Origin of the sequence: Nonomuraea rhodomycinica (assembly GCF_013363995.1) — a bacterium.
GTDB classification, from domain to species: domain Bacteria; phylum Actinomycetota; class Actinomycetes; order Streptosporangiales; family Streptosporangiaceae; genus Nonomuraea; species Nonomuraea rhodomycinica.
In genome coordinates this window covers 1-55,536 of the sequence record NZ_JABWGO010000020.1, presented here as the reverse complement: position 1 = coordinate 55,536, position 55,536 = coordinate 1, and the positions used below count along the sequence as shown (strand labels likewise).

56 protein-coding genes and 1 pseudogene (1 of these 57 only partly in view) are annotated in these 55,536 nt (G+C 73.1%); 31 read left to right on the top strand and 26 right to left on the bottom strand.

Features of this window, described 5'->3' with window-relative positions; all coding sequences use genetic code 11:
• Together HT134_RS42990 and HT134_RS42985 are read right to left on the bottom strand one after the other, a co-directional pair.
• Positions 1 to 464, bottom strand: partial view of a LysR family transcriptional regulator gene (locus tag HT134_RS42990; RefSeq protein ID WP_175606265.1) — the beginning only. The gene continues 493 nt to the left of window position 1, outside the view; only the first 464 of its 957 coding nucleotides appear in the window; it begins with the start codon at positions 462 to 464; its stop codon lies off the left edge, out of view.
• Positions 465 to 525: 61 nt separating this feature from the next.
• Complete coding sequence (locus HT134_RS42985; protein ID WP_175606264.1) at positions 526 to 2,859, bottom strand: ATP-binding protein; 2,334 nt, start codon at positions 2,857 to 2,859, stop codon at positions 526 to 528.
• A 190-nt stretch (positions 2,860 to 3,049) separates the two neighbouring features.
• Between HT134_RS42985 and HT134_RS42980 the strand changes: the two genes are divergently transcribed.
• A complete protein-coding gene (locus HT134_RS42980) occupies positions 3,050 to 5,293 on the top strand; it encodes a M9 family metallopeptidase (RefSeq protein ID WP_312888880.1) in 2,244 nt (747 codons plus the stop codon).
• A 46-nt stretch (positions 5,294 to 5,339) separates the two neighbouring features.
• Here the strand turns inward: HT134_RS42980 and HT134_RS42975 are convergent, their stop codons facing one another.
• A complete protein-coding gene (locus HT134_RS42975; RefSeq protein ID WP_175606262.1) occupies positions 5,340 to 9,161 on the bottom strand; it encodes a S8 family peptidase in 3,822 nt (1,273 codons plus the stop codon).
• A gap of 352 nt (positions 9,162 to 9,513) precedes the next feature.
• Between HT134_RS42975 and HT134_RS42970 the strand changes: the two genes are divergently transcribed.
• Entirely contained in the window at positions 9,514 to 10,527 is a 1,014-nt protein-coding gene (locus HT134_RS42970; RefSeq protein ID WP_175606261.1) for a helix-turn-helix domain-containing protein, read from the top strand.
• 162 nt (positions 10,528 to 10,689) lie between these two features.
• The gene (locus HT134_RS42965) at positions 10,690 to 11,109 is read left to right on the top strand and encodes a DoxX family protein (protein WP_175606260.1); all 420 of its coding nucleotides are present in this window, start codon (positions 10,690 to 10,692) and stop codon (positions 11,107 to 11,109) included.
• A gap of 39 nt (positions 11,110 to 11,148) precedes the next feature.
• Here the strand turns inward: HT134_RS42965 and HT134_RS42960 are convergent, their stop codons facing one another.
• Both HT134_RS42960 and HT134_RS42955 read right to left on the bottom strand, forming a co-directional pair.
• Positions 11,149 to 11,544, bottom strand: coding sequence for a VOC family protein (locus tag HT134_RS42960; RefSeq protein WP_175606259.1), 396 nt, complete (start codon positions 11,542 to 11,544; stop codon positions 11,149 to 11,151).
• 105 nt (positions 11,545 to 11,649) lie between these two features.
• Positions 11,650 to 12,432: a helix-turn-helix domain-containing protein gene (locus HT134_RS42955; RefSeq protein WP_175606258.1), complete on the bottom strand. Its 783-nt coding sequence runs from the start codon at positions 12,430 to 12,432 to the stop codon at positions 11,650 to 11,652.
• A gap of 161 nt (positions 12,433 to 12,593) precedes the next feature.
• Between HT134_RS42955 and HT134_RS42950 the strand changes: the two genes are divergently transcribed.
• Both HT134_RS42950 and HT134_RS42945 read left to right on the top strand, forming a co-directional pair.
• Positions 12,594 to 13,466: an SPFH domain-containing protein gene (locus HT134_RS42950; protein WP_175606257.1), complete on the top strand. Its 873-nt coding sequence runs from the start codon at positions 12,594 to 12,596 to the stop codon at positions 13,464 to 13,466.
• Positions 13,467 to 13,553: 87 nt separating this feature from the next.
• Complete coding sequence (locus HT134_RS42945) at positions 13,554 to 14,408, top strand: DUF6461 domain-containing protein (RefSeq protein ID WP_217709049.1); 855 nt, start codon at positions 13,554 to 13,556, stop codon at positions 14,406 to 14,408.
• Here the strand turns inward: HT134_RS42945 and HT134_RS42940 are convergent.
• A complete protein-coding gene (locus tag HT134_RS42940) occupies positions 14,353 to 14,916 on the bottom strand; it encodes a CGNR zinc finger domain-containing protein (RefSeq protein WP_175606256.1) in 564 nt (187 codons plus the stop codon). The genes HT134_RS42945 and HT134_RS42940 overlap by 56 nt on opposite strands.
• A 26-nt stretch (positions 14,917 to 14,942) precedes the next feature.
• Between HT134_RS42940 and HT134_RS42935 the strand changes: the two genes are divergently transcribed.
• Positions 14,943 to 16,238, top strand: a complete 1,296-nt coding sequence (locus HT134_RS42935; RefSeq protein WP_312888879.1) for an MFS transporter — start codon at positions 14,943 to 14,945, stop codon at positions 16,236 to 16,238.
• Here the strand turns inward: HT134_RS42935 and HT134_RS42930 are convergent.
• Positions 16,216 to 16,785: a TetR/AcrR family transcriptional regulator gene (locus HT134_RS42930; RefSeq protein ID WP_175606255.1), complete on the bottom strand. Its 570-nt coding sequence runs from the start codon at positions 16,783 to 16,785 to the stop codon at positions 16,216 to 16,218. The genes HT134_RS42935 and HT134_RS42930 overlap by 23 nt on opposite strands.
• A 73-nt stretch (positions 16,786 to 16,858) precedes the next feature.
• Between HT134_RS42930 and HT134_RS42925 the strand changes: the two genes are divergently transcribed.
• Positions 16,859 to 17,356, top strand: a complete 498-nt coding sequence (locus tag HT134_RS42925; protein ID WP_175606254.1) for an FBP domain-containing protein — start codon at positions 16,859 to 16,861, stop codon at positions 17,354 to 17,356.
• Positions 17,357 to 17,401: 45 nt separating this feature from the next.
• On the opposite strand, the gene HT134_RS42920 is transcribed toward HT134_RS42925, so the two are convergent.
• Entirely contained in the window at positions 17,402 to 18,289 is an 888-nt protein-coding gene (locus tag HT134_RS42920) for an NmrA/HSCARG family protein (protein ID WP_175606253.1), read from the bottom strand.
• Positions 18,290 to 18,425: 136 nt separating this feature from the next.
• A complete protein-coding gene (locus HT134_RS42915) occupies positions 18,426 to 19,559 on the bottom strand; it encodes a methyltransferase (protein ID WP_175606252.1) in 1,134 nt (377 codons plus the stop codon).
• Positions 19,560 to 19,982: 423 nt separating this feature from the next.
• On the opposite strand from HT134_RS42915, the gene HT134_RS45040 reads away from it, so the two are divergent.
• Both HT134_RS45040 and HT134_RS42905 read left to right on the top strand, forming a co-directional pair.
• Entirely contained in the window at positions 19,983 to 20,420 is a 438-nt protein-coding gene (locus HT134_RS45040) for a VOC family protein (RefSeq protein WP_217709061.1), read from the top strand.
• A gap of 36 nt (positions 20,421 to 20,456) precedes the next feature.
• Positions 20,457 to 20,633, top strand: coding sequence for a hypothetical protein (locus HT134_RS42905; protein WP_175606250.1), 177 nt, complete (start codon positions 20,457 to 20,459; stop codon positions 20,631 to 20,633).
• Positions 20,634 to 20,642: 9 nt separating this feature from the next.
• On the opposite strand, the gene HT134_RS42900 is transcribed toward HT134_RS42905, so the two are convergent.
• Together HT134_RS42900 and HT134_RS42895 are read right to left on the bottom strand one after the other, a co-directional pair.
• Positions 20,643 to 21,689, bottom strand: a complete 1,047-nt coding sequence (locus tag HT134_RS42900; protein ID WP_175606249.1) for an ankyrin repeat domain-containing protein — start codon at positions 21,687 to 21,689, stop codon at positions 20,643 to 20,645.
• Positions 21,690 to 21,775: 86 nt separating this feature from the next.
• Complete coding sequence (locus HT134_RS42895) at positions 21,776 to 22,297, bottom strand: snapalysin family zinc-dependent metalloprotease (protein WP_175606248.1); 522 nt, start codon at positions 22,295 to 22,297, stop codon at positions 21,776 to 21,778.
• A gap of 148 nt (positions 22,298 to 22,445) precedes the next feature.
• Here HT134_RS42895 and HT134_RS42890 point away from each other — a divergent pair, with 148 nt between their 5' ends.
• Positions 22,446 to 23,390, top strand: a complete 945-nt coding sequence (locus HT134_RS42890) for a GlxA family transcriptional regulator (RefSeq protein WP_312888878.1) — start codon at positions 22,446 to 22,448, stop codon at positions 23,388 to 23,390.
• Positions 23,391 to 23,400: 10 nt separating this feature from the next.
• Here the strand turns inward: HT134_RS42890 and HT134_RS42885 are convergent, their stop codons facing one another.
• From HT134_RS42885 to HT134_RS42870, 4 genes are all read right to left on the bottom strand, one after another.
• Positions 23,401 to 24,240, bottom strand: coding sequence for a hypothetical protein (locus tag HT134_RS42885; RefSeq protein WP_175606246.1), 840 nt, complete (start codon positions 24,238 to 24,240; stop codon positions 23,401 to 23,403).
• 94 nt (positions 24,241 to 24,334) lie between these two features.
• Positions 24,335 to 26,452: a sensor histidine kinase gene (locus tag HT134_RS42880; protein WP_312888877.1), complete on the bottom strand. Its 2,118-nt coding sequence runs from the start codon at positions 26,450 to 26,452 to the stop codon at positions 24,335 to 24,337.
• A gap of 12 nt (positions 26,453 to 26,464) precedes the next feature.
• Positions 26,465 to 28,177: a SpoIIE family protein phosphatase gene (locus HT134_RS42875; protein ID WP_175606245.1), complete on the bottom strand. Its 1,713-nt coding sequence runs from the start codon at positions 28,175 to 28,177 to the stop codon at positions 26,465 to 26,467.
• A 143-nt stretch (positions 28,178 to 28,320) separates the two neighbouring features.
• Positions 28,321 to 28,683: a hypothetical protein gene (locus HT134_RS42870; protein ID WP_175606244.1), complete on the bottom strand. Its 363-nt coding sequence runs from the start codon at positions 28,681 to 28,683 to the stop codon at positions 28,321 to 28,323.
• A 119-nt stretch (positions 28,684 to 28,802) separates the two neighbouring features.
• On the opposite strand from HT134_RS42870, the gene HT134_RS47965 reads away from it, so the two are divergent.
• Positions 28,803 to 29,369 carry a TetR-like C-terminal domain-containing protein gene (locus tag HT134_RS47965; RefSeq protein WP_312888886.1) on the top strand — a complete coding sequence of 189 codons (567 nt, stop codon included), beginning with the start codon at positions 28,803 to 28,805 and terminating at the stop codon, positions 29,367 to 29,369.
• The gene (locus HT134_RS42860; protein WP_175606243.1) at positions 29,353 to 30,462 is read left to right on the top strand and encodes an alpha/beta hydrolase family protein; all 1,110 of its coding nucleotides are present in this window, start codon (positions 29,353 to 29,355) and stop codon (positions 30,460 to 30,462) included. Before HT134_RS47965 ends, HT134_RS42860 begins: the two co-directional genes overlap by 17 nt.
• 60 nt (positions 30,463 to 30,522) lie before the next feature.
• Here the strand turns inward: HT134_RS42860 and HT134_RS42855 are convergent, their stop codons facing one another.
• Positions 30,523 to 31,119 (bottom strand): TetR/AcrR family transcriptional regulator, encoded by a 597-nt coding sequence (locus HT134_RS42855; protein ID WP_175606242.1) that lies wholly within the window; start codon positions 31,117 to 31,119, stop codon positions 30,523 to 30,525.
• An 87-nt stretch (positions 31,120 to 31,206) separates the two neighbouring features.
• Here HT134_RS42855 and HT134_RS42850 point away from each other — a divergent pair, with 87 nt between their 5' ends.
• On the top strand, positions 31,207 to 31,626 hold the full coding sequence (locus tag HT134_RS42850; RefSeq protein WP_175606241.1) for a VOC family protein: 420 nt from the start codon (positions 31,207 to 31,209) through the stop codon (positions 31,624 to 31,626).
• Positions 31,627 to 31,708: 82 nt separating this feature from the next.
• Positions 31,709 to 32,860, top strand: coding sequence for an aminotransferase class V-fold PLP-dependent enzyme (locus HT134_RS42845; protein ID WP_175606240.1), 1,152 nt, complete (start codon positions 31,709 to 31,711; stop codon positions 32,858 to 32,860).
• A 24-nt stretch (positions 32,861 to 32,884) separates the two neighbouring features.
• Here the strand turns inward: HT134_RS42845 and bla are convergent, their stop codons facing one another.
• From bla to HT134_RS42825, 4 genes are all read right to left on the bottom strand, one after another.
• Positions 32,885 to 33,847, bottom strand: a complete 963-nt coding sequence (bla, locus tag HT134_RS42840) for a class A beta-lactamase (RefSeq protein ID WP_175606239.1) — start codon at positions 33,845 to 33,847, stop codon at positions 32,885 to 32,887.
• Positions 33,848 to 33,948: 101 nt separating this feature from the next.
• Positions 33,949 to 35,154, bottom strand: coding sequence for an MFS transporter (locus HT134_RS42835; protein ID WP_175606238.1), 1,206 nt, complete (start codon positions 35,152 to 35,154; stop codon positions 33,949 to 33,951).
• A 90-nt stretch (positions 35,155 to 35,244) separates the two neighbouring features.
• Complete coding sequence (locus HT134_RS42830; RefSeq protein WP_175606237.1) at positions 35,245 to 36,060, bottom strand: alpha/beta fold hydrolase; 816 nt, start codon at positions 36,058 to 36,060, stop codon at positions 35,245 to 35,247.
• Positions 36,061 to 36,103: 43 nt separating this feature from the next.
• Positions 36,104 to 36,319 (bottom strand): hypothetical protein, encoded by a 216-nt coding sequence (locus HT134_RS42825; protein ID WP_175606236.1) that lies wholly within the window; start codon positions 36,317 to 36,319, stop codon positions 36,104 to 36,106.
• Positions 36,320 to 36,522: 203 nt separating this feature from the next.
• Between HT134_RS42825 and HT134_RS42820 the strand changes: the two genes are divergently transcribed.
• Positions 36,523 to 37,692 (top strand): glycerophosphodiester phosphodiesterase, encoded by a 1,170-nt coding sequence (locus HT134_RS42820; RefSeq protein WP_312888876.1) that lies wholly within the window; start codon positions 36,523 to 36,525, stop codon positions 37,690 to 37,692.
• Positions 37,693 to 37,697: 5 nt separating this feature from the next.
• Here the strand turns inward: HT134_RS42820 and HT134_RS45035 are convergent, their stop codons facing one another.
• Entirely contained in the window at positions 37,698 to 38,225 is a 528-nt protein-coding gene (locus HT134_RS45035; RefSeq protein ID WP_217709047.1) for a zinc-binding dehydrogenase, read from the bottom strand.
• Between HT134_RS45035 and HT134_RS48260 the strand changes: the two genes are divergently transcribed.
• The 5 genes from HT134_RS48260 to HT134_RS42795 all read left to right on the top strand — a co-directional run bounded on the left by HT134_RS48260 (position 38,142) and on the right by HT134_RS42795 (position 41,287).
• A complete protein-coding gene (locus HT134_RS48260; protein ID WP_376768149.1) occupies positions 38,142 to 38,396 on the top strand; it encodes a TetR-like C-terminal domain-containing protein in 255 nt (84 codons plus the stop codon). The two genes, HT134_RS45035 and HT134_RS48260, sit on opposite strands and share 84 nt — an antisense overlap.
• Entirely contained in the window at positions 38,393 to 38,515 is a 123-nt protein-coding gene (locus tag HT134_RS48345) for a TetR-like C-terminal domain-containing protein (protein ID WP_376768148.1), read from the top strand. The genes HT134_RS48260 and HT134_RS48345 overlap by 4 nt, the downstream gene beginning before the upstream one ends.
• A 54-nt stretch (positions 38,516 to 38,569) precedes the next feature.
• The gene (locus HT134_RS42805; protein ID WP_175606235.1) at positions 38,570 to 39,508 is read left to right on the top strand and encodes a hypothetical protein; all 939 of its coding nucleotides are present in this window, start codon (positions 38,570 to 38,572) and stop codon (positions 39,506 to 39,508) included.
• A gap of 100 nt (positions 39,509 to 39,608) precedes the next feature.
• A complete protein-coding gene (locus HT134_RS42800; RefSeq protein ID WP_175606234.1) occupies positions 39,609 to 39,923 on the top strand; it encodes a hypothetical protein in 315 nt (104 codons plus the stop codon).
• A gap of 218 nt (positions 39,924 to 40,141) precedes the next feature.
• On the top strand, positions 40,142 to 41,287 hold the full coding sequence (locus HT134_RS42795) for an aldo/keto reductase (RefSeq protein ID WP_246366539.1): 1,146 nt from the start codon (positions 40,142 to 40,144) through the stop codon (positions 41,285 to 41,287).
• On the opposite strand, the gene HT134_RS42790 is transcribed toward HT134_RS42795, so the two are convergent.
• On the bottom strand, positions 41,200 to 41,745 hold the full coding sequence (locus HT134_RS42790) for a YceI family protein (protein ID WP_175606233.1): 546 nt from the start codon (positions 41,743 to 41,745) through the stop codon (positions 41,200 to 41,202). The genes HT134_RS42795 and HT134_RS42790 overlap by 88 nt on opposite strands.
• Before the next feature lie 98 nt (positions 41,746 to 41,843).
• Here HT134_RS42790 and HT134_RS42785 point away from each other — a divergent pair, with 98 nt between their 5' ends.
• The 7 genes from HT134_RS42785 (at position 41,844) to HT134_RS42755 (ending at position 47,855) form a co-directional block, all read left to right on the top strand.
• Complete coding sequence (locus HT134_RS42785) at positions 41,844 to 42,308, top strand: MarR family winged helix-turn-helix transcriptional regulator (RefSeq protein WP_175606232.1); 465 nt, start codon at positions 41,844 to 41,846, stop codon at positions 42,306 to 42,308.
• Between the two features lie 294 nt (positions 42,309 to 42,602).
• On the top strand, positions 42,603 to 43,622 hold the full coding sequence (locus HT134_RS42780) for an ABC transporter substrate-binding protein (protein ID WP_175606231.1): 1,020 nt from the start codon (positions 42,603 to 42,605) through the stop codon (positions 43,620 to 43,622).
• Positions 43,619 to 44,443 carry an ABC transporter ATP-binding protein gene (locus HT134_RS42775; protein ID WP_175606230.1) on the top strand — a complete coding sequence of 275 codons (825 nt, stop codon included), beginning with the start codon at positions 43,619 to 43,621 and terminating at the stop codon, positions 44,441 to 44,443. Before HT134_RS42780 ends, HT134_RS42775 begins: the two co-directional genes overlap by 4 nt.
• On the top strand, positions 44,436 to 45,413 hold the full coding sequence (locus tag HT134_RS42770; protein ID WP_312888875.1) for an ABC transporter permease: 978 nt from the start codon (positions 44,436 to 44,438) through the stop codon (positions 45,411 to 45,413). Before HT134_RS42775 ends, HT134_RS42770 begins: the two co-directional genes overlap by 8 nt.
• A complete protein-coding gene (locus tag HT134_RS42765; RefSeq protein ID WP_312888874.1) occupies positions 45,410 to 46,753 on the top strand; it encodes an LLM class flavin-dependent oxidoreductase in 1,344 nt (447 codons plus the stop codon). Before HT134_RS42770 ends, HT134_RS42765 begins: the two co-directional genes overlap by 4 nt.
• On the top strand, positions 46,750 to 47,352 hold the full coding sequence (locus HT134_RS42760) for an NADPH-dependent FMN reductase (RefSeq protein WP_175606229.1): 603 nt from the start codon (positions 46,750 to 46,752) through the stop codon (positions 47,350 to 47,352). Before HT134_RS42765 ends, HT134_RS42760 begins: the two co-directional genes overlap by 4 nt.
• The gene (locus HT134_RS42755) at positions 47,349 to 47,855 is read left to right on the top strand and encodes a flavin reductase family protein (protein WP_175606228.1); all 507 of its coding nucleotides are present in this window, start codon (positions 47,349 to 47,351) and stop codon (positions 47,853 to 47,855) included. The genes HT134_RS42760 and HT134_RS42755 overlap by 4 nt, the downstream gene beginning before the upstream one ends.
• 82 nt (positions 47,856 to 47,937) lie before the next feature.
• On the opposite strand, the gene HT134_RS42750 is transcribed toward HT134_RS42755, so the two are convergent.
• The 3 genes from HT134_RS42750 to HT134_RS42740 form a co-directional block, all read right to left on the bottom strand.
• Entirely contained in the window at positions 47,938 to 48,423 is a 486-nt protein-coding gene (locus tag HT134_RS42750; protein WP_175606227.1) for a hypothetical protein, read from the bottom strand.
• A gap of 122 nt (positions 48,424 to 48,545) precedes the next feature.
• Positions 48,546 to 49,448 carry a TauD/TfdA dioxygenase family protein gene (locus HT134_RS42745; protein WP_175606226.1) on the bottom strand — a complete coding sequence of 301 codons (903 nt, stop codon included), beginning with the start codon at positions 49,446 to 49,448 and terminating at the stop codon, positions 48,546 to 48,548.
• 382 nt (positions 49,449 to 49,830) lie between these two features.
• On the bottom strand, positions 49,831 to 51,252 hold the full coding sequence (locus HT134_RS42740) for an MFS transporter (protein ID WP_175606225.1): 1,422 nt from the start codon (positions 51,250 to 51,252) through the stop codon (positions 49,831 to 49,833).
• A 98-nt stretch (positions 51,253 to 51,350) separates the two neighbouring features.
• Between HT134_RS42740 and HT134_RS42735 the strand changes: the two genes are divergently transcribed.
• Positions 51,351 to 51,947 carry a helix-turn-helix domain-containing protein gene (locus HT134_RS42735; RefSeq protein WP_175606224.1) on the top strand — a complete coding sequence of 199 codons (597 nt, stop codon included), beginning with the start codon at positions 51,351 to 51,353 and terminating at the stop codon, positions 51,945 to 51,947.
• Between the two features lie 204 nt (positions 51,948 to 52,151).
• Here HT134_RS42735 and HT134_RS42730 read toward each other — a convergent pair whose 3' ends face one another.
• Positions 52,152 to 52,727, bottom strand: coding sequence for a DinB family protein (locus HT134_RS42730; protein WP_175606223.1), 576 nt, complete (start codon positions 52,725 to 52,727; stop codon positions 52,152 to 52,154).
• 101 nt (positions 52,728 to 52,828) lie between these two features.
• Between HT134_RS42730 and HT134_RS42725 the strand changes: the two genes are divergently transcribed.
• The 3 genes and pseudogenes from HT134_RS42725 to HT134_RS42715 all read left to right on the top strand — a co-directional run.
• Entirely contained in the window at positions 52,829 to 53,845 is a 1,017-nt protein-coding gene (locus HT134_RS42725) for a helix-turn-helix transcriptional regulator (RefSeq protein WP_175606222.1), read from the top strand.
• 490 nt (positions 53,846 to 54,335) lie between these two features.
• Positions 54,336 to 55,358, top strand: a complete 1,023-nt coding sequence (locus HT134_RS42720; RefSeq protein ID WP_175606281.1) for a LacI family DNA-binding transcriptional regulator — start codon at positions 54,336 to 54,338, stop codon at positions 55,356 to 55,358.
• Positions 55,355 to 55,536, top strand: a pseudogene (locus HT134_RS42715) (deoxyribose-phosphate aldolase); the annotation flags it as partial. The gene HT134_RS42720 and the pseudogene HT134_RS42715, both read left to right, overlap by 4 nt.

Here is a 55,536-nt window from a genome sequence, read left to right as displayed (position 1 = left end):
AGCGCGATCTCCGTCCCCTCGAGCACGCCCACGAGGGCCGCGTCGAGCTCGCCGTGGGCCAGGGCGTCGGCCAGCAGCGCCGTGGACGGCTCGATCCACAGCGACACGCTCCGCCCGGGCAGCCTCTCGCCGACCCGCTCGACGACGCTCGCGACGCACGCCAGGTGGTTGCAGCCCAGCCGGAGCACCGAGGACGGCGGGTGCGTCCCGCGCAGGTCGTGGACGAGCGCGTCCACCTCGTGGAGCACGATCCGGGCGCGGGCGACCACCTGGTGGCCCAGCGGGGTCGGTCTGGTGCCCGTGCGGGACCGGGCGAACAGCTCGCCCCCGAGCAGCTCCTCGATCTGGCGGAGCTGGTGCGTGGCCGCGGGCTGGGACAGTTCCAGGCGCGCGGCCGCCCTGGTGAGGCTGCCGGTCTCGGCGATGGCGCAGACCAGGCGGAGGTGTCTCAGGTCAAGGTCCACAAAGAGAAGTATGTGACATACGACAGGCGGCTTCCAGAGGGGGACACGCCGCCGCCCCGGCTCAGCCTCGCGCCGGATCGTGCTTGCTGACCCAGACCGCGACCTGGGTACGGGAGTCGAGCCCGAGCTTGTGCAGGATGTGCTCGACGTGCCCCTCGGCGGTGCGCTGGGCGATCATCAGGGACTTCCCGATCTCCTTGTTGCTCAGCCCCTGGGCGACCAGGCGGGCGATCTGCGTCTCCCGCACCGTGAGCGGCGGCAGGCGGTCGGGGCCGTCCGGCGAGCCGGAGTCGTCCGGCTCCTCTTCCAGGGCGTACGCCAGCGCCGCGTCGTAGTCCAGCTCGGCGCCCCGTTCGAGCTCCTCCTGGAACGCCGGCTCGCCCATGGCGTGCCGGGCCAGGGACCTCGACTGTTCACCGTGCGCGGCGGAGTGGAGGTATCCGGAGGGCGGGGGATCGCCGATCCGCGCCCAGAGCGTCCGCAGGATCCCGTACAGCCGGGCCGCCCGCCGGAGCCGCCCTTGCGTCGTGGCGATCCAGGCCAGGATCTCCAGGTCCAGGCCGACGCCCCGCTGATCGCGCAGCGCGCGGTTGAAGCGCACCGCCTCCGCCACGAGCGCGGCGGCGTGCCCGGCGTCCCCCCGCTCGCAGACCGCGACGCCCAGCACGGCCAGCGTGTACGCCTTGTGCCAGCCCAGCCCGTGCCGGTCGCAGACGGCCAGCGACTCCTTCCCGATGGAGATGGCGAGCGCGTGCTCTCCCGTGGAGCGGTGGGCGACGCAGAGCCGGATGAGCGCCTCCACGACGCCCACCGGGTCGTCCACGGCGCGGAAGCGGCGCACCGCGTCGTCGAGGAGGGGAATGGCGGCGACCGGGTCCTCCCGGCTCAGGGCCAGCAGCCCCTCGCCCAGGGCGACGTAGGCGAGGGCCATCGGGTCCTCACGCTCGACGGCCAGGGTCCCGCATTCCCGCAGCACCGCCTCGGCGGAGGGCAGGTCCGCCTGGATGATGGCCAGGACGGCGTCGGTCCACAACGCCCGGACGCGGACGTCGCTGGGCTCGGTCTCGGCCGCCAGCCCCCGTTCGAGCCAGGCGCGGCCTTCCCCCAGATAGACGCCGTTGACCCAGTGGTACATCAGGTCGGCGGCCATGGCCAGGCCGGCCCGCGTCTGCCCGGGCTCGGTGTGGCAGTACTCCAGGGCGAGCCGCAGGTTCGCGTGGTCGGCGCCGAGGCGGGCGAGCCAGGACACCTGTTCCGGGCTCGATATCCGGGCCCGGGTCTCGCTCGCCAGCCGGCGGTAGTGGTCCCGGTGCCGCCGGCGCAGCACCGCCGCCTGCCCGGACTCCTCCAGCCGCTGCCGCCCGTAGTCGCGGATCGTCTCCAGGATCCGGTACCGGACGGTCTCCCCGTCGTGCTCGGAGATCAGGATCGACTTGTCGACCAGGCTGCTCAGCAGGTCGACGACGTCGTGGCGGGCGATGCCGTCACCGCCGCACACGGCCTCCGCGGCCTCCAGGTCGAGGTTCCCCGCGAAGACCGACATGCGCGACCACAGCAGCCGCTCCTCGCCGGTGCACAGCCCGTGGCTCCAGCCGATCAACGCGCGCAGCGTCCGATGATGAGCCGGCGAGGCCCCCGGAGCGGGCAGCAGCGCGAACCGGTCCTCCAGTTGGGCGAGCAACTGGTCGAGGGAGAGGGTGCGCAGCTGCGCGGCCGCCAGTTCGATGGCGAGCGGGATCCCGTCGAGGCGGCGGCAGATCTCCACCACCGCGTCCCCGTTGGCCTCCGTGACGGCGAAACCGGGCGCGGCGGCCTCGGCCCGCTCCGCGAACAGCCGCGGCGCGTCGGACCGGGCGAGCAGCCCGGCCGGCGGCCGCGCGCCGCTCGGCAGGGCGAGGGGCGGCACGTCCAGCAGCCGCTCACCGGCGACCCGCAGCGACTGCCGGCTGGTCGCGATGATCCGCAGCTCCGGCGCCGTCCGCAGGAGCGTCCGGGCCACGACGGCGCACTCGTCCACCATGTGCTCGCAGTTGTCGAGGATCATCAGCAGCCGCTTGTCCGCCAGGTGGCCGGTGAGCACCTCCAGCGGCGGGCGGGCGGTGTGGTCGCGGACGCCGAGCGCCTCGACGATCGCCGGTGCCAGCAGGTCCCGGCTGCGCAGCGCGGCGAGGTCGACCATCCACACGCCGTCCGGGAACGCGCCTCCCAGAGCGGCCGCGGCTCGCGAGGCCAGCCGCGTCTTGCCGACGCCGCCCGGACCCGTCAGCGTCACGACGGGTGCGGCCGACAGCATCCGCCTGATCTGGGCGATCTTCCGCCGGCGCCCGACGAAGCTCGTCCTCTCCGTCGGGAGGCCGTGTGCCCGCTCCCGTGTGCCGGTGTCTCTCGTCCCCATCCCCCCACGTCACGCTCGGTGTCGCCGACCCGTCCGTACCCCCGGAACCCAGAATTACCCGACTTGTCACCCATATGCCTTCTGTTGGTCATTCGCGAGATTTATGGGTCCGCTGATGACGGCGCGGCGCTCACCGCCCCGACACTCAGAGCGGCCTCGAACCCATCCGAACACCCCCCAGGAGGTTCTCGTGCGCCGCCTCTTATCCCTGCTGTCCGCCTGCGTCCTCGCCTGCTCCCTGGCCTCGCTGCCCGCGCGGGCGGAGGTCGAGCCGCCCCCCTCGCTCCCCGTCGCCGCGCCCCGGCATGACCCGCCGCACGTGCGGAAGACCCGGCTCGGCCTGGCCGACCGCCCGCCGCGCTCCGCCGCCACCGACGCGCTCCGCCAGGACTACGACGAGCCCGCCGCCGCACCGCGGCACCCCAGGCCGTCGGCCAAGGTCACGACCAAGGCGGCCGCCGTGACCTGCAGCGCGGCCGACTTCACCAGCCGCTCCGGCAGCGCTCTGGTGCAGCAGATCAAGGCGAGCACCACCGACTGCATCAACACCCTGTTCAGCCTGACGGGCGGTGACGCGTCCTCCGCCTTCCGCGAGGCGCAGATGACGACCGTCGCCTACGCCCTGCGCGACAACGCCGCCTCCTACCCGGGCGACAACACCACCTCGACCGCGCAACTGGTCCTCTACCTGCGGGCCGGATACTACGCGCACTGGTACCACCCCACCGACGTCGGCGGCTACGGCCCGTCGCTCACCACCGCCATCCAGTCCGGGCTCGACGCGTTCTTCGCCGCCGGCCGTGCCTGGACGGTCAGCGACGCCAACGGCGAGGTGCTGGCCGAGGCGGTCACCCTGATCGACAGCGCCGAGCAGAACGCCCGCTACCTCTACGTCGTCAAGCGCCTGCTCGACGGCTACAACAGCTCCTACGACGCCTCCTGGTGGATGCTCAACGCCGTCAACAACGTCTACACCGTGCTCTTCCGCGGCCACCAGGTCCCCGCGTTCGTCACCGCCGTCCAGTCGGACACCAGCGTGCTCACCACCCTGCGCTCCTTCGCGGTCAACCATCTGTCGCTGCTGGGCACCGACCGCGCCTACCTGACCTCGAACGCCGGCCGGGAGCTAGGCCGCTTCCTGCAGCACCAGCCCCTGCTCACGACGGTCCGGCCGCAGGCCAAGGACCTGCTCGGGCGCAGCTCCATCACCGGGGCGACCGCCCCGCTGTGGGTGGGCGTCGCGGAGATGACCGACTCCTACGACAAGCCCAACTGCGCCTACTACGACACCTGTGACCTGCAGCGGCGCCTGGCCGTCAGCGTGCTGCCGATCAACCACACGTGCAGCGCCGGCATCAGGATCCGCGCCCAGGACATGACCTCGGGCCAGTTGTCGAGCACCTGCGCCAGCCTGGCCAACCAGGACGCCTACTTCCACAACCTCGTCAAGGACAGCGGCCCCGTCGCCGGTGACGGCAACACCACCATCGAGGTGGTCGTGTTCGACTCCAGCACCGACTACCAGACCTACGCCGGGCCCATGTTCGGCATCGACACCAACAACGGCGGCATGTACCTGGAGGGCGACCCGTCCGCGCCCGGCAACCAGCCGCGCTTCATCGCCTACGAGGCCGAGTGGCTGCGCCCCGACTTCCAGATCTGGAACCTCAACCACGAGTACACGCACTACCTCGACGGCCGCTTCGACATGTACGGCGACTTCGACGCCGGAGTGAGCACGCCGACGATCTGGTGGATCGAGGGCTTCGCCGAGTACGTCTCCTACTCCTACCGCAGGCAGGACTACGACGCCGCCATCACCGAGGCGGGCAGGCGCACCTACGCCCTCAGCACGCTGTGGGACACCACGTACGCGCACGACACCACGCGCGTCTACCGCTGGGGGTACCTGGCCGTCCGCTACATGTTCGAGAGGCACCCCGGCGACGTGTCCACGGTGCTCGGCCACTACCGCACCGGCGCGTGGAGCGCCGCCCGCTCGTTCCTGACCGGATCGATCGGCAGCCGCTACGACACCGACTGGTACACCTGGCTGGCCGCGTGCGCCGCGGGCTCCTGCGCCGGCGGAGGCGGCGGCACCGCCCCCGAGTGCACCGGCACCGACACCCGGCAACTGGACCGCGGCTGCCGGCGCGGCAACCTGTCGGCCGCCCAGGGCGACTACGCCTACCTCTACCTGTACCTGCCCGCCGGCGTCTCCCGGCTGACCATCACGGCCGCCGGCGGCACCGGCAACGCCGACCTCTACTACAACCCCACCGGCTGGGCCACCACCGGCTCCTACACCCAGCGCTCCACCACCTCGGGCAACGCCGAGACCCTGACCGTCACCGGCCCGCCCGCCGGCTACGTCTACATCAGCCTGTACGGCGCGGCGAGCTTCTCCGGCGCCGCCGTCACGACCGAGTACTGACCAGCCGGTGGCGGGGGCGGGCCCGGCCCGCCCCCGCCACGACGGGTCACCTCACGAGATAGGCGTCGGAGACGACCTGCTGGACGGCGTTGCCGTCCCTGTCCTTCACCTCCACCTTGACCGACACGCTGCCCGGGCCCTTGGGGTTGACCACGAGCACCCGGTCACCGGGCAGCACGGCGGCCTTCGTCCAGTGCGCGCCCTTGTCGCCGGAGACCCAGGCGGCCCGCAGCGACGGCGACCGGCCGCCCTCCGGCGTGACGGTGAAGGTGAACGGCCGGCCGCCCTGGACCGTGTCGTCCCCCGGCAGCCGGAAGCCGTAGCGCAGCCGGATCAGCGGCACCTGGGCGCACGGCTGCTTGTCGCCCCACAGCACGGTGTCCAGGCAGGGGTACGGGGAGTCGCCGCCGGCCGGGCGGGCCGAGCGGAACGTCCACGTGGTCTCCACGGCCGTGCCGGGATGCTTGCCGGCGAAGCCGTCCTTCCACGAGTCCGTCAGCCGGTACGTGCCCGGCCCGGCGGGGACGGTGTAGTAGGGCACGCCCAGGTCGTCGTACTCCGCCTTGACCTCGGCGTCGCCGTTGAACAGGTGGACCTCCTCGGTGCCCGGCGCGCTCTGGTAAAGGTGGCTCGGGTCGGAGGCGTCGGAGTAGTACCCGAAACCGACCGGGCTGAGCGCCCTCAGCCGCAACCGGTCACCCTGGCGGCAGCCGTCGCAGTAGAAGCCCTCGCCGAACCAGCCCGGCACGCCGGGGCCGGTCGTGAGCTGGGCGGGCACGATCGCCTCGTTCCAGTCCTCCCGCTCCTGGGTGGCCTGGGTGAAGCCGCGGAGGGAGGAGGCGAAACGGTTGCTGTCCGTGGCCGGGTCGAAGAACATGTAGGCGCGCTCCCACAGCACGTCGTCGCCCGTGGTGTTGTAGTACTCGGTGCGCGCCGCGGGTGCGGCGAAGGCGTGCGAGCCGCGCACGCTGAGCCGCTGCTCGTCCCTGTAGGTGTGGCTGACCTCGGTGAAGTTGGAGGTCGGCCCCCACGCGCCGGCCAGCGGGGCGAACTGGGAGTGGTAGGTGGTGTCGATCGCGGTGAGGTCGCGGGCCTTCGGGGCGAAGCGCAGCCGGCCCGCCGTGGCGCCCTTCACGTAGTGGACCAGCTTGTACTCGTAGGGGGTGGTCGGCGTGACGTGCAGCGCCGCCTTCGGGTACGGCTTGCGGGCCAGGACCTGGCCCAGCCGGTCGGCCTCGCCGCTGTCCAGCCACAGCACCGGGATCTTGTTCTGGGCGGTGTACGCCGAGGCGCTGAGCAGCCAGGTGAACCGGTCGCTGGTGACCACGCCCGCGGCCCCCGCCTTGATGGCCAGCTCCAGGTCCGTGAGCAGGAGCTGGAGCGAGTCCCGGGCGGGGAGGTGGACGAGCCGGCCGCGGACGTCGGCGCCGGCCCGCAGGTCGTCGCCCGTGGCGAGGTCGAGACGCCGGTCGGAGGAGAACTTCGGCACCAGCGCGTCGTGCTCGCTGACGTAGCGCGGGTGGAGCGGGACGCCGGGCACGCTCAGCTCCACCTCCGGAGCGCGGCGGACCTGGTCGAACAGCATCGTGAAGGTGCCGACCGCGGGCGCCTTGCTCACCGGCGTGACCCAGTAGCGGCCGGTGATGGCCGGCTCGTAGCTGAGCACCGACGCGCCGGCGTACATGCGGCCCCCGGCGGTCGTGCGGGCGAAGTTCACGTTCAGGAACACCGGCTCCGACGGGCGCGGCGTGCTGATCTCCAGCGGCTCGGCCTTGGTCGCGTCCATGGTGACCGTGGTGTCGGCGTCGAGCTTCAGCTCGGGCACGGTGAGGAAGCCGTACTGGAGGACGCGGTCGGGCTTGGTGTACCACCAGGGCGTCTCGCCGATGTAGTAGACGCCGCCGTGGGCGAGCTTGAGCTCGGTCTCCAGGATGCCCGGGGTGTCGGTGGTGCGCCAGTTCTCGGTCCACGTGGCCGTCGGCTCGCCCTCGAGGAGCGGGTCGGTGTCGCTGATCCGAGCGGCGGACACGGCCCCGGGGTTGATCGTCCACTCGGGCCGGCCGACGAACCGCACCTTCAGGGTGTGCATCCTGGCCTGCTTGCGGAACGCGATCGGCGCCGTCAGCCGGGTGGTGCCGGCGGTGGCCGTCAGGCGACCCTCGTACCAGCCGGGCTCGCCCAGCGTGGGCTCGATCGTGAGGTCCGCGGTCGCGGTGCCGCCCGCCGGGACGGTCAGCGACGACGGCGTCAGCGTCGCCATCCCGGACGGCGGCTGCGCGTCGCCGTGCTTCAGCGCCAGCGACAGCTGCAGGGTGACCGGCTCCTTGCCGGTGTTGCGGAAGGTCACCTTCCTGGTCATCGTCTGGCCGGTGTACGGGTCGGTGAAGCCGGCGTAGAGCGAGGCCACGTCGTCGAAGACCCGCTGGGTGACGGCCTGCCCGATGTCCAGCCGGCCCGCGCCCTGGTCGTAGACCGTGGCGTCGCCCGGCTTCGCGGTCGCGGTGAGCGCGGTCTTGAGCTGCTCGGGCGTCCAGTCGGGGTGCTGGGCGGACAGGATGCCCGCGGCGGCCGCCACGTGCGGGCTCGCCATCGAGGTGCCGGACGCCGCCGTGTAGTGCTCGTCGATCGGGCCGCCGCCGGGGACGCTGCTGCCCTCGCCCAGCGAGGTGCCGGCCGCGCGCGCCGCGACGATGTTCACGCCGGGAGCGGTGATCTCCGGCTTGATCGCGAAGTCGTCGCTCAGGCGCGGGCCGCGGCTGGAGAACGAGGCGATCCGGTCGGAGGAGTCGACCGCGCCGACGGTGAGCGCCGAGGTCGCCGCGCCGGGGGAGGCGATGGTGTAGCGGCCGGGGCCCGCGTTGCCCGCGGCGACCACGAACAGCGTGCCGTACGCGGCGGTCAGCTCGTTGGCCGCCTGGCTCAGCGGGTCGGTGCCGTCCGTCGGGTTGCTGCTGCCCAGGCTCATGTTGACCACGCGGACGTGCTGGGTGGCCGCCTGCCACTGCATCGCCGCGATGATCTCGGAGTTGTTGCCGCTGCCCGTGTCGTCCAGCGCCTTGGCGATGGTGAGCTGGGCGCCGGGCGCGACGCCCTTGTACTTGCCGCCCGAGGCGGCGCCGCTGCCCGCGATGATGGACGCCACGTGGGTGCCGTGACCGACGCGGTCGGTCACCTCGTCGGCGTCGCCGCCGCCGGGGCTGCCCGCGGGCACGAAGTTGCGGGCGGCGACGATCCGGCCCTGCAGGTCGGGGTGGGCGGCGTCGACGCCGGAGTCGATGACGCCGACCTTCGCGCCCGTCCCGTCGAACCCGGCCGCCCAGGCGGCGGGCGCGCCGATCTGCGGGTTGCTGACGTCGTCGAGCGCCTTGACCTTGCCGTCGAGCCACACCTTGCGCAGGTCGCCGGTCAGGGCCCTGGCGGTGGCCTGGCCTCCGCCGCCGAGGGACTGCCAGAAGGCGGCGGCCTGCTTCTTGTCCACCTTGACCGCGGCGCCGTCGATGCTCTCCAGCGCCATCGGCTCGGAGCCGCCCTTGAGCGCCTTGACCTTGCCCGCCAGCTCGCCCGCCTTGGTACGCGAGCGGTACTGGACGATGAGCGGGATCTTGGGGGCCTTGGCGTCGGCGTAGCCGTTGGCCGCCAGGTAGTCGACGTTGAACAGCTCCTTGTCCAGGAGCCCCTTGCTGACGTAAGGTCCCGCGTCAGCGGGGATGACGTAGTAGCCGTGCTCGTCCTGCTGGGCCTGGTACGTCCGCGCCTCCCCGGCCTCGCCGGGCTCCAGGGTGGCCGACGCGCGGCCCGCGGCGTCCTTCGCATAGACGACGGTGTCGCCGGTGATCAACGTGATCCTGACCGGCGGTATGGCTTTCACCGGCGCTTTCGTGGTCGCGGCCGGGGGTGTGAACGTTCTTACGGCCGCCGCGTCGGCCGTTGCCGGGACCGCGACGAGCGGCACGGCGAGGACAGCCCCGAGTAAGGCCACGAGTCCGCGGCGCCGGGGGGATGGCAGCATGCGCACAACTTTCTCCAGACATGTGAAACACCGGTCATCGTCGCCCGCGCGCGATGGAGATCGTTTCAACGCTGACCTAATCTGGTGATCTGTCAGGGCACAAGTCCGCCGGACGGGCCAAAACCCGCCAGGTGGCGGTAACCCGCCAGCGCCGTCGGCGTGCGCGCAGCGCCGCCCGGTGCCGCCCGGCGGGAGAAGGGGGGCGCGCCCGATGCTCGAAGCGATCGGCCTGTCACCGGCCGAGAGCCGCCTGTACGCGACGCTCGTCGAGAACCCGCGCTCGTCCGCCGCCGAGCTGGCCCCGCTCTGCGGCGTCTCGCCGCTGCTGGCGGCCCGCACGCTGGCGGCCTTCGCGCGGCGCGGCCTGGCCAGCAGGCTGCCCGGCCGCCGCGCGCGCTACGTCGCCGTGGCCCCCGACATCGCGATCAGGCCGCTGCTCACCCGCCAGGAGGAGGAGCTGCACCAGGTGCGCACGGCGATCCACGAGCTGACCACGTCGTTCCACCTGGCCTCGCGCTACGCGACCCATCCGGCCGAGCAGGTCGAGGTCGTCACGGGCACCGACAACATCATCAGCCGGGCGTACGCGCTGCAGGACAGCGCCCAGACGATGTTCCGCAACATCGACAAGCCGCCGTACGTCATGCGCGACCACGGCGACAACGTCGAGCGGGAGCGGCGGATGCTCAGGTCCGGCATCGACTACCGCAGCGTGTACGACCTGGAGTCGCTGGCCGTCCCCGGCAAGCTGCGGCTCGTCCAGGACTCGATGGCGCGCGGCGAGAAGGCCCGCGTGGTGGCCGACGCGGCGGCCAAGATGTGGATCGCCGACGACGCGCTCGCGCTGATCCCCATCCGCAACGGGGCGTACTCGATCGACGCGGCGTTCATCCTGCACCAGTCGGCCCTGCTCGACGCGTTGATCGCCCTGTTCGAGCGGGAGTGGAGCCGCGGCTTCCCGTTACGCGCGGCCCCCCGCCCCGCCGCCCCCGCTCCCGCGTCCATGCCGGTGACCGGCGAGCCCGACGAGCCTGACGAGCCCGACGAGCTGACCAGGGACCTGCTCGCGCTGCTGGCCGGCGGCCTGACGGACGAGGCCATCGCCCGGGCCCTGGGGCTGGGCCTGCGCACGGTGCAGCGGCGTATCCACGCGGTCATGCGCGACCTGAACGCCATCACCCGCTTCCAGGCGGGCCTGGCGGCCAGGGAACGCGGCTGGATTTAGGCCGCGTTTCCCGGTGCCGATGAAAATTACACGGGAATGCGCATGAAGCGCTTTCTGGAACGGTCCTGATAAGGGGGTGCGTTGACAGGTCCCGCGGGAATGACGAAGCTCTTTGGGAGCGCTCCCATATAGTGTCGGTCATTCCCGGGAAAGGGGAACTCGGTGGAGCTGGTGAAGAAGAATCAGGACCTTTTCCTGGCCCTGTACCGGTGCGTCCTGGGCCTGCTGTTCGCCTGCCACGGCGCCGCCACCCTGTTCGACGTGCTGGGAGGGCCGCAGGGCCCGGCGCCCGGCTTCGGACAGTGGCCCGGATGGTGGGCCGCCGTCATCGAGCTGGTCGGCGGCGCCCTCGTCCTGCTCGGACTGGCCGCCCGCGCCGCCGCCGTGGTCTGCTCGGGCACCATGGCCTACGCCTACTTCATCGTCCACCAGCCGCAGGCGTTGTTCCCCATCGAGAACGGCGGCGAGAAGGCCGCGCTCTTCTGCTGGGGTTTCCTGCTCGTCGCCGTCCTCGGACCCGGCCGCTGGGCCCTGTCCGCGCTCCTCACACCGGCACGAACCCTCGTGGCGGACAGAAGGTGACTGTTCCGGTGTCCCCTGAACGGCCGAACGCCCGGCACGTCAGCGCAGCGCGCCGGTGATGATCCACAAGTGGCCGAACGGGTCGCGGACGCGGCCCGAGCGTTTGCCGTAGGGCCGGTTCTCGATCGGCACGACCACCTCCGCCCCGTGGGCGGTCATGCGGTCACCGACCGCGTCCGGGTCGTCCACCTCGATCTCCAGCAGGATCGCGGAACCGCCGAGATCGTCCGGTGACCGCCAGCCCCACGACGAGACGGCGGGGGAGACCCGGAAGAACGAGGCCCCGACGCGGTGGTCGACCACACTCGGCCGCCCGTCGTCGATCAGCGGCGCGCGGAACACCTGCTCGGCACCGAGGGCGTCCTGGTAGAACGCCGACGCGCGGTCCGGGTCGGGCACGATGAGACGAGGAGAGATACGGATGTCTGGCGTCATGCGCCCATGGTGGGGGGCGGGCGGCGGCGACGTCTTGAACATCTGGGAACGGACGGCCAGGTCGCCCGCGCCGGCCCGCTCTGCCCGCGGCGATCGGGTCCCGGTCTATCCGCGCCGGCCGGGGCCTTCCGCGCGCAGCCACTCGGTGGGCGTGCACCCGGCCATGGCCCGCCACTCCCGGGTGAAGTGCGCCTGGTCGGCGAACCCCGACGCGGCGGCCACCGCCGCCAGATCGGCCCGTCCGGCGCGGGCGGCGGCCACCAGCCGCCCCCGGGCGGTCTCGAAGCGGACGAGCCGCTGGTACTCCTTCGGCGTGACCCCGAGCTCCGCGCGCACCGCGCCGCTCAGGTGCCGGCGGGAGCACCCGAGCCGGTCGGCGGCCTCCTGCACCCGTGCGGTCCCGGACAGGGCCGCCAGCGTGGCCCGCGTCCTGGACGGATCGGCGCGTGCCCCGTGGCGGGCCAGGCCGGCGAGCAGGCGGCGTTCGACGAGCGCGCGGCGTTCCGGCCAGGATCGGCAGGCCGCGAGCCGTTCGGGCAGGTCCGCCATCGCCGGGACGACGTCGGCGAGCTCGGCGACGTCGCCGGCCAGCGCCGCGGCGGGCAGCCCCAGCAGCGCGCCGGCGCCCACGGGGCTGAGCGTCAGCCACACGCCGCGGGTGCATCCCGGCTGCCTCAGCTCGGCGGCCTCCAGATGGAGTCCGGCCACGGCCGCTCGCAGCCGTCGCCGCGAGCCGGGCCGCCCGGCCCACGCGATCTCCAGCGGGTCCTGCTCCGGGATCGTGATCGACACCGTGGCGGAGGGAAGCCCGCGATGGACGCCGGCCAGCCCCGGCCCCAGGTCGTAGGCGGCCAGCCCCACCACGAACGGCGCCAGGGCTGCGGACATCCGATCACCAGGCACGTCGATCCCTCCCCGGCCACCGTATCGCCGGCAGCCGACGGCCTCGCCACCGGTTAGAAATCTACAATGTAAAGGCGGTCGGTCGATTCCCCCTTCCCATCCGTCATCACTGCAATACCGTGATCGGCGACAAGAAGGGAAAACCGATGAGACGCACGACCGCGGTCGCCTCGCTGGCCGCCACCCTCCTGCTCGCCGGCTGTTCCGTCACCATCCCCGAGCCGGACGAGAAGGGCATCGTCTACGACGCCGGCATGTTCTCCGACACGACGTTCCAGAACTGCGTGGACCCCGGCGTCCGCGACGTGTCCGGCTGGGGCGACCAGGGCTACGTCTACCCGGCGGGGCAGCGCACGTTCGAGTTCGCCGCCGACCCGAACGACCCCGACGGCGTCAGGACCAAGCCGGGCGCCGAGTCCGGGCCGCTGACCATGTGGACCAAGGACCCGCTGGAGATGCGGGTCTCCGGTGTCGTCACCTTCTCCCTGACGGGCGACTGCAAGACGCTCCAGCAGTTCCACGAGCAGATCGGGCTCAAGTACGAGGCCTACACCGACGCGGGCTGGCGCAAGCTGCTCAGCGTCTACGTCGGCCAGCCGCTCGACCGGGCCCTCGACGCGGCCAGCAAGGAGTTCGCCTGGCGCGACCTCACCTACGTCAACCCGCAGGCCAAGCAGCAGTGGGAGGCGAAGGTCGGCGAGTACATGGGCCAGTTCCTGCGCGAGCAGGGCGGCACGGCGTTCTTCGAGAAGTTCTCGGTCACCCTCCAGCAGCCCCAGCCGCCGCAGAAGGTGCGTGAGGCGATGGCGGCGGTCCAGCAGGCCCAGGAGGAGAACACCGCGCAGAAGGCGAAGAACGCCAAGGCCCGCACCGAGCTGGAGGCGATCAAGGAGCTGAAGGACGTGCTCGGTCCGCAGGGGGCGGTGATGTGGCAGGCCGTCAAGGACGGCCGCATCCAGATCATCGTCACCGACACCGGCCAGATCAACGTCACCCCGAACAAGCCGGGCGGCAACTGATCCCGCACCCGCGGCGGGCCGCCGGAATTGTCGTCCCCGTGGTGCACCATGTGATCTTTCCCCGACGTGTTGAGGAGGGTCACGGGCATGGACGACGACGTGGTGCGGCTGCACGAGGCGGTCGAGGACGGCTCGCTCGCGGAGGTGGTGGAGCTGGCGGGGCGCGTGGCGGACGTCGACGCGGAGTGCGAGGGGCGCAGCGCGCTCTGGGTCGCCGTGTACGAGGAGCGCCATGACGTCGCCCGCGCTCTCGTGGCCGCCGGGGCCGACCCGTGGCGGCCGATGATGAGCGGCTGGTCGCCCGGCCGCCTCAGCCTGGCCGGCCCGGACCCTGACCTGTTCGAGCGGCCGGCCGAGGTCCGCGGCCTGTCGGACGATGAGGCCGCGCTGGTGGCGGAGGCCGACCGGCTGACGGCGGTGCTGGGCGGTGTCGAGCACGACGGTTTCTCCGTGGCATGCGTGGCCGGGATCGACGCGGCCGAGGCGGTGCGGCGGCTGGAGGCCACGGTCGAGGTCATCGACCCGGAGGAGTTCCTGGACGAGATCGATCCCTTCGCCGAGGAGAGCATGCGGTTCGTGGGCGTCACGGACGTGCCCGGCGGTTGCGTCGTCAGCCAGCCGTGGGGGTACGTGCCGGAGACGCCGGGCGTCACCAGGCGCCTTTCCGCGGGCACGCTCTGCTACGCCATGTACGCCAATCCCAAGAGCGGCAACCAGGGGTGCGTGGCGCGCGACGGGGAGATCGTCGGCTGGGACCTGCATCCCGGTGGTGCGGCGTGGGAGGACGACGGACCCCGGGAGGTGCTCCTGTCCTATCTGTTCCAGGGCGAGGCGGTGGCCTACAGCTGCGCGTACGCGGGGCTGCGGGTGGGCGACGAGCGGGCGGTCATCGGGCCGCCCGACGTGTGGCTGTGCCTGCCGGAGCGTGACCACTGGTCCTGAGGGCGCGGTGGCGGCGCACGGCGTCGCGGTTGGCGCACCGCTGGGAGCAGTAGCGCTGCCGGCCGGTGCGTGAGGTGTCGGCGAAGATCGTGGCGCACTCGGTCACGGCGCAGCGGCGCAGCCGGTGCATGCCGCGTCCCACCAGGTGCAGCGCGGTGCCCACGGCGATCAGCGAGGAGAGCACGGAGCCGAGGGGCAGCAGGTCGTCGCGGTAGTGCAGGTGCCAGCCGCTGCCGGCGTGGTCGGTCAGCCGCGGGTGGGCGGTCCACCGGGCCAGCATGCGGTTGACCAGTTCGGCGCGCTCGTGCTCGCCGGTGGCGTCGACGATCCGCTCCCACGCGTCCAGCGCGACCAGGGTGAGGTCCAGGTCGTCGGGGGTGACCGGGCGTTGCAGCACGAGCCCGGCGGCGCGGCAGCGGTCGGCGAGCTCCCCGGCGGTCGCCGGGCGCCGGTTGGCCAGGTCGGCGGCGAGGTTCACGGCGTCCTCGCCGTAAGGGTTGAGGTGCACAAGACCATTACATCAGGGTGGTCGGCGTGACACAGCACAGGGATGTACGGCTGGGCGCGCCGGCCCGATACCGGTGGGTCGTCCTCGGGGTCGCCACCTTCACCCAGGCCGCCTCGGGCTTCTTCGTGCAGGGCATCGGGGCGATGGGCGTCCTCCTGCAACGGGACCTGCGGGTGGGGGCGGCCGAGCTGGGGCTGCTGCTCTCGGCGGCGCAACTGGTGCCGCTGGCCGGGCTGCTGGTGGCGGGGGAGCTGCTGGACCGCTACGACGAGCGGTGGGTGGTCGGGATCGGCGCCTGTGTCGTGGCCGTGAGCCTGGGAGTGGGGAGCGTGGCGCCGGGATACGGGTCGCTGCTGCTCGTGCTGCTGGTGGTCGGGGCCGGGTACAGCACGGTGCAGCCCGGTGGCAGCAAGTCGGTGGCGTCCTGGTTCGACGCGTCGCAGCGGGGGCTGGCGATGGGCGTGCGGCAGGCGGGCCTGCCGCTGGGCGGGGTCGTGGCGGCGGCGGTGCTGCCCGCGCTCGCCGCCGCGTCCGGCCGGCGGGCGTCGCTCGTGGCCGGGGGACTGGTCGCGCTGGTGGGGGCGGTCGCCTTCATGGGCCTCTATCGCCGGCCTCCTGTCCCGGACGTTCCGGAGGCGGGCGGCTCGCGCGGTGGGGAGCCGCGGGCGTCGGGCGGTGGGGAGCAGCGGGCGTCACGCGGCGGGGAGCAGCGGGCGTCGCCCGGCTCGCGGCTGCGGATGCTGCGGGAGCCGGCCATGGTGCGCATCCTGCTGTCGGGGGCGTGCCTGGTCTCGGTGCACAGCGGCATCGGCGTCCTGACCGTGCTGCACCTGCACGAGGCGGCCGCCGTCGAGGCGGGGGCGGCGGCGCCGGCGTTCGTGGCGGTCCAGGGGGCGGGCGTCGCCGGGCGGGTGTGCCTGGCGGCCTGGAGCGACCGCGTCCGGTCCGGGCGGTACGTCTCCGTCCTGGTCTGCATGGTGGCCGTGACCGCCGGGATGGTCGCGCTGATGACACCTCTGGGGCGTTCGCCGGTCGCGGCCTGCGCGCTGTTCGTCTGGCTGGGGTTCTTCGGCATCGGCTGGTACGGCCCGTGGGTGGCTCATCTGGCCGAGTCGGCGCCGCCCGGCAGGACGGGGTTCGCGCTCGGTCTGGCCATGGCCGTCACGCAGGTCGCGGTCATCCTGGCGCCGCCCGCGCTCGGCCTGCTCAGGGACGTGACGGGCGGCTTCGGCGCGGCCTGGGGGCTGCTGTCGGCGGTGACCGCCGCGGCCGTGGCGGTCACGGCGCGGGGCGGCGGGTTCAGGCGGAGGGCCAGTTCCTGAGGACGAGGTCGAGGGCGTCCAGCGCCCGGGACCACGAGGCGTCCACGTCGCGCTGGTGGCGGCGGAACCCGCCGGCCGTCTCCAGGCTCACGTACCCGTGGAAGGTGCCGTGCAGCATGCGCACCGCGTCGGTCTCGGCGGGCTCCGGCAGCTCGTAACCGCGCAGGACCGCCCTGGTCAGCTCCGCGTGGCGGCGCGCGGGGCCGACGACGGCGGTCTCGTCGTGCAGTTCCATCTGGCAGGCGGCGTACCGGCCGGGGTGCTCCTTCGCGTAGCCCCGGTAGGCGTTGGCGAAGGCGGCCAGCGCGTCCTTGCCCGCGCGGCCGGCCAGGGCGTCGGCGGCCCGGTCGGCGAGCTCCGTCAGGGCCAGCGCCGCGACCCTGACCCGGAGGTCGTGGACGTCCTTGACGTGGGCGTACAGGGCTGCGGGCTGGACGCCGAACCTGCGGGCGAGCGCCGAGACGGTCACGTTCTGGAAGCCGAGCTCGTCGGCCAGCTCGGCCGCGGCCCGGGTCAGGCGTTCGGCGGTCAGTCCGGCTCGCGCCATGCGTCACCCTCCGTCTGCTTACAGGTTTTAAGTATTTGCATACTACCCTTAAGGACGGTTAGCCTCGCCGCCCATGAGACCTGTCACCGAATCCGACATCCGCGCGTCGTTCGTCAACTGCTCCAAGGGCGAGGCCAAGCGGCTCGGCCTGCCGAGGGATCCGGAGGACCGGCCGTGGGACGATCTCGACTTCCTCGGCTGGCGGGATCCCGGCGCGCCCGAACGCGCCTACCTCGTCACCGAGCGCGACGGCCGCCTCGTGGGCGTCGCGCTGCGGGTGACCTCCGGCGCGCAGCGCGCCTTCACCTCGCGCAGCATGTGCTCGCTGTGCCTGACCACGCACACCAGCGGCGGCGTGGCGCTGATGACCGCGCGCCGTACCGGGGAGGCCGGCCGCCAGGGCAACACGGTCGGGCAGTACCTGTGCGCCGACCTCGCCTGCTCCCTCTACGCGCGGGGGAAGAAGGAGGCGGCGGGCGGCGGCGTGGTGGACGAGTCGCTCACGCCGGAGGAGAAGGTGGCCCGGGTGCGGGCCAACCTGTACTCCTTCCTGGACAAGGTGGCCGGGTGACCGCCGTGGGCGGGGCGGCGGGGTGAGCGCCGGCGTGGCGTCCGGTCACGCCGGCAGGGCGTCCAGTTGTGCGAGGAGCCGTGCCTTGCCCGAGCGCTCCAGCCAGGTGCGGAAGTCCGTCAGGCCGGGGTGGATCTCGCGTAGGGGCGCGAGGTCGGTGTCGTAGTACGTCTCGCCGGCCCAGGTGAAGACCTTCGCCGCCTCGGGGCTGTGCTCCCACAGCAGGTCGAGCGGGATCCGCGTGTGCGGGACGGCGCGGCCGGCCGCCGTGCTGAGGGCGGCGGCGATCAGCGGGGTGGTCAGCCGGTCGCCGGTGATCTCCAGAGCCCGGCCCAGGTAGGCGTCCGGCCGCGCGAACGCCAGCGCGGCGAACGCCCCGATGTCGTCGACGGCGATGAGCTGCATGACCAGGTCGTCGTGCCACGGGACGTTGAGGGACCCGTTCTGGAAGAACCGGGCCGGGCTGGTGAAGTCCTCCATGAACCCGGCGGGGCGCAGGATCGTCGCGGGCACCCCGAGGTGGCGGATGTGCTCCTCGATCCGCCACTTGTCGACGGGGCCCCAGCCCTGCTCCACGTAGAAGCGGTTCTGGCTCTCGGCGCCGCCGACCGAGGAGTACACCAGGTGCCGTACACCGGCGGCCGCGGCGGCGTCTGCGACGTTGACGCCCCGGGCGACCTCGTCGTCGCCGGCGGGCTGGACGCTGTAGACGCCGTACGCGCCGCGCGCGGCGGCGTCGAGGGAGGCGCGGTCGCCGAGGTCGCCGCGGACGACTTCGGCGCCGGCGGCGGCGAGCGCGCGGGCCGCGGGCGTGGTGTCGTCGCGGACCAGGGCGCGCACCCGCCAGCCGGCGGTCAGCAGGTGGCGGGCAGTCGCGCCGCCCTGGTTGCCGGTGGCGCCGGTGACGAGGACGGTCTTGTCGTGCGTGTTCATGGGGCGTGCTCCTGTCTCGGTGGCGGTGCGCGCTGTCGAGAAGCGACCATATGACGATTTTCGAAAATCAGTCAACTGCATGCCAGCGAGTTGACCAAATGTGCGATCTCGTCAGATGATGTGCGGAGGCGTGCCGTCATGCCGGGGTCAGCCGCCAGAGGGAGGTGACCTCCGCGCTCCTCGCGGCGTGGAGCGGATCGGCGGCGTCCCTCGCCCGCGGGTGCCGGGGCCGCGTGTCGATCCTGCCGGCCACGCGCAGGCCGGCCGCCGCGATGGCGGCCCGCAGGTCGCGCCGCGTCCGCAGCCCGAGGCGCTCGGCCAGGTCCGACAGCACGAGCCAGCCCTCCCCGCCCGGCCGCAGGTGACCGGCGAGCCCGCCGAGGAAGTCGCGCAGCATGGCGCCGTCCTGGTCGTAGACGCCCTGGTCGAGGACCGAGGCCGGCCGGGCCGGAAGCCACGGGGGGTTGCACACGACGAGGTCGGCGCGCCCGTCGGGGTACAGAGCCGGGCCGGTGACCTCCACCTGTCCGGCCAGGCCCAGCCGGCGGACGTTGTCGCGGGCGCAGGCCAGCGCGCGGGGACTGATGTCGGTCGCCACGACGCGGCCGATGCCGCGGCGGGCCAGGACGGCCGCGAGCACCCCGGTGCCCGTGCCGAGGTCGAACGCCGTGCGCGCACCGGTCCGGGACCCGGCCGGCGCGGGCAGCGGGGCCCGCGCGACCAGGTCGACGTACTCTCCGCGGACCGGCGAGAAGACCCCGTAGTGCGGATGGATCCGGGCGCCGAGGGCGGGGACCGGGACGCCCTTCCTGCGCCACTCGTGCGCGCCGATCACGCCCAGGAGTTCCCTGAGGGGGACGAGCGTCGGCTCGCGCGGCGTCCCGTACGCCTCCGCGCAGGCGAGCCGCACGTCCGGGGCCCTGCGCAGGTTCAGGGAGTGGTCGTCCTCCAGGAGCACGAGCAGCCGGCCCAGCAGGCGGGCCCGGCGGCCGCGCGCCCGGCGGTGCAGGTGGAAGGTCTCGGCGGGGCTGTCACCCGTGCCGGGAGGTACGCGGTCGAGACGCCGGCCCATCGCCTGCAGCAGGTGGCGTCCGTTGTGGAAGTCGCCCCGCCACAGCAGGGCGGCGCCCTCGCGGGCCAGGCGGCAGGCGGTGTCCGCCTTGGTGCGGTCGTCGGCGACGACCACCCGGGCGGGGGGCGGCGTCGCGCTCTCGGAATGCCAGCGGGCGGATCGGGGCGTGCCGGATTCGGTCCAGTGGACGGTGGCCACCAGATGCTCCTCGTGGTCGGGCGTGCGGACGGGGCACGAGGCGCACGTCGACGAGGAGCGGGCCGCAGGCGCCCGTGCCGTGGCACGGACGCGGAGGAAAGGGCAGGAAGGGCTACCGCTCCCGCGTCGAAGCGCGCGAGGAGCGGTCGCCGAGAACCATGCCGAGTGTCACGGGGTCAGCCCTTTCCGAAGCCGGACCCCAAGGCTCGCACAGCCCGGGGCCACCGGCAAACCCGGGACCCGACCCGTCACCCCGGACAGGCGCCGCCTCGTCCCCCGCCCGCGTCCGGTGATCGCCCGTGCCGCTCCTGGACTTCGGGGCAGAAGGGCGCGAAGGTGGGAGGTAGGCCCCCCGTGACAGGACAGCAGCCCGGCGGCGCGCCCGCCCGCCGGCACCGGACGGGAGGAGCCGGCACCGTGGACATGAGACTCGAGGTCGTCGTGGTCCCGGTGGCCGACGTGGACCGCTCCAAGGACTTCTACAAGGCGCTCGGGTGGCGCGAGGACGCCGACGTGGGCGGCCGCGACGGCTTCCGGGTGGTGCAGCTGACCCCGCCCGGCTCGGCCTGCTCGCTCATCTTCGGCGCCGGGATCACCTCGGCCGTCCCCGGCTCGGCGCAGGGCCTGTACCTGGTCGTCGACGACATCGACGCGGCGCGGGCCGAGCTCGTCGAGCGCGGGGCCGAGGTCAGCGAGGTGTTCCACGACGCCGGCGGGGTGTTCCACCACGCGGGTACCGACGAACGGGTCCCCGGCCCCGCGCCGGAGCGCCAGAGCTACGGCTCCTTCGCCTCGTTCAGCGACCCCGACGGCAACGGCTGGCTGCTCCAGGAGGTCACCACCCGCCTGCCGGGCCGGTGACCCCGAGCGGCCGTTCCACCCGGGAGGAGAAGTGAGATGACGGTGACTTTCGAGTCCGCGGCCGAGCTGGCCGACGCCCTGCGCCGCGCGGAGGCCGCGCACGGCCGGCACGAGCAGGAGCTCGGGCACCCGGACCCGGACTGGCCGGGCTGGTACGCGCAGTACCTGCTCGACGAGCAGAGCGGCGACACCGACCCGGCGGCGAGCGGGTGAGGCGGGCGGCTACGAAGACGTCTCCTCAGGGGTCCAGTCCGCGTAGGTGACCAGTTCCGCTCCGGCGTCGTACAGCAGCCGGAGGCATGCGTACACCTCCGGGGCATCGGTCTCCGACCTGCTGAGGGTCATGCTGAAGACGATGTCCGCGGGACTGTAACCGTCGGCGGCCAGGATCGTGTGCCGCGCTCCGTGAGCCAGCAGCAGCCTGACCATGTCCAGCGGCGACAGGTCCGCGCCGCCGGCGTCTGCGCCGATGCCGGTCAAGCTCTCCAGAACCGCGTGCAGAGGAGTGGTGCCCGCACTGCTGCAGCAGGTCACGGGATCGACTGTCGTCCTGCTGCCGCGGTAGGTCTGGAAGTACGTCGCCCAGACGTGGTTGTCGTCGACGTCGATGGCGTCGGTGAGCGGCGCGTCGGGGTCGGCTCCGGCGTCCAGCAGGATCCGCGCGGTCTCCACCGAGCCGGCGAACACGGCCAGGTGGAGCGGCGTGAGGCCGGATCGCTCCAGCGCCCCCGTGCCGGCACCACTGTCCAGAGCCGTTCGTACGGCGTCCGCGTCGCCCCATGCGCACGCACGTCCGAACTCGATGGCGGCGGTCGACCGTCTGAGGCCGAGGAGCCTGTGGGAGAGCCAGACCTCTGTGGGCACGGGCTGGCCGCCCTCGTGGTCGACGCGGTAGGTCGACGGGTTGGTGCCCGTCGCCGCCTCGGCCAGGTCGACGAGCAGGAACCACTGTCCGTCGTCGTGGCCGACGGTGTACCAGGCGCGGTCCTCGGCCACGAGGCCAGGCTCCGTTTCCGCGCCTTCTCCACCGGAGTAGAGGACGACCTCCCACTCGAAGCCGTCGTCCGTGCGCAGGCGTTCTTCCGTGGGCCAGACCACGGCCAGCAGCGCCTGGACGGACGGAGGCACGGGATACTCGCCCGCGGGCGTGGCCACGCTCCATTCCCGGGGTTCGAAGTCCTCGGGGACGTGGCCGTTCAGCCGCCTGAGCTGGCCGAGAACGTCCGGATGCAGGTATTCGGCCGGGGCCCCGGGACGGTGCGCCATCATCCGCCTCTCACGTGGAAGATCGATTCGTCGCGACCGTACCAGCGGGCGATGACAACAACCGCGGGCGAAGCCCCGGCCGGTGGCGCTCAGCGGTCCACGTGCACCTGGCCGAACTCGACCAGCGGGGCGGCACCGGCGAAGTTGCGGTCCACCTCGGCCCGCTCGGCCGCGCTCGGGTTCGCGTTCGTGCAGCTCACCGGGGCGCTGGAGCCGGACATCAGGTCCGAGCACAGGCCGGTGCGCCGGTCGGGGAGGCCGAGGATGTGGCCGATCTCGTGGGCGGCGATGCGCACCGCGTTGTAGCCCTGCGAGGTGGCCTGCCGGCCCATCCAGATGGTGCCCCGGCCCAGGCTCGTGGGCAGGGTGCGCGGCCAGCCGTTGTCCGCCGTGACGACGAAGTGGGCGGGCGTGCCGGCCACCAGCCGGACGTTGCCGACGCCGGCGTTCCAGATCTGCGCGGCCTGGTCCACCGCGGCCCGGAACTCGGCCGACCGGCCGGCGTCGTACCGGAGGACCTGGACCAGGGCCGCGGCCTGCGCGGGCGAGGTGGCCAGCAGGAACGCGACGGTGAGAACGAGAGAGAGCGCGAGACGGAGGGGTCTTGGCATCGTGTCTCCTCGGACAGTGGGGGGTGCTGTCACGGTAGGCGCGACGACGTCGCCCGGGGACAAGCCAGTTTCCCTCTATCGCGATGCTATGGATCAGCCGGCCGGGCGCGATGCGCGGCGACGGCCCGGTCCGGCGTACGCTGCGCTGGTGCACACGGTGGCGGTCCTGGCGCTGGAGCGGACGGTGGTCTTCGACATGGCGGTGCCGGTCGAGGTGTTCGGCCGGGTGCGCCTGCCGGGCGGGCGCCGCCCGTACCGGCTGCGGGTGTGCGGGACGGAACCGCGGGTGCCGACCGAGACCTTCACCATCCACGCCTCCCACGGGCTGGAGGCCCTCGCCGACGCCGACACGATCATCGTGCCGGGCTGCGAGATCGACGGGCCGCCGCCGCTCGACGCCCTGGAGGCGCTGCGCGACGCGGCCGCCCGCGGCGCCCGCATCGCCTCCATCTGCGGCGGCGCCTTCATCCTCGCGGCCACCGGCCTGCTGGACGGCCTGGCCGCGACCACGCACTGGCTGGCCGCGCCGCGGCTCGCACGCCTGTTCCCGAAGGTGGAGGTGCGTCCCGACGTGCTGTACGTCGACAACGGGCAGTTCCTCACCTCGGCGGGGGCGTCGGCGGGACTGGACCTGTGCCTGCACATGGTCCGCCGCGACCTCGGCTCGGCCGTGGCCGCCGACGCCGCCCGGATGGCCGTCACGCCTTTGGAGCGCGAGGGCGGCCAGGCCCAGTACATCGTGCACGAGCAGCCGCCGCTGCCGCGCGGCTCACTGCTCGAACCGACGCTGGCGTGGATGGAGGAGCACCTGGCCGACGATCTCACCCTGGAGGTGATGGCCGCCCGCTGCGGCATGAGCGCGCGCACGTTCAGCCGCCGCTTCCGCGAGCAGACCGGCGCCACGCCCCTGCAGTGGCTGCTGCGCGCCCGGGTCAGGCGGGCGCAGTACCTGCTGGAGCACACCGACCACGCCGTGGAGCGGATCGCCGCCCAGGCCGGCTTCGGGTCCGCGACTGCCTTCCGCGAACGTTTCCGGCGCGTCACCGGCACGACCCCGAAGGCGTACCGCGCCGCCTTCCGCGGCACCCGCTGAGCGCGCCCCGTCAGGACGCCGGCGGTCCGGCGGGAGCAGCACCGGAAGGCACGGGCTCGGGCCGGGCCGGCCGGGGGCGCGGGTCGGCGAGCTCGTGGGCGGTGCGGGTCAGCCAGATCACCATCAGGGTGCTGGTGGCCCCCGGGGCGTAGGCGTAGACGCCCGCCACGTCGGCGAGCAGGGCGCCCGCCGCCCCGCCGACGATCGGCGCCACCATGCCGGCGACGCCGTACCGGAACGTGGCCCGCCGCCAGCGGCCGTCGCCGCGCTGCGCCCGCAGGATCAGCGCCAGCCAGAGAAGGCCCGCCAGGGCGCAGAACGCGGACAGCGCGCGGGGCACCGGAATGCCGGCGACGTCGAGCACCTCCAAGGCGGCGGCGCCTCCGTAACCCAGCAGGCCCATGGCCCGCGCGAACCCGGCAGGCTCCAGGCTGCCTCCCAGCACCGGCTGGAACAGCACCACGGAGGTCGCCGTCACGAGGGCGAGGAGCACCTGCGCCCACCACGGCCACGACGGCAGGACGAGGGCGAGCGGCGTGGCCGCCGCGCTCACGTACAGCACCTGCCGCAGCAGCCTCGTGTCGCGGTCGAGCTCGGGCGGCGGCCCCGCCAGCGGGCCGCGCAGGCCCTGCCACAGCGCCCACCCCCATGCCGCGCCGGCCAGGAGAGGGACGAGCACGTCCGGCCACGTCACCGTGGCCCCCTCGGCCGGCCCGACGAACAGGGTCAACCACCACAACGGGCCCAGTTCGCCGGTGGCCGGCGCGGCCACGGCGGCGACCACGACGGCGACGGCGTACACACCGGTGACGAGCAGGGCGGCGACGCCCGAACGATAACGACGGAGCACGTGACACTTCCCGGGGGGTGAAGGAGGGGAACGCACTCACCCTAGCGATCATGCGCGGCTCGTCAGGACCGGTCGCCCTTGCCGTCCCTTCTGATCACGGCCGGCGCCGGCCTCCGGCGAGCGGCAGCGTGACCTCCACCCGCGTCCCCTCGCCGGGAGCGCCGCTCACGACGCAGACGCCGCCGAGCTCCGCGGCGCGTTCGCGCATGGAGCCCAGGCCCACCCCCGCGCTGTACGCGGCGGGCAGCCCCCTGCCGTCGTCGCCGACCACGAGCCGCAGCGCCGACGCCTCGCGCCGCAGGACGACGCGGGCCCGGGACGCCTCGGCGTGCTTGCGGACGTTGGTGAGGGCCTCCTGCACGATCCGGTAGACCGCGACCTCGACGGCGGCCGGCAGATCCTCCAGCGAGCCCTCCACCCGCACCTCGACCCGCACGTCCGCCGGCGTCTCGGCCCGCACGTCGACCGGCGCTTCGGCCCGCGCCTCGACCGGCGTCTCGGCCGCGACGCCCGGCGGCGGCCGGCCGGCCAGCTCGCGCACCGCCCCGGCCAGGCCCAGCTCGTCGAGCGCGGGCGGGCGCAGGCCGTGGACGAGCTCGCGGATGTCGTCGGTGACGGCGCTCATCCCGGCGTGCATCCGCCGCAGCAGCTCGTCGGCCGACTCCGGGGACCCCGGCAGGCTCCGCCGCGCCATGGTGATGGTCATGGCCATGGCCGACAGGGTCTGGCCGAGCCCGTCGTGCAGGTCGCGGCGCAGGCGGCGGCGCTCCTCCTCCCGGGTGGTCACGATCCGCTCGCGGGAGCGCTGCAGGTCGGCCGCCATCCGGACCGCGTGGGCGACGTCGGCGGCGTACGGAGCGAGCGTGGCCAGCACGCGCTCGTTGTGCGCGGCCGGGAAGCGGCGCGCCCCCGGAGGGCCCACCAGCAGCCGGCCCACCCGCTGCCCGTGCCACACCAGCGGCACCTCGCGGGGCTCGCGGCCGACGCTGCCGCTCTCGACGTGGCGCGGCTCGCCGCCGGCCACCTCGACGGCCACGCCCTCGACCGCCAGGCCGTCGCGCAGCACGCTCACCACCGAGGTCAGGGCGCGGGCCGGGTCGCCGCGGCGCACCGCGTGCACGAGACGCCCGGCCAGCACGCCGGGGTCGCCGACGGCGCCGTACAGCATGCGGTCCACCGCCCGCTGGAGCAGGCGCCGCAGCGGCTGGAAGAACAGCCCGGCGAACAGCGCGGCCGCCACGCCCGCCATCTCGTCGTAGCCGGACACCACCAGCCCGGACAGCCCGCCGACGCCGAAGTACACCGCGCTGACCACGGCCACCAGGCCGGCCGCCACGAACGCGCGGCTGATCACGGTGTCGATGCCGAACAGCCGGTAGCGCATCACCGAGATCGCCACCGCCACCGGCACGAGCGCCGCCCAGGCGATCGCCGTCCACAGCAGGCCGGGGGTGAGCATCGACAGGGCCAGGAACACGACGTACCCGGTGAACGCCAGCAGCGGCCAGCCGATCTGCCGCCGCCCGACCGGGCCGGCCCGCCGCATCCGCACCGCCAGCGACAGCGCGGCCAGCGCCATCGCGACGTAGAGACCCGTCACCGAGACCGCCGTGACCGCGCCGAGGTACGGGGCCAGCGCGGGCACCTGCAGCGGGTTGGGGATCACGGCGCGGTACGGGACGGTGGAGGGATCCGGGGCGGGCCGCAGCAGCAGGCGCAGCAGGTAGAGCACGAGGACGGCGGCGACCAGCCAGGCGACGGGCCGCCACCGCCGGGACGGCAGGCGGCCGTCGGGGGAGTACAGCGGCAGCAGCATGGCGAGCATCGCCCCGCACACCGCCCAGCCGACCTGCCCCGGCAGGCGCGCGTAACCCGCCTGCACGAGGTGCCCGCCGGCGGCCAGCCGGTACGACAGGGCCAGCGCGAAGTCGCTGACCCCGCCGGCCAGCCCGCCCGCGCACATCAGCCACGCCATGTTCAGGCGCGGCCGGTGGAAGACCAGGAACGCGCCGACGGCGGGGAAGGTCAGGGCGGCGGCCGACTGCGGGGAGAAGGTGACCGAGGGGTACCAGGGAGCAGGCACGCCCGCGTGGATCACCATGGCCGCGACGGTCAGCAGCGCGGACAGCACCGCCGTCGCCACGGCACCGGCCCGTGGCAGCGCGCTCCGCGCCCGCCCGGGGTCCTCAGCAGTCGCGGAAGACTCAGCCACCTCGCCCTGCCTTCAGGGGAGGTCCGGGATGCGCACCGTGAGCAGGGCGACGTCGTCGTCGTTGTCGGCGGGGCGGACGCGGTCGATGAGCACGTCGCCCAGCGAGCCGACGGGCCGCTGGGCGAGCGAGGCGGCGTACCGGCTCAGCCGGGCCATCCCCTCGTCCAGCGACCGGGTGGGCGACTCGATCAGGCCGTCGGTGTAGAGCACCAGCGTGGACAGGGGCGGCAGGTCGAGCGCGGCGTCGGTGCGGACGGTGGGGATGCCGGTGCCCAGGAGGAGGCCGTGTCCCTCCTCCAGGAAGCGGGTGCGTCCGTCCCGTTCGACCAGCAGCGGCGGCGGGTGCCCCGCGTTGGTCCAGAGCAGCCGCCATCCCTCGCCCTCGCGATGCTCCAGCCGGGCCAGGACGGCGGTGGCCATCGTGGTCTCCGCCATGCGGGCCACCGCCCAGTCGAGCCGGTCGACGATGACGCTGGGCGCCTCCTGGCCCGCGCCGGCGTAGGCGCGCAGCATGTTGCAGACCTGCGCCATGCCGGCCGCCGCGTCCAGGTCGTGGCCGACCACGTCGCCGATCACCAGGGCGGTGGCGCCGTCGGGCAGGACGAAGGAGTCGTACCAGTCGCCGCCGACCTGGGAGGCGCGGGGCGCGGGCCGGTAGGAGGCGCTCATCCGCAGGCCGGGCACCGTCGGCAGCTGGGGGAGCAGGTGGCGCTGCATGGTCTCGGCGACCCGCCGTTGCCGCTCGTACAGGCGGGCGTTGTCCAGCGCCAGACCGGCCCGCCGGGCGATGTCCTCCACCAGCAGCAGGTCGGCGGTGGTGAACGCGGCCGGCTGCCGGGAACGTCCGACCGTCAGGGCGCCGACCACCTCCCGCACGCCGCGGATCGGCGCGATGCACGCCGAGTGCATGCCCGTCACCCGGAACAGCTCCTGCTGGATGACCGCGATGCCCGAGTCGGGCGGCCCCTGGTAGGTCTCCGGGCTCACGAGCGTGGCGGTGACTCCGCGCAGCGCCCGCGACAGCGGCATCGGCGACTCCTGCGGGACCGGCGGCATCGGCCCCTCCAGGTCGTCCCGGTAGATCAGCAGACCGCCCTGGTGGTGCGCGACGGTGGCGCGCGACACCCCGCCCTCCTCGGTGAGCAGGTCGATCACCGCCCAGTCGCCGAGCAGCGGCAGGACCAGGCGCACGAGCTGACGCAGCGTCTCCTCGACGTCCAGGCTGGAGGTGAGCGTCGCGGTGGTCTCCGCGAGCAGGGCCAGCCGGTCGAGCTGCGTCATCGAGGCCGTGACGCCGGGCGCCTCGTGCGGGGGCGGCGTGGAGGAGAGGAGCTCGTGGAAGAGCACCAGCGCCCCCATGCCGCCCGTGTCGAGCCGGCAGGGGGTGACCATCCAGGCGACCCGCATCAGCAGGCCGTCACCGCACTCGAACCATTCGCCCTCGCCCTGGGCGCTGCCGCCGGAGATGAGGGGCTGGCGCATCGCGCAGCGGCTGCGCGGCAGGGGCTCGCCGTACTTGCCCCGGTGCAGCAGGTCGTGGGCGTCGCGGCCCAGCAGGTCGGCGGCGGGGCGCTTGAGCAGCCGTTCGGCCTGGTCGCTGACCTGCACGATCATCCCGCGGTCGTCCACCAGGTACGCCCCGGCGTCGGAGAGGTCGGGCAGCCGGCGCAGGCGCCTGCCCTCCGCCGTTCTCGACGGCGCGGCGTCGTCGGATGGCACGTTCATGGACGCCGCTCCTTCCCTTGCCGCCGGTGACCGTATCGCCACTGGCAGCCTAGAGGAACGCGGCATATGCCCGGCCAACGTGGTCGGCCGGGGACATGGAGCGGCCCCGGCCGCCGGGCGGCCGGGGCCGGGTGGGCCGGAGGTCAGTCGGCGCAGATGGCGAAGACGCTGATGCCGACGTCGCTGTAGCCGTCCTGGCGGCCGAGGGCGATCCAGCCGCGGCCGTCATCGGTGGGGAACGACCCGACCAGGATCGCCCTGTTGCCGCGGGCCTCGGCGCCGCCGCCGAGGACCTTCTTGCTGCCGGGGCAGTAGAGCGTGCGGCGCTGGAAGTTGGGGACGTTGGCGTTGGGCAGGGTGACGAGCTGGTAGCCGGGTGGCAGAGCCGATGGGCGGGCGGCCGCCGCGACCGGTGCCGATGACGGGCTGGCCATGGCGGTCGTCGTCAGGCACGCCCCCGCCGCGAGGACGGTGAGGGGGAGGGCCAGGAACCACTTCGACTGCATCGTTCTCCTTCTGTCCTGTCCCCTGACGGCCACGACCCCGGACAGCGCGGCACGCCGGCGAATGCGCGCACCAGGGGTGATGAAGTGATCGCAGGGGGCAAAGGGCTGACACGTCGAGTATCGGTTCTGTCACTCTCTGTGTCCATGCGTATCTGTGTTCGGGTATACCTTGTACACCGTCGTCGGTTTACGCTGTACACCATGAAGCCGACATCGGAACGCATCGCCGATGCCGCGCGCGACATCCTCGTCCGCGAAGGCGCCCCCGCTGTGACCATGAGGCGGTCCGCCGGCTCGGGGAGACCTGGGGGCGGCGCGCCGAGGGCGCCGACTGGGAGAGCCGGGTCTTCGCGCTGCTGGCGGACTTCCTGGACTTCGCCCTGGGCAGCCCGCACCTCTACACGTTCCTGATGACCGAGCCCAGGGAGCGGACCCGGCGCTTTCCCGGTGACTTCGCCGGCGGCGCCTCTCCCGCGTTCACCCACCTGGTGGTGCTGGTCGAGGAGGGCATGCGGAGCGGGCGGCTGCGCGGCGACGACCCGCTGGAGGTGACCCTCGCGCTCACCGCGGCGGTCCAGGGGCTGGTCCAGCTCCACCTGGGCGGGCGGATCGGCCTGGCCGAGGAGGAGTTCCGGGAGCTGTGCCGCAGGACGGTGAGGAGGGTCCTCGATGGCCTCCTGGCTTAGGCGCGCGTCGGCCGCCCTCGCGGTGCTGCTGGCCGCGGGGACCGGCTACGGCGCCTGGTACGGCAGCGAGCAGGCCGTCGGCGTCGTCCACTACGGGCAGCACAACGCCATGGTGCTGGCCTCCCGGACCGGCGAGGTCACCCTCGCCGACACCGCCGAGACGCGCGAACCCGGCGTGTACTGGCTCGAATGGAGCGGGTCGTCCACCATGCTCGGCGCGGTGACCGGGCGCCGCGGCGGCCGGGTGACGCGCGCGGTGCTGCGCGGCCCGCTGCCGTCGGCGGGCACCCCCGGCTGGTTCGGCAGCGTCCCGCCCGGCGATCCCCGGGTGGCCTGGGGCGTGGACTTCTCACAGGTCGAGGTCGCCACCGAGCTCGGCCCCGCCCCCGCCTGGTACGTGCCCGGACGCGGCACCACCTGGGTCGTCGCGGTGCACGGGCAGAACGGCAGGCGCAGGGCCGAGCTGAAGGTCCTGCCGGTGGTGCGCGAGCTCGGCCTGGCGTTCCTGGTCATCTCCTACCGCAACGACGAGGGCGCCCCGCGCTCCCCGGACGGACTGATCCACCTGGGCGCCGACGAGTGGCGCGACCTGGAGGCGTCCGTACGGGCGGCCCTGGGCATGGGGGCCGAGCGTTTCGTCCTGTACGGCACCTCCATGGGCGGGGCGGTCATCGGCCAGTTCCTGACGCACTCGTCGCTGGCCGGGACGGTGGAGCGGGTGGTGCTGGACGCGCCCATGATCGACGCCGGCATGACGAACGAGCAGGGCGCGCGCAAGCACGGCATGCCGCCGTTCTTCGGGGGGCTGGTGAGCCGCGTCGTCGCGTGGCGCACCGGCGTGGACCTCGAACGGCTCAGCCTCATCCGCCACCCGCCCGCGGTCCGGCCGCCGACGCTGCTGCTGCACACCGTCGGCGACGCCGACCACCCCATCGGCGAGGCCCGCGGCCTGGCCGCGGCGGCGGCGCGCGCCGGGTGGGACGTCCGGCTGGAGGAGTTCCCGGACGGCGGGCACACCGAGGCGTGGAACACCGACCGGTTCCGCTACGAGCGGCTGGTACGCGCCTTCCTGTCGAGCCCCGCGAACCCGTGACCGCCCGCGCCCGCGGCTCACCGCAGCCCCGGGAGCGCCGGGGGCGTCAGAAGCCGGTCATCAGCCCTCGGCGGCGCGCAGGGCCTGGAGCATCCGCGACAGCGCCTCCCAGGTGTCGTCGAGGTCGTCCGGGCCGGTGGACCCGGCCAGCCACAGGGCGGCCTCGTTCATGGCCCCGGACAGCAGGTGGGTGAGCGGCTCGATCGGCCGGTCCGCGATCACTCCCCGCTCGGCGAGGGTGGCGAGCGCCTCGGCGAGGTGGCGCGCCGAGGCGGCCTCGTCCATCGCCCGCCATTCGCTCCATCCCAGGACGGCGGGCCCGTCGATGAGCATGATGCGCTGGACGCCGGGGGCGGTGCTGGCGGTGAGGAACGCCCGGCACCCGGTCGTCAGCTGCTCCCACGGATCGTCCCGGGTCGCCGCCGTGCCGGCCACCTCGCGGGCGACCTCCTGCTGCACCTCCCGCAGCACCGCGCGGAAGAGGTCGGCCTTGCCGGCGAAGTGGTGGTACAGGGCGCCCTTGGTGACTCCGGCGGCCCGGACGATCTCGGCCAGGCCGACCGCGCCGTAGCCGTGGGCGGCGAACAGCCGCCGTCCCTCGCGCAGCAGGGCCCGCCTGGTCTGCTCGCGCTGGAGGGCCCTGGTCCCCTCGGTCATCGCGCCTTCCTCTCCCGTTGACATACCGATGGTACGTCAATACGGTACCTTCGCATACCGTCGGTATGTGAAAACAGGGAGACGAGCGTGATCCTGACCAGCTTCTATCCGGTCATCGGCACCGAGCGGGTGGCCGAGTCCCGGGACTTCTACACCCGGCTGTTCGGGTTCGAGATCACCTTCGAGGCCGACTGGTACGTGAGCCTGCGACGGCCGGGGGAGCGGGCGTACGAGCTGGCGCTGCTCGACCACGCCCACCCGACAGTGCCGGAGGGATACCGGCGGCCCGTGCGCGGGCTGCTGCTCAACTTCGAGGTCGAGGACGTCGACGCCGAGTGGGAACGGCTCGTCCTGCGCGAAGGCCTGCGGCCCGAGCTCGGGCTGCGCAGCGAGGACTTCGGGCAGCGGCACTTCATCGTGGCCGACCCCAACGGCGTCCTGATCGACGTCATCACCCCCATCCCGCCGTCCGGCGCCTACGCCGGTCAGTACGTCCCTGCCGGGTGAGGCGCCGTCGGCGCCAAGTGGACACCCTGTCCGGTCCGCTGCTACGCTCAACCGGACAGGGTGTCCACTTATGGAGGTCGCCATGCCCCCTCTGGCCCGTCAGCACTTCCCCACCACGCGCTCGTGGGCGTACCTCAACCACGCCGGAATCTGCCCGCTGCCCCAACCCGCCGTGGACGCCATGCTGCGCCGTGCCCAGGAGGCGTCGGTCGACGGCGAGTTCACCTACGAACAGCACAAGAGCGACAACGAGCGGATCCGCGCCCTGGGCGCGCGCCTGATGGGCGTGCCCGCCGACGACGTCGCCTTCATCAAGAACACCACCGAGGGCCTGGGGTTCGTCGCCAACGGCCTGTCGTGGTCGCCCGGCGACCGGGTCGTCATCCCCGACGGCGAGTTCCCGTCGACCCTCTATCCCTGGCTCGCCCTTCAGGATCAGGGTGTGCGGATCGACCGGGTCGCTCCCGCCGGGCCCGGCGGGGCGCTGCCGGTCGAGGCGTTCGAACGGGTCATCCGCCAGGGGCCGCCGCCGAAGGTGGTCGTCACGAGCTGGGTGCAGTTCGGCACGGGCTGGCGGGTCGAACTGCCCGCGCTGGCCGAGGTGTGCGCCGACGTCGGCGCCCTGCTGTGCGCGGACGTCATCCAGGGGCTCGGCGTCGTCCCGGCCGACCTCGACCGCTGGGGCGTGGACTTCGCCATGGCCGACGGCCACAAGTGGCTCCTGGGTCCCACCGGCAGCGGCCTGCTGTACGTGCGCGGCCGGCACCTCGACCGGCTGCGGCCCCTGGAGCCCGGATGGAACGCCGTGCGGCATCGGGAGGACTGGGACAACCCCCACCTGGTCTACGACCCCACCGCCCGCCGTCTCGAGGGGGGCATGCCGATCATGTCCGGCATCGCGGCGCTGGGCGCGTCGCTCGGCCTGCTGCTCGAAGCGGGCGTCGAGGCCGTGTGGCGGCACGTCGACGCGCTGTGCGAGCACGCCTGCGAGGGCCTGACCAAGGCGGGAGCCGTCATCCTCAGCGACCGCTCCGCGGCGGCCAGGTCGGGTATCGTCAGCTTCTCGCTCGACGGCCTGGACGCGCCCGCGGCGGCGCTGGAGCTGCGGATGCGCGGCATCGCCTGCTCGGCCCGCTCCGGCGCCCTGCGCATCTCGCCCCACGGCTACAACACGTTCGAGGAGATCGACCGGCTGGTCGCCGAGGTGCGCCGGCTGGCCGGAAGCCCTCGGTGACGGGGCGGGCCCGCACGGCCCGCCTCAGAGCTTGCCGAGCCCCCGGGCCAGGACCGTGGCGGTCTTGGCGATGGTCTTCTCGTCGATGGGCAGGCCGGGGGTGCGGTTGGTGTAGACGGCCATCACGATCGGGGCCGCGTCCTTGCCGGGCCAGATGACGGCGATGGCGTTGCCGCCGCCGAACCCGTCGGAGTTGGTGCCGGTCCGGTCGCCGATCGTCCACGTCTTGGGCAGGCCGGCCCGGATGCGGTTGGCGCCGGTCTTGTTGGCCAGCAGCCAGTCGACGAACTGCTTGCGGTCCTCGCGGTGCAGGGCGTCGCCGAGCGCGAGCACCCGCAGGTCGGCGGCGATGGCCGCGGGCGTGGTGGTGTCGCGCCTGTCCTTGGGGGTCCAGTCGTTGAGCGCGGGGTGCCAGCGGTCCATGCGCGAGAGCGGGTCCTTCAGCGAGCGGAAGTACGCGGTCAGGCCGGCGGGCCCGCCGATCTGCTTGAGCAGCAGATTGGAGGCGGTGCCGTCGCTGACGCTGGTGGCCGCCGCGCAGAGCTGGGCGACGGTCAGGCCGTCCGCGACGTGCTTCTCGGTGATCGGCGAGCCGGGCGTCAGGTCGTCGGCGGTCCACGTGACGAGCTTGCCCATCAGGCCGGGCTCGGAGGTGCGGGCCTTGTGCAGCACGGCTGCGCACAGCGGCGCCTTGAACGTGGACAGCAACGCGAAGCGTTCGTTCGCCCGGTAGGCGAGCGTCCTGCCCGTGGCCGTGTCCACCGCGTACGCGCCGATGCGGCCCTGGAAGGCCGACTCCAGCGCGCGCAGCTCCTTGCGTACCTGGGCCTCGCCCGGAACCGCCACGGCGGCGGCCGGCACGGCGGTCGCGGCGGCGGCCGTGCCGGGCGTGCCGCCCGACAGGAGGGAGATCGCCAGAGCGGCCGCGGGCAGCGCTGCGGCGGCGCGGCCGAGGCGGCGCAGCTGCGGGAACGCGGGACGTCGCATGTCACTTCCTCTGCTGATGATCGGTCAGAGGGCAGGAGCAAAACAGATGCGATCAGGAGATGTCCAATACCAGTATCGAACCCGAATCCATATCGGTTCTTTTATCGCCGCTGGTCGGCGGGCTGTTCTTCGACCCGGCTGACGGCCGCGGCGGACACCGTGCCGAGCGCCGCGAGAGCGAACAGGGCGGCGGAGGCGGCACCGGCGTCGAACAGCCGCCCGACCAGCAGACCGCCCGCGAACGCCACCGTCCCCGCCAGGAAGTTGACCACGCCGATGGCCGCGCCCACCCGCTCCCGCGGAGCGCGGCCGGCGATCGTGTGGAAGGTCCCCGTCTGCGTCAGCCCCGTGCCGAGCCCGTTGAGCACGGCCGCGGCCACCAGCACGACCCCCTGCCGCTCCGCCGCGAAAGGCAGCGCGGCCACCAGCGGATAGCCGAGACCCGCGCAGAGCAGCCCGGCGCGCAGCACCCAGGGCCGCCCTCCTCGCCCGCGCCGGGACAGGAACGGCTGCACACCGGCGGCGCCGGCCGCCCCCACGCAGAAGAACAACGTGGCCTGACCGGAGTCCGCGACGCTGAGCGGCACCACGGTCGTGACCTGGGTGGCGAGCAGCGTGCTCGGCGCGGCGACGGCGGCGAAGCGCAGGAACGCCCGGTCGCGGACGACGTCCGCCACGCCCCGCACCAGCGCGCGGGGATCGACCGGCCCGGCGGGGCGGACGGCCCGGGGCAGCAGGCCGAACAGCAGGGCCGCGACCGCCCACGCGCCCGCGGCCACGGCGGCCAGCAGCCCGAACCCTCCCGCCAGCAGCGCCAGCCCCGCCGGAGGACCCGCGACCGCCGCGATCTGACCGGACACCACGTAGCTCCCGAAGCCTCCGGACCTGCGCGCGGGCGGCAGCCGGGCCAGGAGCGACTGGGCGCACGGGTGCAGCAGAGCCCCGCCCACGGCGAGCGCCATGGCCGAGCCCAGCAGCGTCCCCAGGTCGTCGGCCACCGCGAGCAGGCCGAAGGCGACCGTCCTCAGCCCGCAGGCCAGCATTCCGGCCCGCCGTGGCCCGATCCGGTCCACCAGCGGACCGAACGGCAGGAACAACGCGCACTGCACCGCAACCCGCAGGCCGAGCACCAGCGCGATCGTCCCCGCGGGCAGGCCCACGCCGTCCCGCAGATGAGCCACCAGGTGCGCCATCACCGCGTAGTAGCCGAGCGCGGCGGCCAGCTGCATGCACACCACGACCGCGACCACACGGCGCCCCGGGTCGGTCTCCGCGTCGGGGGACGTGGACGTACGGAGCAAGGTCACCAGCCGGGGGAGAGGGAGTCCCCCGATGATAGCCGTCACCGATCTCCCGCTGACCGCTCCGCGCGCGGACGGCGTCGCCCGCGGGGCCGCTCACCTGCCGGCGAGCCAGGCGCGGAGCTCGTCCATGAGCGCGACGGGCGCGTCGTGGTGCATCAGGTGGCCGGCGTCCTCGATCAGCGAGAGCTCGGCGCCGGGGATCAGGCTCCGCAGCCGCCGGGCGACCTCGACGGGGATCCAGGCGTCGCGGGTGCCCCAGAGGATCCGCACCGGGATGCCGACGCGGCCGAGGAGGCGCTCGTTCTCCTCGAGGAAGCGCTCGTCGTAGCCGGCGATCTGCCGGTAGAAGGCGGGCTGGCCGTCATCGCCGGTCCACGGCCGCACGAGGGCGTCGAGGTCGTCGTCGCGCAGGCCGCGATGGCTCGCGCCCTGGATGTACGCCCGCACGATCGCGGCGTGGATGTAGCCCGGCAGCCCGCCCAGGACGTCCGGGTGCTCCTGGACGAACCTGAAGAACGGCGAACCGCTGGGCGGGATGGCGACGACGTCGACGAGCATGAGCGAGGCGTAGCCGACGCCCAGGCTCAGGTGCGCGCGCAGGGACACGGCGCCGCCGAAGTCGTGGGCGACCACGTGCGGCCGCTCCAGCCCCCAGTGGCCGAGCAGGGCCGCGAAGGCGTCGGCCTGCGCGCCGAAGTCCACCGGGTGCCCGGCGTGCTTGGAGGAGCGGCCGTAGCCGGGCATGTCCCACAGGTGGACGGTGAAGTCGCGGCTCAACGCCTCGGCGAACGGCTGCCACAGCAGCGACGAGAACGGCGTGCCGTGGCAGAACACCACGGGCGGTCCGGTGCCCGCCCGTCCCCAGGCGATCCGCCTTCCCCTCCATGCGAAACGTTCCGTGAGTTCCATGCCCGACCTCGCTGGTGACGCCTGCCTCGTGGTCGCGCGGGGATCAGGAGGTGCCCGCCGGGACCGCGCGGCGGTGGGCCCCCGAGGTGGCGGCGGCCGCCTCCTGAGGCCGGGGCTCGTGCTCGGCGGTGGAGCACTTCCCCTGGCAGAAGCCATGGGCGACGATCAGCCGCGCGCGGGCGGGCGTGTAGGCGGTCGGGTCCGCGGCGGCGATCACGCCCTGGCACTTCGGGCAGATGAGCGACTGATCGGCTGTCATGAGAGCCCTCCACGAGCCGGTGCGAGTGATGAACGCAGACACCTATCCCGGAAGGCGACTTTCACACCTCCGGCATCGCCAGAACGCGCTAGTCACCGCAAATTCGGCCATTATTGGGCCGGAGCTTGGTTTCGGTCCTTACCATAATCGCCGCGGTGATCACCGGTGAGAGTCTCCGGTGCCGACACCGCAGGGAGCTTCACGTGCGTAAGATCGCAGCCACGCCCCTCGCCGTCCTCGTCCCCCTCGCCGCCGCACCCGCCGCCGCGGCCTCGGCCGAGCCCGCGCCCACGGCCGCGGCCGACCGGTCCAAGGTCGTCGTCGTCGGCCACCGCGGCGCGGCGGGCCACCGCCCCGAGCACACCAGGGGCGGGTACGAGCTGGCCGTGGCCATGGGCGCCGACTGGATCGAGCCCGACCTGGTGCCGACCAAGGACCACGTGCTGGTCGTCCGGCACGAGAACGAGATCTCCGGCACCACCGACGTGTCGCTGCGCCCCGAGTTCGCCGCCCGCAGGACCACCAAGGTCGTCGACGGGCGCGACGTGACCGGGTGGTTCACCGAGGACTTCACGCTGGCGGAGCTGAAGACGCTGCGGGCGGTCGAGCGGCTGCCCGCGATCCGCCAGCGCAACACCGTCTACAACGGCTCCTACCAGGTGCTCACCTTCCAGGAGGTGCTCGACCTGGCCAAGCGGCTGTCCCGCCGGTACGGCAGGCAGGTCGGCGTCTTCCCCGAGACCAAGCACCCCACCTACTTCAGGTCGATCGGGCTGCCGCTGGAGGAGCCGCTGATCGAGACCGTCAAGCGCAACGGGCTCGACCGGCCGGACAGCCCGGTGGTGGTCCAGTCGTTCGAGCCGTCCAGCCTGAAGCGGGTGGCCAAGGAGCTGCGCGTGCCGCTGTGGCAGGCGCTGGGCACCAGCGGCCGGCCGTACGACCTGACCGCGGCCGGCGACCCGACGACGTACGCGGACATGATGAGGCCCGAGGGGCTGGCGAAGATCGCCACCTACGCCCAGTGGATCGGGCCGGACAAGTCGTCGGCCATCCCGGTCGGCCCGGACGGCGGCTGGGGCGCCCCGACGACGCTCGTGTCCGACGCGCACAAGGCCGGGCTGAAGATCGGCGTGTACACCTTCCGCAGCGAGAACCAGTACCTGCCGCTGCAACTGCGCCGCGGCCAGGCGCCGACCGACCACGGTGACGCGCTCGCGGAGTACCGCGCCCACCTGGACCTGGGCGTGGACGCCTTCGTCACCGACTACCCCGACGCCGCCGTCCTGGCCAGGGCCGAGCGCGGCGGCGCGCCGCGCGGGCCGGTGCAGCCCCGGCAGTTCGACAACGGCCTGCCGGAGGAGGGCCGGGAGTAGGCGCCCTACGGCGTGAGGACGACCTTCCCGGCCACCGTGCCGGACTCGGCCAGCCGCATGGCGCCGGCGACGCGGGCGAGCGGCAGCTCGGCGGCGATCCGGGCGGTCACGTCGCCGCGCCGGAGCGCCGCGAAGACCTGGGTGAGGTCGGCGCGCAGCCGCGCGCGGAACGCGTTCTTCGCCAGGGCCCGCCCCGCCCAGATGTTGAAGAAGTACGCGCGGCGGCGGTTGGGCAGCGCGTTCCACAGCCACACCCGCAGCAGCAGCTTGAGCACGGGCCACTGCTTGGACCCCTCGTCGTCCCGGGTGGAGGCGCTGCCGTAGGAGACGAGCGTGCCGCCGGGCGCGCCGGCCGCGACGAGCTGATCACCGAGCTGATCAGGGACGCGTACCGCAGCCTCGCCGACGCCTTCCGCGCCGCCTCCGCCCCCGGTCCCGACGTCGCCGCGCTGGCCCGCGCCCTGCGCCGCTGGGCGCTCGACGACCCCCAGCGCTACTTCCTCGTCTACGGCACGCCCGTCCCCGGCTACCACGCCCCCGACGACATCACCGCGATCGCGTCCGAGATCATGGCGACCTGCTCGACGCCTGCGCCGCGCTGCCCTCCGGCCGCCCCGCGACGCCGTTCGACGCCCACCTCCAGGACCACCGGCGGTGGGCGGGCGGCCACCCCGCCCCGCCCGCCGCCCTGCGCCGGGCCATGACGTTCTGGACCCGGCTGCACGGCGCCCTGTCCCTGGAGCTCGCCGGTCATTTCAGCGGGATGGGCTTCGACCCGGAGCTGCTGTTCGAGGCCGAACTGGACGACCTGCTGGCGCCCTGAGCCCGCCCCGGCGTTCCACGGAACATCCGGAACGTCTCGTTCGTCCTTCGAGATGTGACGAGCTCCCCAGATCTCGACGAGCGGCTGCGCGAGGCGGCCGCCCGCGCGCACCGGGCCGGCCACCTGCGGCGGCTGCGCGAGGCCACGGCGGACCAGATCCGGCAGGCCCGGGACACCCTGGCACAGCTCGAACAGCGGCTGGCCGAGGAGGAGCACGACGTCTCCCGCCTGGAAGGCGGGCTGTCCGCCGCGCTGGCCCGCCTGCTGGGCCACCGCGAGGAGCGGCTGGCCCGCGAGCGCGCCGAGGCGGCCGCCGCCGCCCGGCGGGTCGAGGGCCATCGCGCCCGCCTGGCCCAGCTCGAGGCGGACGCCCGCGCGGCCGAGGCCGAGCTGGCGGAGCTGGCGAGCGCCCCTGAGGAGTACGCGCGCCTGCTGGCCGAGAAGGAGCGGCTGCTCATCGGCGGCGGTGACGCCCGCGCCAGGGAGTTGGCCGACATCGACGCCGCCCTGCGCCGCGTCGCGGCGGACACGCGCGAGCACACCGAGGCCCGCCACGCCGGACGGGCCGCGCAGGACGCGCTCGGCGACGTGCTGCGCCACCTCACCTCGGCCCGGCGCGCCTCCACCTGGGACCTGTTCGGCGGCGGCCTGATCGCCGACGGCATCGAGCACGATCGGCTGCGCACCGCCGACCAGGCCGCCTGGCACGCTCAGCGCGCCCTGGACGTCTTCTCCCGGGAGCTGGCCGACGTCGGCCTCGCCGTGCGCCCCCGCCTGCCCGAGGTCGACACCCGATGGTTCGTCGACACGTTCTTCGACAACGTCATCACCGACGCGATCAAGCATCAGCGCATCGAGAGCACCCGGGCCGAGGTCGAGCGGACGGCCCGATGGGTCCACGACACGAGCACCCTCATGAATGACCGCTGCGCCCAGCTGCTGGCCGAGCGCGAGCGGCTGCTGGCCCGGCGCGAGCGCCTGCTTCGCGACTGAGCCCGGCGGGGTCCGGCCTCCGGCGCCGCTCGACTGGTCCGGCGAAGACTTCTCCACCCCACTTGTGAAGATCGCCGCAGATGGTTGATCATGGACCCTCGTGACGAAAAAGATCCTTTCCAGCGTCGCCGGTATCGCTCTGGGGGCCGCCGCCCTCATCGGCGGCACCGCGTCCCCCGCGGCCGCGATCAGCGGCTGCACCAAGACCGGGAGCACCGCCCACTCGGTGAGCGTCAAGTGCACCAGCGGGCTCGAGACCTACTTCCGGGTCTACGGCTACTTCTGCTCCACCTCCAGCTGTCAGTACATCTCGGGCGGCCTGGCCTACAAGGGCGGTACGAGCACGGCCACCAGCAGCGCCTACTACAGCGGCAAGTGGTACGTGAAGGGCTGCTACGTGACCGACGGCTGCTGAGCCACCGGGGGCCTGGACTCCGCGCGGGGTCCAGGCCCCCGCTTGTCTCCTTCCACTTCATCGGGCGGCGTCCTTCCCGGGCCCGGCTTGCGAAGCGGAACCGTGTTCCGTATTGTATCGGAACACGGTTCCGTTTTCTTGTGCTGCCGCGCAGGCGCCCGGGCGGGATCGAGGCCACGCATGGCCGCCACGACTCACCCGCAGTGGAGGAGCACCTCATGCAGTACCGCATCTTGGGCCGCACCGGCGTGCACGTCAGCTCTCTCGTGCTCGGCGCGATGAACTTCGGCGCGATCGGGCGCACCACCCAGGACGAGGTCACCGCCATCGTCGACGCCGCCCTGGAGGGAGGCGTCAACCTCATCGACACCGCCGACATGTACGGCCAGGGCGGCTCGGAGGAGATGGTCGGCAAGGCCATCGCCGGCCGCCGCGACGACATCGTGCTGGCCACGAAGGCCGGCATGCCGATGGGCGAGGAGCGCAACCGCCAGGGCGGCTCGCGCCGCTGGCTGGTCACCGCGCTGGACGACAGCCTGCGCCGCCTCGGCGTCGACCACGTTGACCTCTACCAGATCCACCGGTGGGACCCGGCCACCGGCGACGAGGAGACGCTGTCGGCCCTGACCGACCTGCAGCGCGCGGGAAAGATCCGCTACTTCGGCTCCTCGACCTTCCCGGCCTACCGCATCGTGCAGGCCCAGTGGGCCGCCCGGGACAACCACCTGAGCCGTTACGTCACCGAGCAGCCCAGCTACTCGATCCTGCAGCGCGGCATCGAGGCCCACGTCCTGCCCGTGACCGAGCAGTACGGGCTCGGTGTGCTGGCGTGGAGCCCGCTGGCCTCGGGCTGGCTGTCGGGCGCGATCCGCGAGGGCCGCGACATCGCCACCCACCGCTCGGCGTTCATGCCGCAGCGCTTCGACCTGTCCGTCCCGGCCAACCGCGCCCGCCTCGACGCGGTCGAGCGGCTGGCGAAGGTCGCCGACGAGGCCGGCCTGACGATGATCCAGCTCGCGCTCGGCTTCGTCACCGCGCACCCCGCCGTGACCAGCGCGATCACCGCCCCCGCACGCTCGACCACCTGCGTGCCCAGCTCGCCGCCGCGGACACCGTGCTCTCCGCCGACGTCCTCGACGCCGTGGACGCCATCGTTGCGCCGGGCGTCGACCTCGCCGCGCACGAGAAGTTCGACACCCCGCCCGCCCTGCTCGACCCGTCGCTACGCCGCCGCTGAACGCCCCTCCGGACCGGCGGGCGGCCCGGACGCGGTGGGTCAGGCGTTCTTGACGGCCGACAGGTCGAACTCGAGCGTGATCCGGTCGGAGATCATCACCCCGCCGGTCTCCAGGACCGCGTTGTAGGTCATCCCGAAGTCCTTGCGGTTGATCACGGTGCCGCCCTCGAAGCCGACCCGGGTCAGGCCCTGGGCGTCGACCGCGGTGCCGGTGCAGTCGAGGGGGACGGTGACCTGCCGGGTCACGCCGCGGATGGTCAGCTCGCCGGTGACCTCGAAGCTGTCGCCGCCCGTGTGCTTGACGCCGGTGGAGGTGAAGGTGATGTACGGGTGGGCGGCGGCGTCGAGGAAGTCGCCGGTGCGCAGGTGGTCGTCGCGCATTGCGTTGCCGGTCTGGACGCCGGCCACCTGGAGCACGACGCGGACGCTGGAGGCGGCCGGGTTCTCGGCGTCCAGGGAGGCGGTGGCCTCGTGGACGGGGATGCTGCCGCGGACCTTGGTGACCATCGCGTGCCGGGCGACGAACCCGAAGCGGCTGTGCGCCGGGTCGATGGTGTAGGTGCCGGTGAGGGCGCTGGGGTACATGCCGTGCTCCGTCCAAAGATATTTCAGTGCTGGAAGATTGAGCACGACAGTACACAGGCTTTATTTCAGTACGCAACTTTCCAGTACGATGACGTTTCGTGACCCGATGGCTCGACGACGACGAACAGCACGCCTGGCGCACCTTCGGCCTCGCCACCCGCCTGCTGACCGACCGCCTCGAACGCGACCTGCTGGCCGCGGCCGACATGCCCCCGACCTACTACGAACTGCTGGTGCTGCTGTCGGAGGCGCCCGAGCGCACCCTGCGCATGAGCGAGCTCGCCAACTGGACCAACTCCAAACCCAGCCGCATCACCCACGCGATCAACAAGCTCGAGCAGAAGGGCTGGGTGCGCAGGGAGCACTGCGCCGACGACCGGCGGGGGTGGCTCGTCGTGCTCACCGACGACGGCATGGCCGCGCTGCGGGCCGCCGCGCCGGAGCACGTGGCCAGTGTCCGCGAGCACCTGATCGACCTGCTCACCCCGGAGCAGCTCCGGCAGCTCGCCGGCATCAGCCAGGTCCTCCTCGACCACCTGACCGGGCCGCCCGCCGACCACTGAGCCCGTGGCGGGCGGGTACGGGGGTCAGGCGCGCCGACATTTCATGTATACCCTGTAGGGAATATTGACTTTAGCGGCCCGGGCTCGTAGGTTCGGGGCATGAGCCAGGGCCTTCACCTGACCCGGCGCCCGCACGTGGACTTCTGCCACGTCGCCAGCGCGCAGTGTCGTTGATCACGGACAGCCGACAGCGCACCTCTCCCGTCCCGGCGTGGCCGACGGCGCCCACGCCCCGCGCGTACCCCCTTCTTCCGCGTGCCGGCCCACCGGCGCGCCCTTCCAGAGGAACCATCCGTGATCAGAATCAGACATGCCCTTCTCGCCGTGCTGCTGGCCGCCGGAGCGGTCGCCTGCGGCGCCGCCGAGGGCGCGGCCAGACCCGGCGAAGCAGAGGTCAAGGAGCTGCGCTACCAGGGGAGCGCCGGCAACGTCACCTACCCCGAACTCGCCGAGGACCTCGGCTACCTCGGCGACATCAAGCTGAAGTGGGTCGGCAACACCACCAGCGGCCCCCAGGACATCCAGTCGGCCGCCACCGGCCAGACCGACTTCGGCGGCGCCTTCAACGGCGCGATCATCAAGCTCAAGGCCGCCCGGGCGCCGATCAAGGCGGTGATCGGCTACTACGGCTCCGACGAGCAGTCCTTCAACGGCTACTACGTGACCGCGAACAGCCCCATCAGGACCGCCCGCGACCTCATCGGCAAGAAGATCGGCGTCAACACCCTCGGCGCGCACCACGAGGCCGTCATCAAGGAGTACCTCAAGCGCGCGGGCCTGACGCCGCAGGAGATCGGGCAGGTCCAGCTCGTCGTGATCCCGCCGGTCAACACCGAGCAGGCCCTGCGGCAGGGACAGCTCGACGTGGGAACGCTCGGCGGCGTCCTGAAGGACAAGGCGCTGCAGCGCGGCGGCCTGCGGCCGCTGTTCACCGACGTCGGCCTGTTCGGGCCGTTCACCGCGGGCTCCGTCGTGCTGCGCGAGGACTTCATCGCCCGCAACCCCACCACCACCAGGACGTTCGTCGAGGCGTACGCCAAGGCCATCGACTGGGCGCAGACCCACCCGCGCGAGGAGGTCGTCGCCCGCTTCCAGAAGATCATCGCCAAGCGCGGGCGAAGTGAGGACGCCACCACGGTGGCGTTCTGGAAGAGCACCGGCATCGCCGGCAAGGGCGGCGTGATCGCCGACAAGGAGTTCCAGACCTGGATCGACTGGCTGGCCCGCGAGGGCGAGATCCAGCCCGGCCGGCTCAAGCCCGCCGACCTCTACACCAACGCGTTCAACCCCTACGCCCACGGGAGCGGGTCATGACCACCACCGCCGTCACGACCAAGATCGGCATCCGGGACGTGCGCAAGATCTTCCAGGTCCGGGACGCCGGCGAGCCGTTCGTCGCCCTGGACGGCGTCGACCTCGACGTGCGCGAGGGGGAGTTCCTCGCGCTGGTGGGGCCGAGCGGCTGCGGCAAGTCCACGCTCCTCGACCTGGTCGCCGGGCTGACCGCGCCGACCGCCGGCGAGATCGTCATCGACGGCACGCCGGTCACCGGCCCGGGCCTCGACCGGGGGATCGTCTTCCAGCAGTACGCGCTGTTCCCCTGGCGCACCGCGCAGGCCAACGTCGAGTTCGGCCTGGAGGCCAAGGCCGTGCCCAGGAGGGAACGGCGCGAGCGGGCCCGGCACTACCTCGACCTGGTCGGGCTCACCGGGTTCGAGGAGCGCTACCCGCACGAGCTGTCCGGCGGCATGCGCCAGCGGGTCGCGATCGCCCGCAGCCTCGCCTTCGACCCCGACGTGCTGCTCATGGACGAGCCGTTCGCCGCCCTGGACGCCCAGACCCGCGAGTCGCTCCAGGAGGAGCTGCTGCGCATCTGGGACAAGACCGGCAAGACCGTCATCTTCATCACGCACGGCATCGACGAGGCCGTCTACCTGGGCCAGCGGGTCGCGGTCATGACCTCCCGGCCCGGGACCATCAAGGAGGTCGTCGAGGTGACGTTCGACTCCCGCGCGGGTGACCTGCGGGCGGACCCCGCGTTCGGCGAGTACCGGCACCACGTGTGGACGCTGCTGCGCGACGAGGTCGCCGCGGCGCAGGTGCAGGAGCGGAAGGCGGCGACCTCCCGTGGGTGACCGGCGAAGCGCCCCCGCGACCGGCATCGCGCTGAGCGAGCGCGCGCCCCAGGAACTCCCCACCGACATCGACCGGCGCGAGGCACCCGCCACGCCGGCGCCCCCCGCCGCCGTGGAGCCGGCCGCCGTCGGCCCCGTGGAGCCGGCCTCCGTCGGCCCCGGGGAGCGCGCCACGGCTCCGGCCCCTCGCCCGTCCGCGCTCGCGCGCAGGGCACGCCGCCTGGCCTCCCGGGCGGTCACGAAGTCAGGGGCGATCCTGCTGCTCCTGGCCGCGTGGGAGGTGCTGCCCCGGGTGGGGGTGTTCGACCGGGTGTTCGTGCCCCCGCTGTCGGAGGACCTCGTCGTCTGGTACGGGCTCCTGCTCGACGGGCCGCTGCCGGAACACCTGCGGGCGTCGCTGATCCGCTCGCTGTCCGGGTTCGGCCTGGCCGTCGCGCTGGCCATCCCGCTCGGCCTGCTGATCGGCTGGTACCGGCCGGTGGCCGACGCCCTCACCCCGCTGCTGGAGGTCTTCCGCAACACCTCGCCCGTGGCGCTGCTGCCGGTGTTCACGCTCATCCTCGGCATCGGCGAGACCTCGAAGATCACCTTCGTCCTGTACGCCTGCTCCTGGCCCGTCCTGCTCAACACGGTCAGCGGCGTGAAGACCGTCGAACCCCTGCTCATCAGGTCGGCCCGGTCCATGGGCCTCGGCCCGCTCCGGCTCTTCCAGAAGGTCATCCTGCCCGCTGCCGTGCCGGCCGTCTTCACCGGAGTACGGCTGGCCGGGGCCTACTCGATCCTCGTGCTGCTGTTCGCCGAGATGGTCGGGGCCAAGGCCGGGCTCGGTTACCTCATCCTCGACACCCAGTCCAGTTTCCGCATCCCCGAGATGTACGCCGGGATCATCACGATCTCCGCGCTCGGCCTGCTGTTCAACCTGCTGCTGCTCAGGATCGAGCGCCGCTTCTCCACCTGGAGGACCACGTGACGAGAAAGCTCCACCTCAACGCCTTCCTCATGGGTGTCGGCCACCACGAGGCGGCCTGGCGGCACCCGCGCACCGAGCCGGCCAGGATCGCCGACGTCCGGCACTACCAGGATCTCGCCCGGATCGCCGAACGCGGCAAGCTCGACTCGGTCTTCCTCGCCGACGGCGTCGCCCTCTGGGGCAACGTCCGGCACAACGCCCTCGGCGGTCTGGAGCCGCTGACGCTGCTGTCGGCGCTCGCCACCGTCACCGACCACATCGGCCTGATCGCCACCGTGTCGACCACGTACAACGAGCCGTACCACGTGGCGCGCAAGTTCGCCTCGCTCGACCACATCAGCGGCGGCCGGGCGGGCTGGAACATCGTCACCTCCGCCAGCGAGGCCGAGGCGCACAACTTCGGCGTCGAGCGGCCCGCGCACGCCGACCGCTACGCCCGGGCCACCGAGTTCCTGGACGTCGTCACCAAGCTCTGGGACAGCTGGGAGGACGACGCGATCCTCGGCGACCGCGCCCACGGGCTGTACGCCGACACCGGCAAGATCCACGCGATCGAGCACGCGGGCGAGCACTTCCGGGTGCGCGGCCCGCTCAACGCCTCCCGCCCGCCGCAGGGGCACCCGCTCCTGGTGCAGGCGGGGTCGTCGGAGGACGGGAAGGAGTTCGCCGCCCGCTTCGCCGAGGCCGTCTTCACCGCCCAGCAGACCCTGGAGGAAGCCCAGGAGTTCTACGCCGACCTGAAGAGCCGCCTGGCCGCGTACCGCAGACAGCCGGACGACCTGCTCATCCTGCCCGGCATCTCGCCGATCATCGGCTCCACCGACCGGGAGGCGCGCCAACTGGAGCAGGAGCTCGAAGAGCTCATCATCCCCGCGTACGGGCTGGCCCAGCTCTCCCACATGACCGGCATCGAGCTGGGGGAGGACGCGCTCGACCACCCGCTGCCGGACATCCCCGTCGAGACCGAGGGCGCGCAGAGCCGCCGCAAGCTCGTCGTCGACCTGGCCAGGCGGGACGGCCTCACGGTCAGGCAGCTCATCGCCCGCCTGGCCGGAGGGCGGGGCCACCGCGTGGTGGCCGGCACACCCGAACGGATCGCCGACGAGATCCAGGAGTGGTTCGAGGCCGGAGCCGCCGACGGCTTCAACGTCATGCCGCCGATCCTGCCCGGCGGCCTGGCCGACTTCGTGGACCACGTCGTACCGGAGCTGCAGGTCAGGGGCCTGTTCCGGTACGAGTACGAGAGCCGCACGCTGCGCGGCAATTACGGGCTCGCGCGGCCCCGCTCGCGGTACGCCCCGTGGGGCGAGGCGGAGCTGGAAGTGGCGGTGGCCGGATGAGCGTCGTCACCCTGGTCGGCAATCCGCGCGAGGGCTCCAGGACCCTGGCCGTGGCCCTGGAGGCCACTCGGGCCGTCACGCGGCGCATCGGGTACGGGGCGTCCGATGGCGCCGTGCCCGGCGAGGTGGTGGACCTTTCGAGGCTCGGCCCCCAGTTGCTGTCATCGGTCCCGTCCCCGAGTGTGGAGGCGGCCCTGCGCCTGGTCGCCGGGTCGAGCCTGCTGGTGGTGGCCGGCCCCACCTACAAGGGCACCTACACCGGCCTGCTGAAGGTGTTCCTCGACCGGCTCCCGTCCGGCGCGCTGGCCGGCACCACGGCTCTGCCGCTGCTGGTCATGGGGGATCCCGCCCATGCGCTCGCGGTGGAGGTGCACCTGCGGCCGCTGCTGGTGGAGCTGGGCGCCACCGTGCCCACCCCGGGCCTGGCCCTGCTCGAATCACAGCTCACCGACCTGGAGGAGCGCCTGGCAGCCTGGGCCGACCGCGTGGCGCCCCAGGTGGCCGCCCCCCTCAAGGCGGAAGCGGCCAGAACGTCGGCCGTCGGCGCCACGGAGGGGGAGCCCAGTCAGGGGGCGGCCAAGGTGGGGGCGGCGCCATGACCGAGACCCTGCCCGGCCACGCCGTGGACGCCGACCACTACCGCCGTGCCCTCGCGGTGCACGCCGCGGGCGTCGTGGTGATCACCGCGCAGTCCGAGGGCATCCCGGTCGGGCTGACCGCGACCTCCTTCTCCTCGGTCAGCCTGGATCCGCCCCTGGTCTCCTTCTACGTCGACCGTGGTTCGACCACGTGGCCCTGGCTGCGCTCGGCCGACCACTTCGCGGTCAACGTGCTGGCCAGCGACCAGGAGGAGGTCGCGGCCCGGTTCGCGCGCAAGGGCATCGACCGGTTCGCCGAGCCCACCCGCTGGCGTCCCGGCCCGCTGGGGGCGCCCCTGCTGCACGACGTGTCGGCCCACCTGATCTGCCTGCCGCACGAGACCGCCGACGTCGGCGACCACGTGCTCGTGGTCGGCTTGGTGGCCGAGGCATACGTGTACAGCGCGGGCCGTCCTCTCCTGTACCACCAGGGCAGGTTCGGGCGTTTCCTCGCTCATTCCTGACGATCGCCGGCAGTTCCCGACCGTGGCCGGGCGGGGCACCCACATGTGCCCCGCCCGGCCACGTGTCTCGTCCATGCGCGACTCACACCAGCAGCCGGATCGCCGGAGCCTCAGCGTCGACCGCGATCTCCGTCCCGCACTTCCTGCAGTACAGACGTTGAGGGCGCGGCAGGTTGCTCTGGACCGAGCCCGCGCTCGATTCCTCCTTGTGGGGGCAGCGGCAGCCGTAGCTCAGGCGGGCCCACCGGCTCAACGGTGTCGCCTGTCCGCCTCGCTCGGCGTCGCGGAACGGAGCCCACCAGAAGTCCACGACGGACCTCAACGCCAGCCGGTCGTCCTGGACGGTCACGTCGTACGCCGCGATCCGGGCCGCGGTGATGTGCTGCTCGTTCCTGCCGCTCATGCAGACGGCCCGCTCAGCCCCGTACTTCAGCACGGTCGTCCGGCCCAGCCGCTCGCAGATGAAGCAGTCCAGGCTCAGCTCGATCGTGGGGTCCCAGAACAGGCCCGCACGATGCGCGTGCTCGATCCCGGACAGCACCGCGGTGATCTCAAGGCTGCGCACCATCGTGCGATCATCGCACGACTGCCCATCCCAGGACGGCCCTCCCGATCTTCATGAAACCGCCGCCCCGGCCACTGCGATGTGGCCGGGGCGGCAGGGGAGGGGTGGAGGGGATGGAGGGGGTCTCAGGCGGCGAGCGGCGAGTAGGAGCCCGCGTCGCCGGACAGCACCGTGCTCGCCCGGCCGTCCACGCCGACCGGGATGTCGCCGGCGATGGTCACCCGGTGAAGGCGGCGCGGCTGGTCGCCGAAGTCGTGCACGACCCGGTGCTGGGTGGCCCGGTTGTCCCAGACGGCCACGTCGCCGGGGGACCAGCGCCAGCGCACGGTGTTCTCGACCTGGGTGACGTGGCTCTGGATCAACTGGATGATCGCGGCCGACGACTGCGCGGGCAGGCCGACCAGGCGCTTGGCGAAGTCGCCGAGGAGGATCGCGCGCTCGCCGGTCTCCGGGTGGACGCGGACGACGGGATGCTCGGTCTCGAAGAGGGTCGAGGTGAACACCTCCGCCTGCGCGCGGGTCCGGTCCGGGTCGTCGGAGGCGGCGATGCGGACGTAGTCGTACTGGTTGGTGTGGACGGCCCGCAGCCGGTCGAGCAGGTCGCGCAGCTCGGCGGGCAGGTGCTCGTAGGCGGTGACGGTGTTGGCCCAGAGCGTGTCGCCGCCGCTGGGCGGCACCGTGACGGCCCGGAGCACGGAGGCCAGCGGCGGCCGGTCGACGAAGGTGACGTCGGTGTGCCAGCGATCGACTTTCTGTCCGTCGCTGTAGTCCAGGTCCAGGACATGCGTGTGGCCGGCGAGCGCCGGCACGGTGGGGTGGGCCGCGGTGGGCTCCCCGAGCAGCCGGGCGAAGGCCACCTGGCGCTCCGTGTCCAGGTGGTCCTGGGCGCGGAAGAAGAGCACTTTGTGATCGAGCAGGGCGGAGCGGATCAGCGCGACGGTGTCGGCGGGCAGATCACCGTCCAGGTGTACGCCGGAGATCTCGGCGCCTATCCGGCCTGCGACGGGGCGGATGGAGAAAGGTGACATGGGTGGGGTCCTTCCGTGGGAGAGGCGGTCGCTGGGGGGCGGGACGGAAGGAGGGACACAGCGCGCTGGCCACGCGGCAGAAGTCCACGTGACCTCGGATGGTCAGTGCCATGGTCGTCACATCGGCCAACGTAAACCGGCCACTCCATGAAGTCAACACAACAGGTAGGGAATTAGGGTTAGGACGCGGCTCTCTTCGAGTTCGACCACCCACCGGCCCCCGACGGGTGCCACGTCCTCGGGACGATCGTCAAGCAGCCCGCCCCCTGCACCCCGGATGGCAGGACCACCTCGACGAGGCCGGCGGCGGCAGGCCGCGCGTCGTCGCCGGAAAGGATCACGGCGTCTCTCGGACGCGATCACGATGTACCGGCGGATCACGTCACCGCGTTTCCGCGGTCGGGGACGGACGTCGTCCTTCCTTCTTCGGTCGTGACGCGTACGCCACGGCGAGCAGCACCAGGCCACACGCGGTCACCATGACCCAGCCGGGGCGGGACGCCTGCGCGAGCCCCGCCGGGCCGGCGCCCGCGACCAGACCGCCCGCGACGGCGATGCCCAGCGCGGAGCCGAACTGGCGAGCGGTCGACGTGATCGCCCCCGCCACGCCGGCCCGGGCCGGCGGCAGCCCGCTCACCGCCGTGTTGGTGATCGGGGCGTTGGCGAAGCCGAACCCGATGCCGATGAGCGCGTACGCCGCCAGCAGCAGGTGCACGCTCGTGCCCTGGTCGAGTCCCACCAGGCAGAGCCCGCCCGCCGTGATGAAGCCGCCGGCCAGGACGAGCGGCGGCCGCGGCCCGAGACGCCCGACCAGATGCCCGGACAGGGGGGCGCAGAGGGTGGCGCCGACGGCCATGGGCAGGGTGGCGGCCCCCGCGGCCAGCGGCGTCCATCCCCGGGCGTGCTGGAGGTAGAGGGTGGTGAGCAGCAGTGTCACGTTCAGCGCGACGAAGACCGCCACGGCGCCCAGGACCGCGCCGCCGAAGACCGGACGCCGGAAGAGGCGCGGGTCCATCAGCGGCTCGCTCCGGCGGCACTCCACCCACCCGAATCCGGCCGTCGCCACGGCGGCCAGCGCGTACGCGGCCAGCGCCGCGGGCGACGTCCAGCCGATGCGCGGCCCCTCGATGAGGACGCCCACCGACACCCCGATGACCACGGTCAGCAGCGCCTGACCGGGAAGGTCCAGCCGCCGCGCCCGCGGCGCCCGGGACTCCGGCACGAACATCATGCTGAGCGCCAGCGCGGCCACGATGACCGGCGCGTTGACCCAGAACACCGACCGCCAGCCGAACTCCGCGATGAGAGCGCCGCCGGTGACCGGGCCGGCGGCCATGCTCAGCCCGAAGACCGACGCCCAGACGCCGATCGCCTGCGCCCGCTCCTTCGGGTCGGGCATCGCGTTCACCACGATCGCCAGAGCCACGGGGCTGAGCATGGAGGCGCCGACACCCTGCGCGGCGCGGGCCGCGGCGAGCGCGCCGACCGACGGGGCCAGCGCGCAGGCCAGCGAGGCGGCGCCGAACACGGCCAGCCCGAGCTGGAACACGCGCCGGCGGCCGAACCGGTCCGCCAGCGCACCGGAGGAGATCAGCAGGCTCGCCAGCACGAGGGTGTAGGCGTCCACGACCCATTCCAGGCCACGCGTGCCGACGCCGAGGCCGCGCCCGATCGCGGGCAGGCCCACGTTCACGATGGTGGTGTCCAGGCCGACGAGGAACATGCTCAAGCAGCAGACGGCCAGCACCGTCCAGCGCCTGCGAGCGCTCAGGACGGGCTGGACGGGGTGGGTTGTGGCGGTCACGGGCGGCCTCTCGCGTTCGGGAGCATGTGCCCGGCCATGCTCGGCCGGGAGGGCGGCCGCCGCCCAGCACTTTTGCGGGGACTGCAAAACTGGGTCTCGTGGACACGGAGCTGGAGCAGATCCTCGACGCCATCGGACCCCGGTTGCGCACCCTGCGCCGCGACCGCGGGCTCACGCTGGAGGCGCTCGCGGCGGCGACCGGGATCTCGGTGAGCACGCTGTCGCGGCTCGAGTCCGGCAGGCGGCGTCCGACGCTGGAGCTGCTCATCCCGCTCGCGCGTGCGCACCGCGTCGCGCTCGACCAGCTCGTGGCCGCTCCGGCGAGCGGTGACCCCCGGGTGCATCTCAAGCCCCTGCGCAAGGGCCGCGGCAGCGTCCTCGTGCCTCTGACGCAGTACCCGGGGCGGGTGCAGGTGTTCAAGCAGGTGCTGGCTCCCCGCGAGCCGAAACTGGTGACCCACGACGGCTACGAGTGGCTGTACGTCCTCGCGGGCGAGCTCCGCGTGATCATCGGGGAGCGGGAGAGCAACCTGCGTCCGGGCGAGGTGGCCGAGTTCGACACACGGGAGCCGCACTGGTTCGGCCCGGCGGACGCGAACGCCGTGGAGATCCTGCACCTGTTCGGGCCGCGCGGTGATCAGGCGGTCGTCCGCGCGAGGTCGTCCCCGGCCGGTCCCGGCTCGCCGCCATCATGACGGCCTGATCCTCATGCCAGGCCGTCCCACGGCTCCGTGCATGCGAGCGACGCCTGTCGCTCCCGTTCAGGAGCCGGCGAGGCGAGGCGCCCGATGGCGCCTGGCGCCCCGCTCAAGAGCCGGGGAGGCCAGGCGCGTGAGTCACGCCTGGCGCCCCCTTCAGGAGTCGGCGAGGCCGGGCTCGCGAGCGACGCCCGGCGCCGGTCAGGTGGACGTCTGCCCGTCGAGCGTCTCGCGCAGGATGTCGGCGTGGCCGGCGTGCTGGGCGGTCTCGGCGATGATGTGCGTGAGCACCGCGCGCACGCTGCGCACCCCGCCCGGCTCGTGCCAGGGCGCCTCCGGCAGCGGCTGCGTCGCCGACAGGTCGGTGACGGCCGCGAGGATCTCCTCGCTGCGGGCGGCGACCGCCTCGTACCGTTCCAGGATCCCGGTCAGCGTGTCGCCGGGCAGCATGCGGAACTCGTCCTGGTGGTCGATCATCCAGCGCGGGATCTCGCGCGCGGTGCCGGCCGCGAGGTCGGCCCAGGTGACGCCGTCGGGCAGGTCGTGGCTCATCGCGGAGGGGCCCTCCACCACGAAGCGCATCCATCCCTCCTCCATGGACGTGACGTGCTTGATCAGCCCGCCCAGGCACAGCGCGCTGACGGTCGGGCGCTCCCCGAGCTGCTCGTCGCTCAGCCCGCGGACGGTGTTGGTCAGGGCGGCGCGCGCGGCGGCGAGCGCCGCGAGCAGGTCGCTCCGCTCGGCGTCGAGGGTCGAGCGGGATGTGGCGGTGGTCATGGTGTTCGGATCCTTCCGGTCGTCGTCGATGACGGGGACGCGACAACAGTCACAGGGGAAGCGGCCAGGGAGTGGCCTCTTCTCCGGGCACCATGGGTTTCGTGCCGAAGACTTCAGCGCGACTGCTGGCCTTGCTCTCGCTGCTCCAGGCGCGCCGGGACTGGCCGGGCGCGCTGCTGGCCGAGCGGCTGGACATCAGCCCGCGCACCCTGCGCCGGGACGTCGACCGCCTGCGTGAGCTCGGATATCCCGTCGTGGCCTTCAAAGGGCCCGACGGCGGGTACCGGCTGGACGCCGGCACGGACCTGCCGCCGTTGCTGTTCGACGACGAGCAGGCCGTCGCGCTGGCCCTCGCGCTCCAGATCGCCACCACCACCGGCGCGGGCATCGAGGAGGCCGCGGCGCGCGCGCTCACCACCGTCCGGCAGGTCATGCCCGCACGGCTGCGCCGCCGGATCGACACCCTCCAGGTGACCGCCGTCGACAACCCCGTGGCCCGGCCGGACCCCCAGGTCGACGGCGGCGTGCTCATGGCGCTCGGCGCCGCCGTCCACGCCCGCGAGGTGCTGCGCTTCGACTACACGCCCGCGCCCCCGCCAGGGGAGGAGGACGCGGCGGTGGAGGCGTCGCCGCGGCGGGTGCAACCCCATCACCTCGCCACCTGGGGCGGGCGCTGGTACCTCGTCGCCTGGGACCTCGAACGCGAGGACTGGCGTATCTTCCGCGCCGACCGGATCATCCCGCGCACACCCACAGGGCCCCGCTTCACCCCGCGCGAGCTGCCCGGAGGCGACGTGGCCGCGTTCATGGTCAGCAAGTTCCGGGGTTCGGACGGCACGGGCCGCTGGCCCTGTCGCGGCGAGGTGATCCTCGCCCTGCCCGCCGCCGCCGTGTCCCGCTACACCCGCGAGGGCACCGTCGAGGAGCTCGGCCCGGACCGCTGCCGGATCGTCCTGAGCTCGTGGTCGTGGACCGCTCTGGCCGCCGCCGTGGGCAGGTTCGACGCCGACATCGAGGTGGTCGGGCCGGACGAGCTCAGGGACGCCTTCGCGACGCTGGCCCGCCGCTACGCCCACGCGGCGACCGGCGGACCGGCCGATCCGCCCACGCGCCCATGAGCGGGAGTGCCTTTCGCGAACGTTTTCAGGAGGCGATTACCCGTCTGCACATGCCGTGTCTGTTTCGGGTCGGTCGCGCCATTCTCTCGAATTCGGGTCTTTGTTGGCCTGGCCCGCACACCTCGCCAACTGGTTACCGTCAGTGACATTGCCGAAGCCGGGGCAAGGTCCATCCCTTGCTGTGGTTACGCAGAGTGACGTCCGCTCGTCATGGCGGCGTCGGCTCGGCGGAAATGCTCGCCCGCATCGGCGAGCAGGTGAGGGCCGGCCGCATTGTGGCGGCGGTAAGGGCGGGTAAAGGCGGGCAAAGCGCTACTGACAACGGTTTCAGTTCGTCGATCGGCCGAGCGGGGCCCGCGCTGCCTCGACGTGCGGTTATGTCTGGATCTGTAACGAGTTGGAAACGCGTCATTGACACTTCGTGGCCGTCTCCTGCCATCATCACTGACATCGATTTCAGTTTGGAGCTCACGTGGTCACCATCCATGACGTGGCAGCTCGGGCGGGGGTCTCTCCCGCCACGGTCTCGCGCTTCCTGCGGGGCCAGCGGGTGCGCTCGTACGAGGCGATCCAGGCCGCCATCGACGAGCTGGGCTACTGGCCGAGTGCCGCGGCGCAGTCGCTGAAGTCCGGGCGCACCAACACCATCGGCGTGGTCGTCCCGGACATCACGAACCCGTACTTCGCCGCGGTGGTCAAGGGCATGGAGTCCGTCACGCGTACGGAGCCGTACCGGATCCTGCTCGCCAACAGCGACGAGAGCAGCGAGCAGGAGGACGACGTGCTGGCGGACCTGGTGCGCAGGGTCGACGGCATCATCCTCGCCCCCGCCACCGAGCAGGACGAGACGCCGCTGCACGTCCGCGACGCCGACGTGCCGCTGGTGTTCGTGGACCGCGACCTGGCGGGCGGCGAACGCTTCGACGCCGTGCTCGTCGACAACGACGGCGGCGGCCGGCAGGCGGCCGAGCACCTGCTGTCCCTCGGGCACACCCGGGTGGCCGCGATCAGCGGCACCCTGGACACCACCCCCGGGCGGCTGCGGCGCGAGGGGTTCGTCGGGACGCTCGCCAAGGCGGGCGTCGAGGTGCCGCCCGAGTACGACCTGGTCGGCGACTTCAAGGAGCACAGCGGCTACCAGCTCACGCTGTCCCTGCTGTCGCTGCCCGAGCCGCCCACCGCCATCTTCGCCGCCAACAACCTCATGACGCTGGGCGCCCTGAAGGCGCTGCACGACATGCGGATCGACATCCCTGGCCAGATCAGCCTGATCGGCTTCGACGACCTGGACACCGGCCCGCTGCTCAGGCCGCCCCTGACCGTCGTGGACCGGCCGATGTTCGAGCAGGGCGTGCTGGCCATGCGCCTGCTGCTGCGCCGGCTCGACCCCGGTGACGGCGGCGGGCTCGCCAGCCGGGTCGTCCTGGACACCAAGCTGATCGAACGCGCCTCCACCGCCCCGCCGGGCGGGCACCCGTCCCCGGCACGTACGAGAAAGACCCGATCGCGATGAGCGTTGCGACCACCTCGCTCGCCGACGTGGCCTCTTCGGAGGCGGCGTTGCGAGCGTTCCTGCACGGCCTGCCCGGTGTGGACCGGGTCGGCGCGGACCAGCGGGCGGCGATGCTGGGCACCCGTTCGATCAAGACGACGGCCAAGGCCCGGGCGATCGATCTGGCCATCTCGATGGT

What these genes read in the sequence shown, in the direction of transcription:
- HT134_RS42985 (WP_175606264.1), bottom strand. Translation starts at nt 2,859, where the DNA reads ATGGGGACGAGAGACACCGGCACACGGGAGCGGGCACACGGCCTCCCG.
- HT134_RS42970 (WP_175606261.1), top strand. Translation starts at nt 9,514, where the DNA reads ATGCTCGAAGCGATCGGCCTGTCACCGGCCGAGAGCCGCCTGTACGCG.
- HT134_RS42960 (WP_175606259.1), bottom strand. Translation starts at nt 11,544, where the DNA reads ATGACGCCAGACATCCGTATCTCTCCTCGTCTCATCGTGCCCGACCCG.
- HT134_RS42955 (WP_175606258.1), bottom strand. Translation starts at nt 12,432, where the DNA reads ATGTCCGCAGCCCTGGCGCCGTTCGTGGTGGGGCTGGCCGCCTACGAC.
- HT134_RS42950 (WP_175606257.1), top strand. Translation starts at nt 12,594, where the DNA reads ATGAGACGCACGACCGCGGTCGCCTCGCTGGCCGCCACCCTCCTGCTC.
- HT134_RS42945 (WP_217709049.1), top strand. Translation starts at nt 13,554, where the DNA reads ATGGACGACGACGTGGTGCGGCTGCACGAGGCGGTCGAGGACGGCTCG.
- HT134_RS42930 (WP_175606255.1), bottom strand. Translation starts at nt 16,785, where the DNA reads ATGGCGCGAGCCGGACTGACCGCCGAACGCCTGACCCGGGCCGCGGCC.
- HT134_RS42925 (WP_175606254.1), top strand. Translation starts at nt 16,859, where the DNA reads ATGAGACCTGTCACCGAATCCGACATCCGCGCGTCGTTCGTCAACTGC.
- HT134_RS42920 (WP_175606253.1), bottom strand. Translation starts at nt 18,289, where the DNA reads ATGAACACGCACGACAAGACCGTCCTCGTCACCGGCGCCACCGGCAAC.
- HT134_RS45040 (WP_217709061.1), top strand. Translation starts at nt 19,983, where the DNA reads ATGAGACTCGAGGTCGTCGTGGTCCCGGTGGCCGACGTGGACCGCTCC.
- HT134_RS42905 (WP_175606250.1), top strand. Translation starts at nt 20,457, where the DNA reads ATGACGGTGACTTTCGAGTCCGCGGCCGAGCTGGCCGACGCCCTGCGC.
- HT134_RS42900 (WP_175606249.1), bottom strand. Translation starts at nt 21,689, where the DNA reads ATGATGGCGCACCGTCCCGGGGCCCCGGCCGAATACCTGCATCCGGAC.
- HT134_RS42895 (WP_175606248.1), bottom strand. Translation starts at nt 22,297, where the DNA reads ATGCCAAGACCCCTCCGTCTCGCGCTCTCTCTCGTTCTCACCGTCGCG.
- HT134_RS42875 (WP_175606245.1), bottom strand. Translation starts at nt 28,177, where the DNA reads ATGAACGTGCCATCCGACGACGCCGCGCCGTCGAGAACGGCGGAGGGC.
- HT134_RS42870 (WP_175606244.1), bottom strand. Translation starts at nt 28,683, where the DNA reads ATGCAGTCGAAGTGGTTCCTGGCCCTCCCCCTCACCGTCCTCGCGGCG.
- HT134_RS42860 (WP_175606243.1), top strand. Translation starts at nt 29,353, where the DNA reads ATGGCCTCCTGGCTTAGGCGCGCGTCGGCCGCCCTCGCGGTGCTGCTG.
- HT134_RS42855 (WP_175606242.1), bottom strand. Translation starts at nt 31,119, where the DNA reads ATGACCGAGGGGACCAGGGCCCTCCAGCGCGAGCAGACCAGGCGGGCC.
- HT134_RS42845 (WP_175606240.1), top strand. Translation starts at nt 31,709, where the DNA reads ATGCCCCCTCTGGCCCGTCAGCACTTCCCCACCACGCGCTCGTGGGCG.
- bla (WP_175606239.1), bottom strand. Translation starts at nt 33,847, where the DNA reads ATGCGACGTCCCGCGTTCCCGCAGCTGCGCCGCCTCGGCCGCGCCGCC.
- HT134_RS42830 (WP_175606237.1), bottom strand. Translation starts at nt 36,060, where the DNA reads ATGGAACTCACGGAACGTTTCGCATGGAGGGGAAGGCGGATCGCCTGG.
- HT134_RS42825 (WP_175606236.1), bottom strand. Translation starts at nt 36,319, where the DNA reads ATGACAGCCGATCAGTCGCTCATCTGCCCGAAGTGCCAGGGCGTGATC.
- HT134_RS48345 (WP_376768148.1), top strand. Translation starts at nt 38,393, where the DNA reads ATGACGTTCTGGACCCGGCTGCACGGCGCCCTGTCCCTGGAGCTCGCC.
- HT134_RS42795 (WP_246366539.1), top strand. Translation starts at nt 40,142, where the DNA reads ATGCAGTACCGCATCTTGGGCCGCACCGGCGTGCACGTCAGCTCTCTC.
- HT134_RS42790 (WP_175606233.1), bottom strand. Translation starts at nt 41,745, where the DNA reads ATGTACCCCAGCGCCCTCACCGGCACCTACACCATCGACCCGGCGCAC.
- HT134_RS42775 (WP_175606230.1), top strand. Translation starts at nt 43,619, where the DNA reads ATGACCACCACCGCCGTCACGACCAAGATCGGCATCCGGGACGTGCGC.
- HT134_RS42760 (WP_175606229.1), top strand. Translation starts at nt 46,750, where the DNA reads ATGAGCGTCGTCACCCTGGTCGGCAATCCGCGCGAGGGCTCCAGGACC.
- HT134_RS42755 (WP_175606228.1), top strand. Translation starts at nt 47,349, where the DNA reads ATGACCGAGACCCTGCCCGGCCACGCCGTGGACGCCGACCACTACCGC.
- HT134_RS42750 (WP_175606227.1), bottom strand. Translation starts at nt 48,423, where the DNA reads ATGGTGCGCAGCCTTGAGATCACCGCGGTGCTGTCCGGGATCGAGCAC.
- HT134_RS42745 (WP_175606226.1), bottom strand. Translation starts at nt 49,448, where the DNA reads ATGTCACCTTTCTCCATCCGCCCCGTCGCAGGCCGGATAGGCGCCGAG.
- HT134_RS42730 (WP_175606223.1), bottom strand. Translation starts at nt 52,727, where the DNA reads ATGACCACCGCCACATCCCGCTCGACCCTCGACGCCGAGCGGAGCGAC.